Annotated in this window: 49 protein-coding genes, 1 other RNA gene and 3 pseudogenes (1 of these 53 cut by a window edge); 47 read left to right on the top strand and 6 right to left on the bottom strand. The window is 27.5% G+C overall.

Annotation, left to right across the window (positions count from 1 at the left end; all coding sequences use genetic code 11):
• From CSBG_RS12845 to CSBG_RS12835, 3 genes are all read left to right on the top strand, one after another.
• On the top strand, window positions 1-614 hold the 3' portion of the coding sequence (locus CSBG_RS12845) for a sulfide/dihydroorotate dehydrogenase-like FAD/NAD-binding protein (RefSeq protein WP_008680157.1). 274 nt of this gene lie to the left of the window's left edge; only the last 614 of its 888 coding nucleotides appear in the window; its start codon lies off the left edge, out of view; the stop codon is at window positions 612-614.
• Between the two features lie 2 nt (window positions 615-616).
• Window positions 617-2,005, top strand: coding sequence for an NADPH-dependent glutamate synthase (gene gltA / locus CSBG_RS12840; protein ID WP_035285953.1), 1,389 nt, complete (start codon window positions 617-619; stop codon window positions 2,003-2,005).
• A gap of 296 nt (window positions 2,006-2,301) precedes the next feature.
• The gene (locus tag CSBG_RS12835) at window positions 2,302-2,700 is read left to right on the top strand and encodes an Rrf2 family transcriptional regulator (RefSeq protein WP_008680155.1); all 399 of its coding nucleotides are present in this window, start codon (window positions 2,302-2,304) and stop codon (window positions 2,698-2,700) included.
• Between the two features lie 99 nt (window positions 2,701-2,799).
• On the opposite strand, the gene CSBG_RS12830 is transcribed toward CSBG_RS12835, so the two are convergent.
• A complete protein-coding gene (locus CSBG_RS12830; RefSeq protein WP_008680154.1) occupies window positions 2,800-4,065 on the bottom strand; it encodes an amidase domain-containing protein in 1,266 nt (421 codons plus the stop codon).
• A gap of 373 nt (window positions 4,066-4,438) precedes the next feature.
• Here CSBG_RS12830 and CSBG_RS12825 point away from each other — a divergent pair, with 373 nt between their 5' ends.
• The 21 genes from CSBG_RS12825 to CSBG_RS12745 all read left to right on the top strand — a co-directional run bounded on the left by CSBG_RS12825 (window position 4,439) and on the right by CSBG_RS12745 (window position 26,460).
• On the top strand, window positions 4,439-5,425 hold the full coding sequence (locus tag CSBG_RS12825) for a Gfo/Idh/MocA family oxidoreductase (protein WP_008680153.1): 987 nt from the start codon (window positions 4,439-4,441) through the stop codon (window positions 5,423-5,425).
• Between the two features lie 11 nt (window positions 5,426-5,436).
• On the top strand, window positions 5,437-5,589 hold the full coding sequence (locus CSBG_RS18350) for a hypothetical protein (protein WP_156804382.1): 153 nt from the start codon (window positions 5,437-5,439) through the stop codon (window positions 5,587-5,589).
• Between the two features lie 416 nt (window positions 5,590-6,005).
• Window positions 6,006-6,339, top strand: a transfer-messenger RNA (tmRNA) gene (gene ssrA, locus CSBG_RS18080).
• Between the two features lie 456 nt (window positions 6,340-6,795).
• Window positions 6,796-7,833: a hypothetical protein gene (locus CSBG_RS12820; protein ID WP_008680152.1), complete on the top strand. Its 1,038-nt coding sequence runs from the start codon at window positions 6,796-6,798 to the stop codon at window positions 7,831-7,833.
• Between the two features lie 124 nt (window positions 7,834-7,957).
• Complete coding sequence (locus CSBG_RS12815) at window positions 7,958-10,075, top strand: N-6 DNA methylase (RefSeq protein ID WP_008680149.1); 2,118 nt, start codon at window positions 7,958-7,960, stop codon at window positions 10,073-10,075.
• Window positions 10,075-11,208, top strand: a complete 1,134-nt coding sequence (locus tag CSBG_RS12810) for a restriction endonuclease subunit S (protein WP_008680147.1) — start codon at window positions 10,075-10,077, stop codon at window positions 11,206-11,208. Before CSBG_RS12815 ends, CSBG_RS12810 begins: the two co-directional genes overlap by 1 nt.
• Window positions 11,205-14,396 (top strand): type I restriction endonuclease subunit R, encoded by a 3,192-nt coding sequence (locus CSBG_RS12805; protein WP_008680145.1) that lies wholly within the window; start codon window positions 11,205-11,207, stop codon window positions 14,394-14,396. The genes CSBG_RS12810 and CSBG_RS12805 overlap by 4 nt, the downstream gene beginning before the upstream one ends.
• Before the next feature lie 151 nt (window positions 14,397-14,547).
• Window positions 14,548-14,784 carry a hypothetical protein gene (locus tag CSBG_RS12800; RefSeq protein ID WP_008680143.1) on the top strand — a complete coding sequence of 79 codons (237 nt, stop codon included), beginning with the start codon at window positions 14,548-14,550 and terminating at the stop codon, window positions 14,782-14,784.
• 113 nt (window positions 14,785-14,897) lie between these two features.
• Window positions 14,898-15,194: a hypothetical protein gene (locus tag CSBG_RS12795; RefSeq protein WP_008680141.1), complete on the top strand. Its 297-nt coding sequence runs from the start codon at window positions 14,898-14,900 to the stop codon at window positions 15,192-15,194.
• 134 nt (window positions 15,195-15,328) lie between these two features.
• Window positions 15,329-15,787 carry a JAB domain-containing protein gene (locus tag CSBG_RS12790; RefSeq protein WP_008680137.1) on the top strand — a complete coding sequence of 153 codons (459 nt, stop codon included), beginning with the start codon at window positions 15,329-15,331 and terminating at the stop codon, window positions 15,785-15,787.
• Window position 15,788: 1 nt separating this feature from the next.
• On the top strand, window positions 15,789-16,085 hold the full coding sequence (locus CSBG_RS12785) for a DUF960 family protein (RefSeq protein WP_008680134.1): 297 nt from the start codon (window positions 15,789-15,791) through the stop codon (window positions 16,083-16,085).
• A 19-nt stretch (window positions 16,086-16,104) separates the two neighbouring features.
• Window positions 16,105-16,698: a hypothetical protein gene (locus tag CSBG_RS12780; RefSeq protein WP_008680133.1), complete on the top strand. Its 594-nt coding sequence runs from the start codon at window positions 16,105-16,107 to the stop codon at window positions 16,696-16,698.
• A 19-nt stretch (window positions 16,699-16,717) separates the two neighbouring features.
• The gene (locus tag CSBG_RS18345; RefSeq protein WP_008680131.1) at window positions 16,718-16,855 is read left to right on the top strand and encodes a hypothetical protein; all 138 of its coding nucleotides are present in this window, start codon (window positions 16,718-16,720) and stop codon (window positions 16,853-16,855) included.
• A gap of 163 nt (window positions 16,856-17,018) precedes the next feature.
• Complete coding sequence (locus CSBG_RS12775; RefSeq protein ID WP_008680129.1) at window positions 17,019-18,356, top strand: hypothetical protein; 1,338 nt, start codon at window positions 17,019-17,021, stop codon at window positions 18,354-18,356.
• A 220-nt stretch (window positions 18,357-18,576) separates the two neighbouring features.
• Window positions 18,577-20,175 carry a DNA polymerase gene (locus tag CSBG_RS17795; protein WP_008680128.1) on the top strand — a complete coding sequence of 533 codons (1,599 nt, stop codon included), beginning with the start codon at window positions 18,577-18,579 and terminating at the stop codon, window positions 20,173-20,175.
• A 14-nt stretch (window positions 20,176-20,189) separates the two neighbouring features.
• Complete coding sequence (locus CSBG_RS12765) at window positions 20,190-20,570, top strand: hypothetical protein (protein WP_008680126.1); 381 nt, start codon at window positions 20,190-20,192, stop codon at window positions 20,568-20,570.
• Between the two features lie 16 nt (window positions 20,571-20,586).
• Window positions 20,587-22,248: a DNA primase family protein gene (locus CSBG_RS12760; RefSeq protein WP_008680124.1), complete on the top strand. Its 1,662-nt coding sequence runs from the start codon at window positions 20,587-20,589 to the stop codon at window positions 22,246-22,248.
• A gap of 177 nt (window positions 22,249-22,425) precedes the next feature.
• Window positions 22,426-22,602: a hypothetical protein gene (locus CSBG_RS18600; RefSeq protein ID WP_008680122.1), complete on the top strand. Its 177-nt coding sequence runs from the start codon at window positions 22,426-22,428 to the stop codon at window positions 22,600-22,602.
• Between the two features lie 18 nt (window positions 22,603-22,620).
• On the top strand, window positions 22,621-24,201 hold the full coding sequence (locus tag CSBG_RS12755; RefSeq protein WP_008680119.1) for a recombinase family protein: 1,581 nt from the start codon (window positions 22,621-22,623) through the stop codon (window positions 24,199-24,201).
• Between the two features lie 405 nt (window positions 24,202-24,606).
• Window positions 24,607-25,134 (top strand): hypothetical protein, encoded by a 528-nt coding sequence (locus CSBG_RS12750; protein ID WP_008680117.1) that lies wholly within the window; start codon window positions 24,607-24,609, stop codon window positions 25,132-25,134.
• On the top strand, window positions 25,135-26,460 hold the full coding sequence (locus tag CSBG_RS12745) for a hypothetical protein (protein ID WP_008680115.1): 1,326 nt from the start codon (window positions 25,135-25,137) through the stop codon (window positions 26,458-26,460). It abuts the gene before it with no gap.
• 81 nt (window positions 26,461-26,541) lie between these two features.
• On the opposite strand, the pseudogene CSBG_RS18800 reads toward CSBG_RS12745, so the two are convergent.
• A pseudogene (locus tag CSBG_RS18800) lies at window positions 26,542-26,950 on the bottom strand (LAGLIDADG family homing endonuclease).
• A gap of 369 nt (window positions 26,951-27,319) precedes the next feature.
• On the opposite strand from CSBG_RS18800, the pseudogene CSBG_RS12740 reads away from it, so the two are divergent.
• The 11 genes and pseudogenes from CSBG_RS12740 to CSBG_RS12700 all read left to right on the top strand — a co-directional run bounded on the left by CSBG_RS12740 (window position 27,320) and on the right by CSBG_RS12700 (window position 37,680).
• Window positions 27,320-28,033, top strand: a pseudogene (locus CSBG_RS12740) (DUF434 domain-containing protein).
• Between the two features lie 308 nt (window positions 28,034-28,341).
• A pseudogene (locus CSBG_RS18070) lies at window positions 28,342-28,671 on the top strand (ATP-binding cassette domain-containing protein); the annotation flags it as partial.
• A 343-nt stretch (window positions 28,672-29,014) separates the two neighbouring features.
• Window positions 29,015-29,668 (top strand): 4Fe-4S binding protein, encoded by a 654-nt coding sequence (locus CSBG_RS12735; protein WP_008680108.1) that lies wholly within the window; start codon window positions 29,015-29,017, stop codon window positions 29,666-29,668.
• Window positions 29,669-29,800: 132 nt separating this feature from the next.
• A complete protein-coding gene (locus CSBG_RS18985; RefSeq protein ID WP_268875698.1) occupies window positions 29,801-29,923 on the top strand; it encodes a hypothetical protein in 123 nt (40 codons plus the stop codon).
• A gap of 543 nt (window positions 29,924-30,466) precedes the next feature.
• Window positions 30,467-30,697, top strand: coding sequence for a hypothetical protein (locus CSBG_RS12730; RefSeq protein ID WP_008680106.1), 231 nt, complete (start codon window positions 30,467-30,469; stop codon window positions 30,695-30,697).
• Between the two features lie 18 nt (window positions 30,698-30,715).
• Window positions 30,716-31,480: a glucose-1-phosphate cytidylyltransferase gene (rfbF, locus tag CSBG_RS12725; protein WP_008680105.1), complete on the top strand. Its 765-nt coding sequence runs from the start codon at window positions 30,716-30,718 to the stop codon at window positions 31,478-31,480.
• On the top strand, window positions 31,474-32,454 hold the full coding sequence (locus CSBG_RS12720) for a GDP-mannose 4,6-dehydratase (RefSeq protein WP_008680104.1): 981 nt from the start codon (window positions 31,474-31,476) through the stop codon (window positions 32,452-32,454). The genes rfbF and CSBG_RS12720 overlap by 7 nt, the downstream gene beginning before the upstream one ends.
• Window positions 32,455-33,375 carry a hypothetical protein gene (locus CSBG_RS12715; RefSeq protein WP_235840864.1) on the top strand — a complete coding sequence of 307 codons (921 nt, stop codon included), beginning with the start codon at window positions 32,455-32,457 and terminating at the stop codon, window positions 33,373-33,375.
• A gap of 39 nt (window positions 33,376-33,414) precedes the next feature.
• Window positions 33,415-34,593, top strand: coding sequence for a glycosyltransferase family 2 protein (locus CSBG_RS12710; RefSeq protein WP_008680102.1), 1,179 nt, complete (start codon window positions 33,415-33,417; stop codon window positions 34,591-34,593).
• A gap of 32 nt (window positions 34,594-34,625) precedes the next feature.
• On the top strand, window positions 34,626-35,564 hold the full coding sequence (locus tag CSBG_RS12705) for a hypothetical protein (RefSeq protein ID WP_008680101.1): 939 nt from the start codon (window positions 34,626-34,628) through the stop codon (window positions 35,562-35,564).
• Window positions 35,565-35,997: 433 nt separating this feature from the next.
• Window positions 35,998-37,680 (top strand): GH3 auxin-responsive promoter family protein, encoded by a 1,683-nt coding sequence (locus tag CSBG_RS12700; RefSeq protein WP_008680100.1) that lies wholly within the window; start codon window positions 35,998-36,000, stop codon window positions 37,678-37,680.
• Between the two features lie 170 nt (window positions 37,681-37,850).
• Here the strand turns inward: CSBG_RS12700 and CSBG_RS18340 are convergent, their stop codons facing one another.
• Both CSBG_RS18340 and CSBG_RS12690 read right to left on the bottom strand, forming a co-directional pair.
• Entirely contained in the window at window positions 37,851-38,411 is a 561-nt protein-coding gene (locus CSBG_RS18340) for a hypothetical protein (RefSeq protein WP_008680099.1), read from the bottom strand.
• 274 nt (window positions 38,412-38,685) lie between these two features.
• On the bottom strand, window positions 38,686-39,876 hold the full coding sequence (locus CSBG_RS12690) for a coenzyme F420-0:L-glutamate ligase (RefSeq protein WP_008680098.1): 1,191 nt from the start codon (window positions 39,874-39,876) through the stop codon (window positions 38,686-38,688).
• Between the two features lie 118 nt (window positions 39,877-39,994).
• Between CSBG_RS12690 and CSBG_RS12685 the strand changes: the two genes are divergently transcribed.
• From CSBG_RS12685 to CSBG_RS18595, 7 genes are all read left to right on the top strand, one after another.
• Window positions 39,995-40,882 (top strand): LysR substrate-binding domain-containing protein, encoded by an 888-nt coding sequence (locus CSBG_RS12685; protein ID WP_008680097.1) that lies wholly within the window; start codon window positions 39,995-39,997, stop codon window positions 40,880-40,882.
• A 291-nt stretch (window positions 40,883-41,173) separates the two neighbouring features.
• Window positions 41,174-41,926: a MurR/RpiR family transcriptional regulator gene (locus CSBG_RS12680; protein ID WP_008680095.1), complete on the top strand. Its 753-nt coding sequence runs from the start codon at window positions 41,174-41,176 to the stop codon at window positions 41,924-41,926.
• Between the two features lie 5 nt (window positions 41,927-41,931).
• A complete protein-coding gene (locus CSBG_RS12675) occupies window positions 41,932-42,681 on the top strand; it encodes a MurR/RpiR family transcriptional regulator (RefSeq protein WP_008680093.1) in 750 nt (249 codons plus the stop codon).
• Window positions 42,682-42,836: 155 nt separating this feature from the next.
• Window positions 42,837-43,682: an HAD-IIB family hydrolase gene (locus tag CSBG_RS12670; RefSeq protein ID WP_008680092.1), complete on the top strand. Its 846-nt coding sequence runs from the start codon at window positions 42,837-42,839 to the stop codon at window positions 43,680-43,682.
• Between the two features lie 15 nt (window positions 43,683-43,697).
• Window positions 43,698-45,380, top strand: a complete 1,683-nt coding sequence (locus CSBG_RS12665) for an alpha-glucosidase (RefSeq protein ID WP_008680090.1) — start codon at window positions 43,698-43,700, stop codon at window positions 45,378-45,380.
• Between the two features lie 4 nt (window positions 45,381-45,384).
• Entirely contained in the window at window positions 45,385-46,794 is a 1,410-nt protein-coding gene (locus CSBG_RS12660; RefSeq protein ID WP_008680087.1) for a PTS transporter subunit EIIC, read from the top strand.
• Entirely contained in the window at window positions 46,752-46,889 is a 138-nt protein-coding gene (locus tag CSBG_RS18595; protein WP_165438769.1) for a glycoside hydrolase family 32 protein, read from the top strand. The genes CSBG_RS12660 and CSBG_RS18595 overlap by 43 nt, the downstream gene beginning before the upstream one ends.
• A 215-nt stretch (window positions 46,890-47,104) precedes the next feature.
• On the opposite strand, the gene CSBG_RS17790 is transcribed toward CSBG_RS18595, so the two are convergent.
• Together CSBG_RS17790 and CSBG_RS12650 are read right to left on the bottom strand one after the other, a co-directional pair.
• On the bottom strand, window positions 47,105-47,395 hold the full coding sequence (locus tag CSBG_RS17790) for a hypothetical protein (protein WP_051005289.1): 291 nt from the start codon (window positions 47,393-47,395) through the stop codon (window positions 47,105-47,107).
• Between the two features lie 431 nt (window positions 47,396-47,826).
• Window positions 47,827-48,261: a LytTR family DNA-binding domain-containing protein gene (locus tag CSBG_RS12650; RefSeq protein WP_008680085.1), complete on the bottom strand. Its 435-nt coding sequence runs from the start codon at window positions 48,259-48,261 to the stop codon at window positions 47,827-47,829.
• Window positions 48,262-48,608: 347 nt separating this feature from the next.
• On the opposite strand from CSBG_RS12650, the gene fliB reads away from it, so the two are divergent.
• The 5 genes from fliB to CSBG_RS12625 all read left to right on the top strand — a co-directional run bounded on the left by fliB (window position 48,609) and on the right by CSBG_RS12625 (window position 57,399).
• A complete protein-coding gene (gene fliB / locus CSBG_RS12645; protein WP_008680083.1) occupies window positions 48,609-49,757 on the top strand; it encodes a flagellin lysine-N-methylase in 1,149 nt (382 codons plus the stop codon).
• Between the two features lie 314 nt (window positions 49,758-50,071).
• Entirely contained in the window at window positions 50,072-50,572 is a 501-nt protein-coding gene (locus tag CSBG_RS12640) for a hypothetical protein (protein WP_008680080.1), read from the top strand.
• A 147-nt stretch (window positions 50,573-50,719) separates the two neighbouring features.
• Window positions 50,720-53,425 carry an AAA domain-containing protein gene (locus tag CSBG_RS12635; RefSeq protein ID WP_008680078.1) on the top strand — a complete coding sequence of 902 codons (2,706 nt, stop codon included), beginning with the start codon at window positions 50,720-50,722 and terminating at the stop codon, window positions 53,423-53,425.
• Window positions 53,426-53,779: 354 nt separating this feature from the next.
• The gene (locus tag CSBG_RS12630; protein ID WP_008680076.1) at window positions 53,780-56,947 is read left to right on the top strand and encodes a DEAD/DEAH box helicase; all 3,168 of its coding nucleotides are present in this window, start codon (window positions 53,780-53,782) and stop codon (window positions 56,945-56,947) included.
• Between the two features lie 68 nt (window positions 56,948-57,015).
• Window positions 57,016-57,399 (top strand): (deoxy)nucleoside triphosphate pyrophosphohydrolase, encoded by a 384-nt coding sequence (locus CSBG_RS12625; protein ID WP_008680074.1) that lies wholly within the window; start codon window positions 57,016-57,018, stop codon window positions 57,397-57,399.
• Window positions 57,400-57,671: the final 272 nt, after the last annotated feature.

Here is a 57,671-nt window from a genome sequence, read left to right as displayed (position 1 = left end):
CAAGTGAGTTTATACATGAAGACCTAGAAGAGCTTAAAAAGAAGAATATAATATTTATAGCAGGTGGTGTGGGGGCAGCACCGGTATATCCTCAAGTTAAATGGATGCATGAAAATGGTATTGCTTGTGATGTAATAGTAGGAAGTAGAACTAAGGACTTATTAATATTAGAAGATGAAATGAAAGAAGTTGCAGGCAATTTATATATAGCAACAGATGATGGAACATATGGATTTAATGGTAGAGTAACAGATTGTTTAAAGCACTTAGTTGAAGAAAAGGGAAATAAATATGATCATGCAGTGGTAATTGGACCTATGATAATGATGAAATTTATGGCAATGCTAACTAAGGAATTAAATATACCAACAACAGTAAGCTTAAATCCAATAATGGTAGATGGAACTGGAATGTGTGGAGCATGTAGAGTTACTGTAGGTGGAAAAGTAAAATTTGCATGTGTTGATGGACCAGAATTTGATGGTCACTTAGTTGATTTTGATGAATCAATGAGAAGACAAGCAATGTATAAGAGCGAAGAAGGAAGAGCTCAACTAAAAATCGAGGAAGGGGACACTCATAATCACGGCGGTTGTGGATGCAAGGTAGAATAGTTATGAATATGCAAGATAGAATGAAAAGAGTACCTGTTTCAGAACAAGCTCCAGAAGTAAGAGCAAAAAACTTTGAAGAAGTATGTTTAGGATATATAGACGAAGAAGCAATACAAGAAGCAAATAGATGTTTAACTTGTAAAAATCCAAAATGCGTAGATGGATGTCCAGTATCAATAAATATTCCAGGTTTTATATCATATATGAAAAATGGAGAATTTGAAAAAGCAGCTAAAGAAGTAGCGAAATATAGTGCATTACCAGCTGTTTGTGGTAGAGTATGTCCACAAGAAAGTCAATGTGAAGGTAAATGTGTATTAGGAATTAAAGGGGAACCAGTTTCAATTGGTAAGTTAGAAAGATTTATAGCAGACTGGTCAAGAAAACATAACGTAGAATTAGCAGATAGAGAAGAAGATAAAAATAAAAAGGTAGCAGTTATAGGTAGTGGTCCAGCTGGATTAACTTGTGCAGGAGATTTAGCTAAAAAGGGATATGATGTAACTATTTTTGAAGCTTTACATGAGCCGGGCGGAGTTTTAGTTTATGGAATTCCTGAGTTTAGATTACCTAAGGATGACGTAGTAAGAGCAGAAATTGAAAACATAAAAAAACTTGGAGTAAAGATTGAAACTAATGTTATCATAGGAAGAACTATAACTATAGACGAGCTTATGGAAGATGAAGGTTTTGAAGCAGTATTTATAGGATCAGGGGCAGGTCTTCCTAAGTTTATGGGAATTTCAGGTGAAAATGCAAATGGAGTTTTATCTGCAAATGAATTCTTAACAAGAGTAAACTTAATGAAGGCATTTAAAGAAGAATATCATACACCGGTTAAAGTAGGCAAGAAAGTAGCAGTAGTAGGCGGAGGAAACGTTGCTATGGATGCGGCAAGAACTGCTTTAAGACTAGGAGCTGAAACTCACATTGTTTACAGAAGAAGTGAATCTGAACTTCCAGCAAGAGTTGAAGAAGTACATCATGCTAAAGAAGAAGGTGTAATCTTTGATATATTAACTAACCCAACAGAAATTTTAGTAGATGAGAATGGTTGGGTAAAGGGAATGAAATGTGTTCAAATGGAACTTGGTGAACCAGATGAATCAGGAAGAAGAAAGCCAGTAGTTAAAGAAGGTTCAGAATATGTTATGGATGTTGACACAGTAATTATGTCACTTGGAACTTCACCAAACCCACTTATATCATCAACAACAAAAGGTCTTGAAACTAATAAGTGGAAATGTATAGTTGCAGATGAACATGGACTTACAACAAAAGAAGGAGTTTATGCAGGTGGAGATGCTGTAACTGGAGCAGCAACTGTTATTTTAGCAATGGGAGCCGGTAAAAAGGCAGCTGAAGCTATAGATGAATATTTAAATAAATAATATTAAAGAGTTATTTCTAACGAAATTTTATTAGTCTTTATGATTTAATACGTTAGCAAATAACTCTTTTCATATATATTTATACCTGATTACATTAAGAAAAAACAAACTTTGTTAAAACTTTGTAAATATTGTACATTTTTTTGAGTAGTTTTATGTGAAAGTATAGTATAATCTAAAGGGATGGTTTTTGTATAAAATATAAGTATAAAATCTTTATTTATATACTTATATAAAGATTACTAAAGATTATTAATAAGGTTATTATAATAATTATACGAAAGAGAGGAATTTTCATGTACTTATCAAAATTTACCGATTACTCATTTAGAGCTTTAGTATATTTAGCTGAGAATAGAGACAAGCTATGTACTGTTGAAGAATTAGCAAAAAAATTAGAGATTTCAGAGCATCATTTAAAGAAAATAATACACAAACTTGCTAAAACAGATTTAGTTATATCTATGAAAGGTAGAACTGGTGGATTAAAATTAGGTTTAGAACCTCAAGATATAAATTTAGGAGAAGTTGTTCGTATAACAGAAGATAACCTAAATATTGCACAATGCTTTAGTAAGGAAGATTGTTGTCCATTTATAACTTCAGGCTGTAAGTTAAAGGGAATAATGAATGAATCTTTAAGTGCATTTCTTCATGAATTTTCAAGATATACATTGCAAGATTTGCTTGTTTAAATTTTAGGTGGTTTAAGTTTAGTTATTTAAAGTTATATGGTTAAAACTAGGCTATAAGTTAAATTTAAAATTAACTTTAGCCTAGTTTATTTTTATAATTTATTTTAAGGACACTATGTAAAATTCGGAAGTATCGTTGTTCCAACCTAAATCAAAAGGCATTTTAAACTTATCAATAGAATTAGAATTAACTAAAGGATACCCAGCATTATCAAAACCTGTAATTATAGCACTATGTTCAATATAATCACCTTGCTTATATATAACTAAATCACCTAAGTTTATTTCATTACTTGATTTAGACATACTATCTAAAATTTCATTAAAAGATCCTGAAAAAGATATAAATGCTTTATTACTAGATAAAAGATATTCTAAAAGTTTCTCAGAGTTAACCCAAGTTTCACTTGCCATTACTCCTTTAGATTCATTAAATTTATAAGACCAATTTTTATCTTGTGGTATTCCACCACCTTCAAGGCTATCAGCTAAGCATTGGGATATGAAATTAGTACAATTTCCAGATCCAGCAACATAGGTATAATAATTTGAATTATATTTACTATCCAAGTTATTTGCAAAAGATATTCCAGAATACTTATTAGCATAATTTACAGCAGCTTCCCTATTATAAGTAGAGCTATTTTCAGGTGTAGGATTAATTTTAAAGTTTAAATTATAAGCCCTATATTTAGTTATTGGAATATTCTTTTCAGTTAAATTAAAATCATATTGCCCTAGACCACCCTCAAAGCAATCTTGATAGTAATCTTTAGTAACTATAAAAGAGTTTCCAAATGTCTTTAACTCTAATGTGTGTATTAAAGAAACACCAAAATTATTAATCTTTTCAGCTGCATCATTATATATGTAATCAAGTTTATATTCTTCACTTAATGTTAGACTATATGTGTTATCATTTTCTTTTAAAGACAATATTTTAGGTGTGGATTCTATATTTTTAAAACTTATATTCCTTTCACTTGCCCAATCTCTTAAAAAAGCAATCCTTTTAAACTCATGTTTCAATGAGTAACTACTAAAGGTTTGAGAAATATCATAAAACTTATAAAGATCTTCAACATTACCAGTAGTAAAAGATTTATTACGAGTACTATATAAATCATTCAAGAATGAAATTATAGAAGTTTCTAAATTTTCATCACTATCGGTTATAAAAGTACCAGCATGCGCAATTGGTTCATTTTCATAGCCTTCACTGAAAAATACAGAAGGCACAAAAGACGAATTTGAGGTCTTAGAAATAAAAAACACAAAATTAGTTATAAGAAAAATTGGAAATAGTAAATAACTACTTGCTTTTAATATCTTTTTTTTATCTATATCTTTAAAGATATTTCGCATATAAAAAACCTCCCTATTAATAACCATATAAAATATAATCAAGCTTTATCGTATTTTAAAATAATACATATTATGAAATACAAGAATTTAATAATAGTAGTATGTGCAGTTAGAAAAAAAATATGAGATTAATGGATAATTTATAATGGGCAATGGATAATTAAGGAGATAATTCAGACGAGCTGAATTATGGAGAGTTAAAAGTGAATAGTGAAATAGTTGAGGAGATAATTCACCTTCGTTGAATTATAGAAAGTGAAAGAATGGAGCTAATATATAATTGAGTGATTAAGTCTTGATAGAAAATATTAGTAATATAATATATAATTGAAATGAGTAAATAAATGGTACAAATGAGTTGGAGGGATTATTAATGATTAATATTGGTGTTATAGGAACTAATTTTATAACTGAATGGTTAATAGCTGGAGCGAGAGAAGTTGAAGGTGTAAATATATCTGCTGTTTATTCAAGAACTAAGGAAAGAGCCAGAGAGTTTGCAAATAAGTTTAATATTGAAAATATATTTACAGATTTAGAAGAAATGGCTAAGAGTGATTTGGTTGATGCTGTTTATATAGCTTCACCTAATGCAATTCATGCTGAGCAAGCTATATTATTTTTAAATCATAAAAAGCACGTGCTTGGAGAAAAGGCTTTTGCTTCAAATACAAAGGAAGCTGATGCAATGATAAAAGCAGCAAAGGAAAATGATGTTGTATTAATGGAGGCAATGAAAACGACATTACTTCCAAACTTTAGAGTTATTAAAGATAATCTTCATAAGATTGGTAAGATTAGAAAGTATTTTGCAAGCTATTGTCAATACTCTTCAAGATATGATAAATATAAGGCTGGAGAAGTGTTAAATGCTTTTAAGAAAGAACTATCAAATGGAGCTATTATGGATATAGGAGTTTATTGTATAGCACCAATGGTAAATCTTTTTGGAAAGCCAAATACAATAAAAGCAAATGGAATAATGCTAGAAACTGGAGTTGATGGAGAAGGTAGCGTAGTCTTTGGATATGATGATATGGAGGGAGTTGTAATATATTCTAAAATAAGCAATTCATATCTTCCATCAGAAATTCAAGGGGAAGAGGGTAGCATTATAATAGACAGAATTAATACATTTAATAATGTAAAAATAATATATAGAGATGGTAGAGAAGAAGATTTAACATTAGAACATAAAGAAGCAAATATGTGCTATGAAGTAGAAGAGTTTGTTAACTTAATTAAAAATGGAGAAAGAGATTCTAAGATTAATTCATTAGAAGTTTCTAGAAATATAATTGAAGTTATTGAAGAAGCGAGAAAGCAAATTGGAGTAGTTTATCCTGCTGATAATAATTAAGAAATGAAAAAATGATAGAATTAATACTATATAGACTTGAAGATATACATGGAAAATTTTTTGAATCAAAAGTATTTGAAAATCTAAATCCAGAGAAGGTAGAAGAATTTGATAAGCAATTTCCTTATATGAAAAAATTGAAATTACTAGGTCAATGGGAATAGTATTTATATAGGTTTGCTATAACTTAGAAACTAGTGACAAAATAAGCAAACTTATATATATCTACTTTTTATTAAGAAATTAATTATAAAAATAGTAATATAAGAAGCTTTTTCCCTTAATGCTAATAAGATTAGGTTTAAATTAAAAGGAGTTTGTTATAATATAAGTATGTAGAAATTGTGTGTTATATAAAGTTGATTTTAGATTAGAAATAAACTTTCATTTTTTATTAAATGCTAGCTATCTTATTAATGAAGAAAAATTAATAAGTTGGTTATTAATTTTAAATTTTAAAAAGAAAATTGTGGTAAGCAAGGATTAAATCTAAGTTGACATAGAAATCTATATAATATATAATTTACACGTAGTCAAAATTGAATATTTCGCGTTAAACTAATTCTTAACCTGGGGGCGTTTTGGCTTCGACGGGGGTAAGATGGGTTTGATAAGCGAGCCGAGGCAAGCATGTCACCTCGATAATAAAGTATGCATTAAAGATAAACGCAGAAGACAATTTTGCATTAGCAGCTTAATATAGCCGCTCATCAGCCCAGGGTGCCCACGCTCTGGATCACTGGTGTCATTGAAGTGGGAAACGAAGTTTAGCAAAGCTTTGAGCTAAAGGGGTATTCATGAAGCTAGGGAATTAGGAGTTTGTTTGTGAGCGAACTAAGGACCGAAATTTTAGTCACAAACTACGCTCGTAGAAAGTCAGGCTGGTCTGCTTTCGGACAGGGGTTCGATTCGTAAGATGAGTCGCCTTATGAAGTGATTCATAAGTGATAACTTGGCTTTATCGGTGAACCCGTAGTAAGTAGTTCTACTTACCGGCAATACCGAGAGGTATGTGAAGAAATTCAACAGCCTCGTATCGACTTATAGGTTCCTAAAGCGAAAGCAATGGAATACTAGGATAGAAGACATAAACTATACTGAGCTTCTATAAGACGCCAAGAGTGTATAAGATTTATACACTAAGATATAGTCAGTGCCATTAAGAAATTATGGATGCACATGACCCCTCGCCTCCACCATGAAAACCTCGACAATACATAAATGTGTTGTGGAGGTTTTTTGTTATGTTCTTAGATAGAAGTAGTAATGAAGTTGCAAACTAATGTGAGAGGTACCAATACATTTATAAATGTTATATAATAATAGTTAAATAATAATGAAGTTTTATGTTTGTATAAGAAGGAGTATGTATGGATAACAATAAGCAAATAGCTATATCGAAAATAGCAGATATTTTATCAAGTACTAACCTAATAATTCCACAAGTTGATATTTGGGAAAAAATTTTTAATAATGCAGGGTTATCAGAGAACTATCAGTATAGAAAGTATTGGTTAAGTACTAAACAAGAGGAAATTAATTGGAGAATTGAATACTATCATAATGATAAATGTTATTCTGCCTTAAATGAAATATTATGGCACTTACAACAGGATCAGAGTAAATTTTTAAGTTTGGTAAATAGTATAATTGATAAAATAAATATACCAAATATATTTGATGTAGATATAGATAAGAAAATAAATAAGAGAAATACTTATGGATTTGGAAATATATTTGATATAGAAGAATATTTAAATAAGAAAAGTATACTAGATAAAAATATTATATTAAAAAATTATCCTTCAGAGGAATTTAAGCTGTTAAGAAGCAATATAAATATGCTTAACTTAGACATAGTATTTACTAATGATGGATTAAGTGTTATTCCTTTTACTAATAGGATAGTAGAGAGTAGTTTTGATGATAGTATTTTAATAAAATGGTTAGACGATAATTATTTAGATATTAAAAAGAGCTATACTGATGCTATAAAAGCTTATAGCAATGGTGATCAAGTAGGGTGTATTACACATTGTAGAAATGTTATAACTGGGATATTTACTATTAATAAACAAGAGCAAAGAAAATGGAAAGATGGACTTAAAAAAGCTTGTGAAAAAGATAAAAATATTATAAATATTGATAAAATTGATGATATTCCAATAATGAAGTATAGTGAGAATAGTCCTAATATTAACAATCGTTACCAGTATCCAAGATATAATTTGATTTATAGAGTATATACTTTTTGCTGTGCTCTTGGTGCCCATGCTAACGAAGGGAATATAACTTCAACAGGTGTTGATTGTGAAGTTACTGATATGGAAGATGCTTTTATGGCATTAAGAATGACAGAGGATATTTTAATATGGTTATATCAAACTAATGGGATTAGTAATTCATAATATAAATTAAAAAATATCATGCATATTTAATATTAGGTAATTTTTTTTGTAGGAGTCTAGAGTTAGTATATAGATGGTCACTAGTGTAGGTGAATTATAAAATGTATTATTTCAGGAGGATAAAATGATTGATATAAAGAAAATAGAAAAAGATTTATGGGAAGCAGCAGATCAACTTAGAGCAAATTCTAAGTTGACTGCATCAGAATATAGTATGCCAGTTTTAGGATTAATATTCCTTAGACATGCATATAATAGATTTTTAGTAGTTAAGGAAGAAATAGAAGCTACATTACCATCAAGAAATGGTAGAAAAAGACCAGTAACACAAGAAGACTTTATGAGTAAAAGTGCTATATATATTCCTCAAATAGCTAGGTATGATTACTTATTAGATTTAGAAGAGGGAGCAGACATTGGTAAAGCAATTAATGATGCAATGAAATCTATAGAAGAGGAATATGAAACTTTAGCAGGTGCATTACCTAAGAATTATAATATTTTTGATAATGATTTACTAGCTGATTTAATCAGAATATTTAATAGTGATGAATTACAAAGGGCTACTGGAGATGTATTTGGTAGAATATATGAATATTTTTTAAATAAGTTTGCTATGAGTGGTGCACAAGAAGGAGGAGAGTTTTTTACTCCAATTTCACTGGTTCAAATGATAGTAAATGTTATTGAACCAGAAGGTGGAATAGTATTTGATCCAGCATGTGGTAGTGCAGGGATGGCTGTGCAAACAGGACACTTTGTTGAATCTCACGGTAATAATGCTAATGATAAAATTACCTTTTATGGGCAAGAGAAGGCAGATTTAAATACAAAATTAGCAAAAATGAACTTGGCTGTTCATGGATTAAATGGGAAAGTAATTCAAGGGAATACTTTCTATGAAGATAAGCATGAATTACTGGGGAAATGCGATTTCGTTATGGCAAATCCACCATTTAATGTTGATGGTGTAGATAGTGAAAAAATTAAAGCAGACCCTAGATTAAAGTATGGGTTACCAGGAATAAGTTCAAAAGGTAAATCAGTAAGTAATGGTAACTACTTATGGATACAATACTTTAACACATACTTAAATAAAACAGGTAGAGCAGGATTTGTAATGGCAAGTTCAGCAACAGATGCAGGTGGTAAGGAAAAAGATATTAGAGAAAGTTTAGTTAGATCAGGAGATGTTGATGTAATTATATCGATAGGAAATAACTTCTTCTATACTAGAAGTTTACCGTGTACTTTATGGTTCTTTGATAAGAATAAGTTAGAGAAGAATAAGGATAAAGTATTAATGATAGATGCAAGAAATATATTTAGAAAGGTCAATAGAACAATAAATGACTTTTCACCAGAACAACTTAAAAACTTAACATCTATTGTATGGTTATATAGAGGGGAAAATGAAAAGTACCTAAAGTTAATAAAAGAGTATATAGTTGAATATTCAAATAAATCAGAAAAGATAAATGAAAAATCTAAAGAATTTGAGAGAGTATTACAACTATTAGTTGACCAACTTGAAGAGTTTAATTCATTTAAGTTAATTGGTGAAGAAGATAAAGAAAAGAAAGCAGAATATTATGAGTCACTAAAAGCTTTAGAAAAAGATATGGATAAGTATTTTATAGACAAAGAGAAGCTAAATAATGAAATACAAGATTATTTAAATAAGGTTAAATCATATACAGATAATGCTTTTAGCAGTATAGAGGAGCATAATGCTACACAAAAAGATATATATACTGGATTTGACAATATATCAAAAGAGCTAAAGCTAAATATAAAAGCAATAGACCATTTATATAAAGAATCTAATAACATTTTAGATAAAGCAGAAAAAGACTTGGATGCTAAAAAGAGCGATGTATGGAATACAAAAGTAGTTAGAGAAAATAGAAAGATATTCGAAGAGTTAAGAAGAAAGTTAATAGAATTTATAAAAGATATTAACTATACATACTCTCAAGTAAAGTGGCTTCAAACAAAGTTTGTTGATGCAAAACTAGAAGATATTGAAGGATTATGTAAGTTAGTAGATAGAGATACTATTGAGCAAAATGATTGGAGTTTAACACCAGGTAGATATGTTGGAATTGCACAAAATATCGATGAAGATTTTGATTTTGAAGGAAGGCTTAAAGAGATACAGATAGAATTAGATTCATTAAATGAAGAAGCATCAGAGTTAGCTCAAATAATAAAAGTAAACTTTGAGGAGTTAGGGTTATAATGGTGAAGAAAAAAGTTTCAGAGGTTACAGAATTAATAAAAAGAGGTGTTTCACCTAAATATGTAGAGGATGATGGAATTTTAGTAATAAATCAAAAATGTATTAGAGATAATAGGGTTGATTTATCACTAGCAAGATTAACAAGTAAAGAGAAAAAAATAACAGAAGAAAAATTTTTAAATGAAGGAGATATATTAATAAACTCTACAGGTACAGGAACGTTAGGTAGAACAGCTCAAATAAATAATATAAATGAGAGTATTACAGTTGATACTCATATTACTATAATGAGACCTTCAAAAGATGTTAATGCTAAATTTTTAGGGTATTTTATAAGATTAAATGAATCATTAATAACATCAATGGGAAAAGGTGCTACCAATCAAATCGAATTGTCAGCAACTGATTTAGCTAATATTGAGATATATTTACCGGGAAAGAACATTCAGGATAAAATAGTTAAAATATTATCAGCATATGATAATTTAATAGAAAATAACTTAAAAAGAATAAAACTATTAGAGAAAAGTGCAGAGTTACTTTATAAAGAATGGTTTATTAATTTTAGATTTCCAGGATATGAAGAATATGAATTTTTAAACGGAGTACCTAATGGTTGGAAAAAGAAGAAAGTTGGAGAGCTTATATTAAAATTTAAAAGAAAGAGTAAAGTGAAAAAAGAAGATTATTTAGAAGCGGGTGAGATTCCAATAATTGATCAGAGTAAGAGTTTTATAGGAGGATATACAGATAATGAGGATGCAAAAGAAGAAAGTGTTCCTGCTATTATATTTGGTGACCATACAAGAATAGTAAAGTATATTGATTTTCCATTTGCAAGTGGTGCAGATGGAACACAATTAATATATAGCAATTCAACTGAGGTATCGCAACAATATTTTTATTGGGCCATTAAAAATATAGATTTATCCAACTATTCATATACAAGACATTTTAAGTATTTAAAGGATGAGGAAATTTATATTCCAAGTAAGACTGTTATGGAGAAGTTTTCAGAAATAGTAGGTTATAATTTTAAGCAAATAACAAATTTAAGAAATCAAAACAATAAGTTGATAGAAGCAAGAGATATATTATTACCAAAATTAATTATAGGGGAGATTGAGGTTTGAGTAGAGAGTATTCAGAGGATGGGTTAGTACAAAAGACTACAATAGATTATTTTAAGTATAATTTAGATTGGGAAACTGTTTATGCTTATAATACTGAGATACTTGGTGAGAATGGAACTTTAGGTAGAAAATCTGAAAAGGAAGTGGTGCTTGTGAGGTATTTAAAACAAGCACTAAAGAAATTTAATCCAGACTTACCGGATGAGGCTTATGAAAGCGCCATTGAGATAATAACTGAAAACAACTTATCTAAAACGTTAATAGATATTAATGAAGAAAAATATAAGTTGTTTAAAGAAGGGGTAAAAGTACAGTTTAAAGATAAATATGGTGAATTAACAGAAGAAAAATTAAAGGTTTTTAATTTTAGGGAGCCAAAGGAAAATAGTTTTGTTGCAGTAAGAGAATTGTGGATACAAGGAAGCTTATATAGAAGAAGAGCAGATATAATTGGATTTGTAAATGGAATCCCATTATTATTTATAGAGTTAAAAAATACTCATAAAGATGTTAAAAATGCTTATGAAGATAACTTTACAGACTATAAGTATACTATTCCACATTTATTTAACTGTAACGCTGTTGTAATGTTAAGCAATGGAATAGAAGGAAAGGTTGGTTCTGTAACAGGTAAGTATGAATACTTTAATGAATGGAAGAGACTTGAAGAAGAAGAGGAAGGTTCTGTAGATTTTGAAACTATGTTAAAAGGTATGTGTTCTAAAGAAAATTTTATGGACATATTTGAAAACTTTATTTTATTTGATGATAGTTCAGGAACTAAGGTTAAAATATTAGCTAGAAACCATCAATTTTTGGGAGTTAACAAAGCTATAGAATCATTTAAAGAATCTAGAAAGCTTAAAAGCAATAAGTTAGGGGTGTTTTGGCATACTCAAGGTAGTGGAAAATCTTATTCTATAGTTTTTTTCTGCCAAAAGCTTTTAAGATCTGTTAAAGGAAATCACTCATTCTTAATTGTTACAGATAGAAAAGAGCTAGACGAACAGATCTATAATACATTTGTTGGAGTAGGAGCTGTTAAACCTAGTAGTAAAGTATGGGCATCTAGTGGTGAACATTTAAGACAATTATTAGGTGAAGACCAAAGATATATATTTTCATTAATACACAAGTTCAATGAAAAAGTTAAAGAACCTTATGAAAATACAGAGGATTTAATTGTAATATCAGATGAGGCACATAGAACTCAATATGGATTACTTGCAAAAAATATGAGGGATGCTTTACCAGATGCAAAATTTTTAGGATTTACAGGAACACCACTATTAAGTGGTGATGAGTTAACTAAAGAATTCTTTGGTGACTATGTTTCAGTATATGATTTTGATAGAGCTGTTAAGGATGGAGCAACAGTTCCTTTATACTATCAAAGTAGAGGTGAAAAGCTTGGGATAGTTAATGATGAATTAAACAAGAAAATTCACGCTAAAATTGATGAGTTTGATTTGTCAGATGAGGAAGAGGAAAAGCTAAGAAAAGCCTTATCTAAGGAATATCATATAATAACAAGTAATGAAAGATTAGATACCATAGCAAAAGATATAGTAGAACATTACTCTACTATGTGGGAAAGTGGAAAAGCTATGTTGGTGTGTATAGATAAAGTTACTTGTGTAAGAATGTATAATCTTATAGATAAGTATTGGAAAGAAAAAATTCAATCTACTAAAAAAGATATCGGTAAATCTTTTGATATGCAAGATGAGCTAGATAAGCAAAAGAAGTTAAAATGGTTAGAAGAAACTGAATATGCTGTTATTGTAAGTGAAGAGCAGAATGAGGTTAAAAAGTTTGAAAAATGGGGATTAGATATAATTCCACATAGGGAAAAAATGAAAAAAGGTATAAAGAGAGAGGGATATGATAAAGAAAGAGATCTTACAACAGAGTTTAAGGATTCTGAAAGTCCATTTAGACTAGCGATTGTTTGTGCTATGTGGTTAACTGGATTTGATGTTAAGAGCTTGTCTATTTTATACCTTGATAAAGTGTTAAAAGAGCACACCTTAATGCAAACAATAGCTAGAGCAAACCGCGTAAATGAAGGGAAAAATAATGGACTAATTATTGACTATATTGGTGTATTAAAAAATTTAAGACAGGCTTTGGCTAAATATGGTTCAGGAATGGGGAATGATGGTGGAGAAAAGCCACCAGCAGGAACAGATGAAGATTTGCTAAATGATTTAAAGAAATCAATAAAACTAACTAAGAAGCATTTAAAGGTAAATGGTTTTAATTTAGATGAATTGATTAAAGCTGATGGATTTAAGAAAATTGCATTAATAAAAGATGCTGAAGAGGCGGTATATGCTACAGAAGAGGTAAAGAAGAAATTTGAGATACTTGCAAGAGATGTTCAAAATAAGTATAAATCTTGTTTATTCATGGAAGGAATTGATGAGTTGATTCCAGAATGTGATGCTATAAAGGCTATATACAATAAGATACAGGACAATAATAGAGAAACAGATATTTCACATGTTATCCTAGAGCTTCATAATGTTGTTGATGAAGCAATAAAAACAGAGAATATATCTGAAGGTGGATTAGTACCTAGTAGGTTATTCGATATCAGTAATATAGACTTTGATAGACTAAAAGAAGAGTTTAAAGGTAGTAAAAGAAAAAATACAGTTTTACACAATATGAAAGAACAAATAGAGCAAAAACTTGAAAAAATGATAAAGCAAAATCCTATGAGAATGGACTTCTATAAAAAATATAAAGAACTAATAGAAGACTACAATTATGAAAAAGACAGAGCTGTAATTGAAGCAACTTTTGAAGCTTTACTTAAATTTGTTAATGATTTAAGCCAAGAAGAAAAGAGAGCAGCAAAAGAAGGTTTGGAAGAAGAGGATTTAGCATTATTTGATTTATTAGAAAAGCCAAATTTGGAGAAAAAGGATAGAGATAAGTTGAAAGAGGTAAGTAATGACTTATTAAATAAGTTAAAAACGCTTATTGATGACATAGATAATTGGCGTGAAAAAAGAGAAAGTCAAGCTAAGGTTAAAGTTGTTATATATGATTATTTAATAAATTATTTACCAGAAGCTTATGATTTTGATGAGATAGATAAAAAAAGAGATATTGTATATAATCATTTCTATGAAAACTATGCTACATCAAAAAATAATACTTATAGCATGTATAGCTAATAATAAATGAGCCTACATATACGAAGGTATGTGTAGGCCCATTCATTATATGAAATAAATATAAGTTATAAATATATATTATTATATTGAAAGGATATCTATACTAGATAGATAATTTCTATAGGTTCATAAAAAAATGGAGGTAATGTTAATGAAAAAGGTTAGTAAAATAAGTGACTTAATTGAAATGGAGCTAGAGGTTAATGTAGTAAATACTATTGAAGAGAAAATAAATATTTTAGATGATAGCTATGGGGCTGAAAGGGATATTGATGCAGATTTAGGTGGTTATGTATTAGTATTAGAAACTAAAGATGATGTTATTGAAGTAAAAGAAAGTATATTAAAAGATATTATTGCAGAGTATGTTGATGAAATTGAATGTTAAGGAGTTAAGCAGTATTGTTTATCTCTTTTTCTTTTGTCTTCTGATTATGCAGTAATTGTAGTTGCCACTAAAGAGCTTATGGAGATTCTAGTAGAAGAGTAGGAGGTGGAGAGGTGGCAAAGAAAGCTATTAAGGAAACTAAGTATTGTTCATTAATTTCGCAAAGTGTAATTGCAGATGAAGAATATACTTATGCATTGGAGAAGATTATAGTTAAACCACAAGGAAATAGAGAAGAATTAAGATTTAGTGTTTATAAGGATCAACAGAGATATGGGATGAAGCTATTAGTAAGACCGTTGGATCTTCAAGAAGAATTGTTTTTGCAATTATTAAAGAAGGCTATAGAAGATAACATGTTTAGTAAAAAGTTTATAACACAGTTAAAGAATTTAATTAATGAGAAATAAGACCTAATTATCAGTATTAATGGTAATTAAGTCTTTTATTATTTTAGGAGGATTTATGAGATATTTACTATGTGTAGGAAGTATTAAAAAGGGTAAATTTACAGTGAAAATTAATAAGGAAGTTAAGAAAAATTATGGAAAGTAAAAATGTATCAAAAAGAGTTAATTTAGTATCGGTAAAGCTTATAAAAGAAGGTTCAATTTTGTATGAACCAAGAAGGGTTTCAAGTCCTAAGGATGCTTTTGAGTTAGGTAAGGAGTTCTTGATAGATAGTGATAGAGAAAAACTTATACTAGTGTGTTTAGATAATAAGAATCAGCCTACTTCTATTAATACGGTTAGTGTAGGAAGTTTAAATTCATCTATAGTACATCCAAGAGAAGTATTTAAGGTAGCTATATTAAGCAATTCAGCAAATATTATAGTTTATCATAATCACCCATCAGGGGATGTTACTCCTAGTAAAGAAGACATTAATATAACAGAAAGACTAAAGGAAGCAGGAAAAATATTAGGAATAGAACTAATAGACCATATTATCGTTGGCTCAAATAGTAGTTATTATAGTTTTAAGGAGAAAGGAGATATTTAGTGTGTTTGCTAAAAAAAATAGATATATAACAAGAGGCGTTAATGAAAGAATAGATTTACAATTACAGATATTACTATGGAGTTTAGTTGATGATTTGCAAATAGAAAAAGACTATTTGCAAGTTTTTAAGTTAAGTAGGGTTGTAGATGTTGTAAATATAGAACACACACAAGAAGTTCCAGATTATAAGGTATATATCAAAGTTAATGCAAAAGACTTAGAGTTTGAGGGGAATGAAAAGGTGTATTTAATAGATTCGCAAGATTACAGCACAATGTTGTTATCAGAGGAATATTAAGGGGAAAAGGGGCAGAGTTATGCTGAAAAATAAATCAAAGATTTTAAATGTATTCTTTATTAAGGATTTAACTAAGTTAATTGAAAAATATAATAACATGGACAAAGATTTAGTAGAAAAGCTAGAGGCTTTAGTGGTAAAGGTGAATGATAATGAGATAAAAGAAACTTTAATGAACGATTTAGATGTAACTTTAGCTTTAGTAGATGAACTAGGGGAAGAGGTGGATGATGATGTTATCAAATTATATTTCTTTATTAAAAATCATATAAAGGAAATTAATATAATAGAAGCAAAAGCAATATATGAAGAAATTGCTTTCAGAGGATATTCAAAGCTTGATGATATTATTATGTATTCTAAGCTAAATGATTTAAGAGAGTATGTTAGTGATGAGATAGATGAAATACTTGGCTCATCTTATCACATTGACAGATTATTTGATAAGGATACCATTATAGATTACTTTTTAGAAGGTACTTCAATTGAAGAAATAGCTAGAGAAATGATAGATAACTATGATGAATATGAAGAAGTATTGGATATAGAGCCAGATGTAATGTTTGAATCTAAGTATGGGCAAACATATTACTATGCATATGTAAATAATTAGTTGAGGTGGAGATATAATAATGAATGTAATATTAATTATACAAATAGTAGCTATGGTATTAGAGTTAATTGCTAAAGGATTAAGTGAATCTGAGGCTGTTAGTAAAGCTAGTAGTGCGTTTAATGTTTCGGAGAGCTTTATAAGAAAATTTCTATAAAATTAATAAAAATTATACAAATATTATTTAAGTATTTGTATAATTTTTTTTTTGCACTTCTAAAGTGTTCATAGATAGCTACTTTGTCACCTATACCACTATACTTTCTTTAGTAATAATATTTGAGTATAATGATATAAAAACTATATAAGTAGGAGATGTTATGAGATTAGAAAATGCAATAAATTATAGATTAGTTTCATTGGTAACAAGTTTTTCAGTAGCAGATAGATGGGGATATAAGAATAATAGCGATGGGTATAAAGAGCTAGAAAGAGTGTTTAAGGAAAAATACAAATTAATAACTCTTGAGGAGTTTAAAGATGAAATTATTTTGGCTTGGATAGGAGAATCATATAATAAAAGAAGAATAAAGAGATCTAAGGCACAAATACTGGATGAAGATGTAAGTAATGAAGAAAATAGAAATTTGTTTAATAAGATATGTGATAAGGTAAAAAGTCAAAATAAAGAAAATTTATTAACTGGTATACCTGAGGAAATTAAAGAAAATAAAGAAGTTGTAACAGATACAATAGATATTATAGATAAAGTATTTGCTAAGATAATGGAATCGGCTAAAAATAAAAATGTTAAACTTGAATTTGATAAAGAAGATTTTGATGACATTACTTTAGCGATGGCATGTCTAGAAAATCTGAAAGGTAAATCTCAATTAGATGATTTAGATAGTGATACATTTTTAGAAGGTTTTTTAAAGGTATATAATAAGAAAATGAATCATGCAGAGATGCCAGCTAAAATTTACACAGAAAAAATGTTGTTAGAAATAAAGACAGACTTCAATGCTAGGCTTAATACTATGCCAATTAATAAGAAATCTAGAAATAGAACAAAAGAAACTATTTTTGATAAAATGGATTATGCTAAAGTATCAGAAATGACACTTGCAGATTTTTCAACAGGTTATGATGAATTAGTAGATTTGTATTATGAAATTAACAAAGATATACATTCTATAGATGGTCTGATAAAATTTTACAATATAGAAAGTAAATATAATTTGATATTTTATATAAATATAGTAATAGATCTATATGAAGATGCTAGTTTATCAAAAAAAGAGTTGGCAAGTCAGATTTCAAAATTAGCATTGATGGATTTAGTTATATATCGCTCTTCTAAAATGAGATTTGAAATTAATAAGTTAATATATGCTTTTGGTAAAGAAGATGAAACATACAAGAGCTTGTGTAATGAGATTAGTGAATTATTAATATTAAAAAATAAAATTGTTAATGATTTATTAGAAGTAGGAACTTTAGATTTCAAAACTTTGAAGGATGAGGCTTTTAATGCTATAACCTCAAAGTCTAAAGAAGAAATAGCTAATCAAATTAAGAAAGTTGATGTAGTAAATTATTTAGGTTTTAATGATGATAAAAAAATGAAGCAAAGAATATTAAAGAATTTAAAATACTTAATTGAGAATAATAAAGAAATATTACTAGAAAGAAGCACATTAAGAAACAGAATATAATACATAACAAATATAGATACTTCAATTTAAATTAGAAGTATCTATATTTTTTTTATTTGTTAAAATACTTTAATTTACAAAAATGTAAATTAAATTTTGAATCTAGAGTTTTAAGGTGGATAAATTAATTACTAAAAATTATATACTCTAACTGTAGCAAACGAGCTATAAAACATGATCTTTAAAAAGTTAATAACATGCATCTAAGGAGGTAAGGTACATGAAGAATAATGAAGTATTCTTTTTTGATACAGAAACTGATTCGTTAGACTTTAGAACTGGAAAGATAAAATTAATAGCTTTTTCTAAGGGACTTAATGAAGTGGTCACAACAACAAGTGTAGATGAAAGACTTAAAAGTATTTTGAATGATAAGAATATTATTAAGGTGTTTCATAACGCTAAGTTTGATGTTGGATTCTTTCAGAGTAAGGGCTATAGAGTAAACAATTATCATTGCACATTACTTATGGCTCAAGTATTAGGGGAAGAAAAGTTAAGCTTAAAAGCTTTAGCTAAAAAATATCTTGATGTTGATATGGACAAGTCTATGCAACATAGTGATAACTGGCAAGAAACTGAGATAACTCAAGAGCATATTGACTATGCAGTAAAGGATGTTGAGCACACTAGAGCTTTATACTATAAACTTTTAGATTTACTTGTAGAGAATAATCTTTTAACTGTTTATGAAAGAGAAAGAAGAGCTCTACCAGCTATAGTAATGCTTGAAAGTAATGGTATTAATATGGAATTTGATAAATGGAATGCTAGATTAGATGATGATAGAAGGTTGGCTGTTGAATTAGAGATTAGGATTAAAGACTTACTTAATAGGAAAGAGTTAAATCTTAATTCGCCAAAGCAATTAGTTGAAGCTATTGTAGAGTATGGGATTAAGCTACATTCAACATCAGATGATGAGTTAGCAAAATATTCTGATGAACACGAAGTAATCAAACTTATTAGGAAGTATAGGAGACTTCAAGCTAAGATTAAAACTTATGGTGAAAAGCTAAAGAAATTCATTGATAACGATGGTAGGATAAGAGCACATTGGAGATTAATAGGTTCAAGATCAGGAAGAATGTCTTGTAACAATCCGCCACTTCAAGCTATGCCAGGAAATAGTAGAGAGTTTTTTGTTGCAGATGAAGGATACAAGCTTATAGGTTCAGACTATTCACAGATTGAACTTAGAGTTTTAGCGTCTATTTCAAAGGATGAAACTTTGATTAGTTACTTTAATAATGGAATAGATCTTCATTTAGGAACAGCAAGTTTGATTTTTAAGAAACCTATAGATGAAATTTCTAAAGAAGAAAGACAGGTTGCTAAGAGTTTAAATTTTGGCATAGTTTATGGAATAACTGCTTATGGTATTCAGAAGAATCTTAGAAAGAGTGGTGTGGATACATCTTTAGAGGAAGCAGAGAAATATAGAATTGAATTTCTTAATGTTTATCCAAAGGTAAAAGAACTTCAAGATTCTTTATTAAAAGCAGATTATATAAAAACATTAGGGGGGAGAAGGTGGCAAGGTGGTAGCTTAACTATGACTCAAAGATTAAATTTACCTATTCAGGGTTCAGCAGCGGAAGGATTAAAAGAAGCTTTAGCATTACTTGTTGAAAGAATGAAAGAGTCTTGGAGATTAGTTGCGGTGATACATGATGAAATACTTTTAGAAGTACCAGAAGATGAGGCTGAAGAAGCAAAAAACATTTTAGAAAGTTGTATGGTTGAAGGGATGAAAACTATAGTTAAAGATATCCCAATTATTGTTGATAGTTCAGTAAGTAATAATTGGTGTAAATAAGAGGAGGATTATAAATGATTTTTAGAAATAACAAAGAAGTATTAGGAAAAGCTGGGGCGAGGGCTACTTTAAATGAAGGTGAGTATGAAGCAATAATAAAAAGAATAATTTACTTAAGAGATTGTAAAACAGATTGGGGGTTTAGAGATTTTCTTGAAGTAATTTATAACATTAGTGTTGGAGTTACAGAAAAGGAAAAGAAAGAAAAGATAATGGTATCTCAAGCAGAAAAGTCAAAGTGCTTCAACTTCTTAATGGATGTATATAATGGCAATATTCCAAATGAGATAAACATTGATGAGTTAGCAGGCAAGAAATGTACATTAACTATAAAGCATAATACTGATGAAAAAGGTAATGTGTATGCAAATATAGTAGAAAGAAAATTTAACTAACTTAGGAGGAATTAAAATGTTAATAAAAACATCAGAACAATTAGTAAAAGAGTTTATAATAGAAGAAATTGTAGTTAAGGGATGTCCTGATAACTTATACAAGGTACTAGCTTTAATAGAGCAAATAAAACAATCAGGAAATAGGAGGGCATATGTTAAGCTAAAACAACACTGTGATATTGTAGATGAGAATTTATTCTCATCTATAATGAAAGTATTTTTGAAGGGCATAGATATAAAAAAGGATCAAGTTCAAGATGAAGTAGAGATATCAATTGATGATGCATTGGTAGAAGAGTTAAAAACTATAGTTACTAATAGTAAGGCAATAGCATTGGGATTTTACTATGACGAAAAAAATAAGCTTAGATTAAATACTAACAAGTGTATTTCATATCTAAGAAAGATTGCAGAATTTATTATTAAGCATGGAGTTTTAATGATATATAACCAAAAGGAAGGTATTTTCCAAGAGCTTAATGATGAATTAATGGGAACTATACTAAGGTATCTTATGAATACAGCTATACCAGATAGTTGGAAAAAAGTCTATGAAAGGGATATTATTGATGGGCTAATGAGAGAGGTCCCTAGAGTTGATACTAACATTATAGATGATACATTAATTGCTTTTAATAATGGAGTTTATAATGTTGTAACTAAGAAATTATTACCACATGATAAAAAGTATATGTTTACTAGCAAATCGCCCATAGATTATCTGAAAGATGCAGATTGTCCAATATTTAAAAAGGCAATTAAAGAAATAACATGCAATGATGATGAATTATTATCATGTCTTCAAGAAATATTCGGAAATGCTTTAATTAATAATACTAAGGCTGAAAGGGCATTCTTCTTTACTGGAGTAGGATCTAATGGGAAGAGTTTCTGTTCAGAGGTACTTACTGAAATTGTTGGAGTCAACAATGTTAGTAATATACAACTATCTAAATTCTCCGAAAGGTTTGGAATAGAAGGTATAGTAAGTAAAACACTTAATATTGCAAATGAAAATGAGCTTGGAGGAGCTATTAGCACTGAAAATCTTAAAGCAATAATAAGTGGAGATACAATAAACATTTCAAGAAAATTTAAACAAGCTATCAATTATAAGTCTACAATTAAGTTAATATTCTTATTAAATACATTACCAGATACTTTAGATAATACTCATGGGTATTATAGAAAAATTCTGATAGTTCCATTTAATAGAGTATTTAAACCAGAAGATATTGATAAGAAATTAAAAGAAAAGGTATGCACTGAATTAAGTGGTGTACTTAATTGGTGTCTTGAAGGGGCAGAAAGACTTATTAATAATGATTATAACTTTACAGAAAGTAAAGCTATAGAAAAAGTAACTAAGGCGTATAAGGAAGAACAAAATCCAGTAGAAGCTTATTTAAATGAAGTTCTTGTATATGAAGAGGGGAGTAGTGAAACTAAGAAAGCTGTACTAGATGCATATAAGTCTTGGATAGAGGGTGAAGGTATCTCAGCAAGAGGCTCTGATTCACCGCAAAGATTTTGGAGAGCTTTAAATAACTCTACTAAAATTAATTTAAATTATGAGTTAACTTATAAGAAAATTTCAGGTACCTTATATTTAAGGGACTTTAAAATAGATTACTCTAAATTACCAAAGCAAGAAGTTAAATATACTTTTAGTAATTAGGGGGGATAAGTGGCTAAGGTGGATAAGATTTTTTTCTAGATATGATAATTAATTGATTTAGTTTTTCTTAGATTAAAATTATTGACCACTTAGCCACCTAACCACCTCAAAGTTAGGTGTAATAAATAAGATTAATAAGTATATATCATAATAATGAATACTAAGGAGGAAAATTTAATGAAAGAATGTATTAAAACTACTATAAGCAGAGAAAAGTTATATGAAAGGAATTATACAAGAGATAGTGCAGAAAAAATTAAATATAATCAAGAAGTTAATAGTAGGATAAAATATAATTCTTTAGTTAAAGTATTAGCCTCTATGTATTTAGATTCTCCTAAAGGAGAAGTATAAATATAAGGAGTTGATTTAATGGGACAACCTAATTATCTTGAAATAAAAAGGGCTTGTGCATATATAAGGTATAGTTCTGATAATCAGAGGGATGAAAGCTTAGAAGCTCAAATACGAGCTATAAAGGAGTTTGGTTATGCAAAGGGATATGAGATAGTAAAGGTTTATCAGGATAAAGCTAAGTCAGCCACTACTGATAGAAGACCAGGTTTTCAGCAAATGATTAAGGATAGTGCCAATGATATATTTGATGTAGTAATAGTACACAAGCTAGATAGGTTTTCTAGAGATAAATATGATAGTGCTCAGTATAAAAGAAAATTAAAGCAAAATGGGGTAAAGCTAGTTAGTGTTACTGAAAATCTAGATGATAGTCCAGAGTCGGTTATACTTGAAAGTGTTATTGAAGGTATGGCTGAATATTACAGTAAGAATCTTGCTAGAGAAGTAATGAAAGGAATGAAGGAAACTGCATATCAAGCTAAACATACAGGAGGACTTCCACCTTTAGGCTATGATGTAAATGCAGAAAAGAAATATGTAATAAATGAAAGAGAAGCTGAAAGTGTAAGATTAATATTTGAAATGTACACAGCTAGATATACTCTAAGTCAAATGGTAGACGAATTAAATTCAAGAGGATTTAAAACTAAAGCAGGAGCTATTTTTAAGCACAACAGCATTAATAGTGTTCTTACTAATGAAAAATATACTGGAGTTTATATATTTAATAAATCAGCTAAAAAGGATGCATATGGAAGAAGAAATAGTCATCTTCAGAAAGATCAAAGTGAAATAATTAGAATCGAAGGAGGTATGCCACAAATTATAGATAAGGAACTATACGAAAAAGCTCAAGAAATTCTTAGAAGTAGGAAGAAGTCAAAAGCAGTTAATAAGGCTAAGGAAAGCTATTTATTATCCGGGATAATTAAGTGTGGAGAATGTGGCTATGCTATGTATGGAAATCGTAGACAAGCTAGAAGTAAGCCACTATATGTATCCTATAGATGTGGCTGCAGAAAGCGTACAAGTAGTAATGTATGTAGCAATAAGGAAATAAGAAAGGAGTACATTGAAGAATATGTTCTAGCAGAACTTGAAGAAAGAATATTCAATGATAAATCTATTCCACTATTAGTAGAAGGAATTAATGAGGAGCTAAAGAAACAAAGTGAAGGAGATGAAGATAAAAGAGGAATTATAGAAAAAGAACTTAAAGACATTGAAAAACAAATAGGCAATATAGTAATGGCTATAACGAATGGATTTATCCAAGAAGAGTTTAAGGTTAAGATGGAGGAGCTAAAAGAACGAAAAGCTTACTTAGAAGGTAAGCTAGTGGATATAGAAGCAAGTCAATCAGTTACTAAAGTTACTGAAGAAGATATAAGAGGACTTTTAGCTGGTTTCAAGGAATATGTAGTATCTAAGAATATTCCAGAATGTAAAAATTTCATACAGGACTTTGTTAAAGAAGTCGTAGTATATAAGACCCACGTTGAAGTAATTTTCAACGTGGGTTTTAACTTTATAAAAGATACTTATGTAGATATTAAATCTATAATACCTAGAACAAAGTTATTTTTGGTATTATAAAAATATTTATAGGATTAATAAGACAATTGAGGATCAGGATTTTTATTCAGCCAACTAGAAATTTTATTAGATAGATTATTATTTTGCTTAATAGCAACATTTATTTCTTTATTTCCAAATTTAGAAACTAAGTATAAAAGTTGGGCTATTTCAGTTTCATCAAAATCGTAAAGATGACAGAAGGATGAGAATTTTCCAGAATCTCTTACTCGTACAACTTATTTTATAAAGCGTGTAAGCTCTCTACTGATAAACTCTTTAAGGTTAAATGTATTAATATTATAATTCAAAAAAAAATCACTCCTAAAAATTTTGTTAGGGATAGTATATGTAATTATCAGTTTTACATATAAGGATTTTTATGGTATAATTACCATTATATACATAGATTCTTAGGAGGGAATTATGGCAAAAGGTAAATACACAAGTAAGGAATCATTAAATCCAATCAAAAATATTATTTCTAAAGCAGGAGAAATGACTTCTACAGAAGCTGTAATTAGCAAAAATGATAAAGGATTAAGTGAAGTACTTGCAGCTGCGGCAGGAATGGGGGCTGGTGCTGCTGGTAGTTTTGCAGCTTTAGGAGCATTAGGGATAGCAGGATATAGTGCTGTTGGAATAACAACTGGACTTGCAACAGCAGGAGGAATTGTTGGTGGTGGAATGGTTGCAGGAATAGGTGTATTAGCAGCTCCAATAGCAGTTTTAGGTGTAGGAGGATATGCATTAGTTGCGAATAAGAAAAAGAAGGAATTATTAGTTGAAAAGAAAGCTCTTCTACAAGAGGCTATAAGAAAACAAAATATAATTATTGATAAATTAAAAAATAAAGTTCAATTACAAGAAGAAAAAGCTAGAGAATTAGAATCAATGAATATAATCCTTACAGGAATAATAAATGATTTAAAAGGCGATATAGCGGTAGCATAGATGGCGGATAAATTTAATGAGAATGAAAGAGATTTATTGAATGTTCTAAAATGTAATCAAGATAAAAGTGATAATCTTATTAATAAAGTAGAAGATATCAATAATAACTTAGATGATAGGATAAATGCTACTAGAGAGTTGTTAAAAAGTCTAAATATTGATATTAGCAAATATTCTAATTATAGTAAAATAAAGAATGAATCAAATACAAATAGTGAGAGTGTTTTAGAAAAAACATGGGAAGATATAGTAAGGGATGTTAATGATGAGGGTTATGTTAATACTGGAATAAATGATATTTTAACTAATAAGGAGCAAATGAAAGTTTATCAAAAAATAGATGAGATTAATGAACAATTCTCTAAGGCAACAGGGTTAAATTCCATTGATATTAAATTTTTATTTTTTGCAACAGCATTACAATGCTTGAGACAATATTTAATTTCTAATGATAAGTTTAGATTTGATACTGACAAGGGCGGGGATAACTTTATAGGTAAATTTGTACCAAGAAAATATGAAGATATATTGTTGGGTTCTGTACCTTATGATGCAGTAAGAAAAGCTGAAGGGTATAAAGACCAAAATACAGGGATTAGTGGTGCAAACCATAGATATATGGCTTTAGGACACGATCCTTTACTAGGATGGATTTTTGGAACGTTAAATATTATGACGAATACATTAACTAAGAATTCACCGTTATTGACAACATATATTGTAAAAGCACATCCAACTACAGGTAATTATACTCAAATAGGAGAAAGTGTTTTAATATCAGAGGTGTTTATAAATGGAGTTAATTTGGCTAAAAATGATTATAAGTTATTAGCAGTTTCTGTAATTAGACAAGCATTGCATTTGGGGGCAGATGCATTCACTAAGATGGGTTTACCAATACCAATTATCAATACCATCTCACCAGATTTAAGCTCAAAATTATTAAGTGAAAATTTTAGAATTGATGTATATAGTGTTAGCAGAGGCATAATGCTATCTACACTAATAAATTCAATAATTTCAGTTATTCATGGATTATTCTATGATAAAAAAGTAGATATTAAAAGAGATTTGTATGAAGTTAGAACAAGAAAGATATTAAGTTATTCGAATGCATTAGCTACATCAAGCAATATTATTTATACGGCAATTACAAAGAATTTTACAAGATTAGATGTAGGTGGAGCAGTTGTAACACTTTATAGACTAATAACTGATTATTCATTTATTAGTAAAGTAAAATATGAGTTTATAAATGAAATACTAGATAATGAATTAAGACAAGAGATCGAAAAGATAGATGATATGTATAATGAATTAGTATAGAAGAAAATGTAAGTCGAGGGTACTAATAGTAACGCCTCGCCTCCACCATGAAAAGCTCCACGATACAACTATCGTGGAGCTTTACTTTATACCAATAAACTCCTCATAAAACGCCTCTTTCACAGTCAACATTTCTTCCGTATAGTACCCATTTCTAGGAGTAACAGATTTATATTTACTTATAATTAATTCAGCTCTTTTTTTCTTAGTGTTAATTATTAAATACGGATATATCCTTTAGTAATTGAATAGCATCATTTATTCTTAAAACATAACTATAGCAATCTTTATGTTTTTCTATATTATAATTTTTCTTAGAAATGACTCTTCCTTTTCCTACAGTATCTTTTATCTATTCTAATAATTCTAATGTTGTTGAAGCAATCGATACACAAGGGGATGGGTGTTCATTTTTATGTATTCTTTATAACATTACACTACCTTCACCATCAATAATTCCAGCAATATAGGCTTTTTCAGTTTCAGTCATAAAATCACCTTTTCTTTAGCTAATATCTTCATAAAGATATTTTGTGACTTTTAGCAAAAAATATTATATTAATTACAAATTAAATCAAGAACTTCAGTTGAAAGTGAAATAGGCTAAAGATTATTAATAAAGCAAATAAATCAATTATAACTTAAATAAAAATGTAGTTACCTTATCTAAGAATGCAGTAACTACAAAATTAGTAGGATAATAATCTTATTATAAAAGATAAATGTAGTTACTTTATTTTAGAATACGGTAACTACATTTTTATTTTTATATTAAAGGTATATGTATTTTAATACTAATCCGTCTAATAATATTAATAAATAAAATATTAATGTTTAAGGAATCAATAAGTAAGTAATTATGAGTAAAATAACTAGAAGAGGTTATGTACCTACAGATGAAAAAGAATTTAGAAATGAAAATTTAAATAAATTATATGAAGCATCGGAGGATTTATTGTATCTTTTAAATAGAGGATACAAAATTAAAGGAACTTCAACTTTTATAGGTAATCATTATTTGTTATCTGAAAGGCAAAGACTTGCATTGGTTAGAGGAATATCTAGATATGATGATGTTATAAAAAGAAAGTCTAAGGAAATTACTAATATTTCAAATATTGAAGAAGTACATATAGATGGGTTTAATACAATAATAACTTTAGAGGTTGCTTTATCTAATTCTTTAATTATTAAGTCTATGGACGAAACAATAAGAGATTTAGCAGGACTTAGAGGGACTTATTCAGTTATAGATAAAACTGAAGTTGCAATTAAGTTAATAGGTGAATTTTTATTAGAGCATAAAATTAAAAAAGCTATATTTTATTTAGATAAGCCAGTTTCTAATTCTGGTAGATTAAAAATGAAGATTCTGGAGATGCTTGAAGGTTTAGAATTTTAAATTGAAGTATGGAATATTGATAATGTGGATAACGTTTTAAAATCAAAAGAAAATGTGGTATCTAGTGATGCAATAATTATTGATAGTTGTATTAGTTGGATTAATTTAAATATGTATATTATGAAAAATAAGATAGCAAATGACAACTGCATAGATTTTACTAAGTTATAGTATGTTTGTTGGCTACAACTATAATACAAGAAGGTATCCAATATGGATACTAGTAGTTTAGAACATAGCAAATAGAATTGTAAATATCACATAGTTTTGCATCAAAGTATAGAAGACAAATAATTTATGTGGATATATTAGGGTGATTTTTTCATGGGTCTTTAGCAAAGGGAATAAATTAAATAGTATAATATAAAATAAAAAGTATTAAATAAAAAAGGGTATGAATTGGAAGCGGAAAGAGCAGAAGCTTCTTTTATGGGGAATATTTCAGATGGATTTAATACTCTTTTAGGTAGAGGAGGGTTAACTTATCAGGAGGACAAAAGCAAAGAATTTCTATTGCACGTGGAATTATTAAGGATTTTAAAATTATTATTTTAGATGAGGCAACTAGTAGTGTTGATACTAAGACAGAAAAGGATATTCAAAATGCTTTAGTTCGATTAATGAAAAATAGAACCAGCTTCTTAATTGCTCATAGACTTTCTACCATTAGAGATGCGGATAATATTATGGTTATTGATGATGGCAAAATACTTGAAAGTGGAGATCATAAAACTTTAATGGAGAATAAGGGGAATTACTTCCAAATGATAATAAGTCATATTGGAAAGTTAAATATTGGAAATGAATAAATTATATAGTAAGAATTAGAAGTAAAAAGTTAGAAACTTTATATAAAATAGAGTTTCTAACTTTTTATTATTTATTGATAGGAGTGCTTATTTTCTATATAAGAATCCTTGCACTATAATAGCTAAAAATATAGAAGAAAGTTTTTATTTAATAGGAAAAGATAAAAATGCTATTGTAAAAATATATTATAGCTAGTGGTAAGATAGAAGCCCCTTCTCCATTAGATACGTGGAAAATAATAAATGTATCTAAATAGATATGTAATAAAGTCACAGAAGGATATATATTAATCTGTATAATTAAATAGTAAAACTGTCATAAATAAATTTAAGGGGGATATGCATGAGCAGTTTAATTAAAATTTGGAAAAAGTGGTCGTATGTAATTCTAATAACTTTTTTGATTTTGGGTATGTTTGATTTTAGAATTGGATTGATTGCATCAATTTGTATGGTTGCACCTATAATAGTTGCTACATTTAGAGGGAGATTTTGGTGTGGAAATTTATGTCCTAGGGGAAGCTTTTATGATAATGTAGTATCTAAGTTTAGTAATAAAAAGAAAGTTCCTAAATTTATTAAATCAGTATATTTCAGACTAGTTGCTATAGCACTAATGCTTACTGTATTTACTACTGGTATGATAAAAAACTGGGGGAATTTATATGGAATGGGATTTGTAATATACAGACTTATAGTAATAACAACTATTATAGGTTTAATATTAGCTCCATTTTACAATGAAAGAGCATGGTGTAATTTTTGCCCAATGGGAAGTATAGCTGCATTTATATCAAAATTTAGAAATAAGCAGAATAAAAATATTTTATTAAGCATTAATGATGCTTGTGTATCATGTAAGTTATGTACAAAAACGTGTCCTATGGGAATAAACGTTCATGAATATAAGAATGAAAGTATAACTTATTATGATTGCATACAATGTGGTAGGTGTGTAAATAAATGTCCTAAAAAATCTATAGGATATAAAAAATAAAAATATATAAATTCTTTAAGTGGAGTGTACTTTTTATAAGTAATTCCTAACATTAAGAGATTTAGAGTTATACAAAAGGTTAGAGAATTCTGCAGAGAAAATGATATTCAAGTTGAAGCTTGGTCACCTTTAATGGCTGGAAATGGATTGTTAGAAAATGAGAGATTAAAAGAAATAGCTAATAAGTACAATAAAACAGCAGCACAAGTAAGTACTATGTTGGGATTTACAAAGTCGAATAGTAACTATCCATAAATCTACAAATGAAAGAAGATTAATTGAAAATATAGATATATTTGATTTTAATATGAGTGACGATGATATGGAAAAGATAGATAGCTTAAATAAAGATTTAAGAGTAGGACGAGACCAAGATAATTTTGATTTCTAATTTATAATTAATAGAGTGTGGCTAAATTATTTATAGTTACTTGAAATTATTAATTAGTAATGGAACAAAGGGAATATTAAGTAATAGGTTTTGAAGTAAATAACACAAAACAAGAACCGTACAGATTTTTCTGTACGGTTTTTTTCGTTTTATCACTTTTGATTAAACCCATTATATTTTTAAGAGTTGTGACTTTTCCATATACATTACTGTATCCAGGAAATTACTTCATAGTTCAAGTAATAATCTATAAGTTCAAAAGAAGTCTCTTGTCAATTTACCAAGAAATTTTATGATTTTGTTTTAGAGAGGACTCTATATTTAAATCTAAGACATCAAAATCAGTAGCACAATAAATGTTCATGAATAATATATATTATGAAAACCGATAAGGATAGGTAAGTAAAATGAAAGTAAAGATATTAAAAGGTACAAGTCCAAAAAAATTGGAATGTGAAATTAATGAGTTTATAAAAGATAAATGTATTATAAATATAAGTCATGAGATAGTTACTTCAAATATGTATGATAGGTGTGTAATTACTTTGGTAGTTATAATTTTATACGATGAATACAAGAATTGTGGATATTCAGATCTTGATTCAATACTAGATTTGAAAAATAAAAAAACTAATTAAGATAATGGAGGGCAAAAGATGAAAGTTGTTATACTTGCTGGAGGAAAAGGAATTAGAATGAGTCAGTTAACAATGAATATTCCCAAACCTTTATGTGAGGTTGGGGGTATGCCTATAGTATGGCACATAATGAAAATATATAGTCATTATGGATTTAATGACTATATGTTTTTGTTAGGCTATAAAGGGGAAAAAATAAAAGAATATTTTATAGATTATTCATGGAAGACTAGAAGTTTTCTTTTAGATATGAAAAGTGGAGATATTAATATAGATTCTGAACCAGAACCATGGAGGATAAACTTCATTGATACAGGTATTGAAACTATGACAGGTGGAAGATTAAAAAAAGCTCAAAAGTATATTGGAAATGAAACATTTATGTTAACTTATGGAGATGGGCTAGCTGACATAAATATAGATGAATTAATAAAATTTCATAAAGAGCAAGGGAAAATAGCAACAGTTACAGGAATATATAAGAAAAGCCAGTATGGAATTTTAAGTGTAGAAGATGGATTAGCTAAGTCTTTTGAGGAAAAAAAGAATATTGATGAAATAATAAATGGCGGATTTTTTGTTTTTGAACCAGAAATATTTGACTATTTAGAAAACGATACAACATGCGTTTTAGAACAAAATCCATTAAAAAAATTAGTTAAAGATAATCAATTAGCAGTATATATTCATAATGGATTTTGGACTGCTATGGACACTTTAAATGATATAAATAATGTAAATAAAATTTGGAACGAAGGAAAAGGAGCGTGGAAAATATGGTAAGTACGTTTTGGAATAATAAAAATGTTTTTATAACTGGTGGCACTGGATTTTTAGGAAGTTACTTAGTTAAAAAACTAGTAAACTATGGAGCTAATGTAACTATCTTAGTAAGAGATTATATACCACAATCAAATATATATCGAGGAGAAGAATATAAAAAGGTTAATGTTGTACACGGTACCTTAGAAGATTATTTATTAATAGAAAGGACACTTGGAGAATATGAAATAGATACAGTATTTCATTTAGCTGCTCAGGCCATTGTTGGAGTTGCAAATAGAAATCCACTTGGAACTTTTAAATCTAATATAGAAGGAACTTGGAATATACTTGAGGCAGCAAGAAAAAGTCCATTAATTAAACGAGTAATAGTAGCATCTAGTGATAAAGCTTATGGAGATCAAGAAAAACTTCCATATGATGAAAATATGCCGCTTCAAGGAAAGCACCCTTATGATGTTTCAAAAAGTTGTGCAGATTTAATTGCTCAAACTTATTATGAAACTTACAAATTGCCAGTATGTATTACAAGATGTGGAAATCTTTATGGTGGTGGAGATTTAAATTTCAATAGAATCATTCCACAAAGTATCCAATCTATATTAAATAATAAAGCTCCAGTAATAAGAAGTGATGGAAGTTTTATTCGTGATTATTTTTATATAGAGGATGCAGTAGATGCATATATTAATTTAGCTGAAAAGGTTGTTGAACTTAATTTAGGGGGACAAGCTTTTAATTTTAGTAATGAAATACAATTAACAGTTTTAGAGCTAGTTAATAAAATATTGAAGATTATGGGAAGTAGCATGAAGCCTATAATATTAAATCAAGGAAGTAACGAAATAATACATCAATATTTATCAGCAAAGAAAGCAAGAACTATATTAGGATGGAGTCCCAATTATACGATTGATGAAGGTCTAAGTAAAACTATAGAATGGTATAAGGATTTCCTTAAAAAGGAGATATAAATGATGCAAAATAGTGTTTTTTGTATGGTTGTATCAAGAACTAGATTAATTCAGGCAATTGCATGTTTTTTATCTTTATATAAAAATATGGATAACTTTAAAGTATATATCCTTTGTGTAGATGAAAAATGCTATGAATTTCTTAAAGAAATAAATTCAGATAAAATAGTGTTAGTAACAATTGCTGAATTAAATAGAGAAGATTTGTTAGCAATTAAGGCTTCGAGAAAATTAAACCAATATTGTTGGACATTAAAACCTGGTTTTATAAAGCATATATTTACTTTAGATGATTCAATTAATAGAGTAACCTATATAGATTCAGATTTATTCTTTTATCAAAATCCTAATGTAATATTTGAAAATCAACCAGATGCTTCCGTTTTACTATCTAGTGGAGAAATATTTTTGCCTATGTATTCGAAAGAATTTAATCAAACTATGCAAACTCTCACTGGAAATTTTAACTCAGGGTTTATTAGCTTTAAAAAAGATATTAACGGATTACAGTGTGTTAATTGGTGGGATAAAATGTGTGTAGATAGTTGTACTTCAAATCCAGAAGATAATAAATTTGGAGATCAAAAATATCTTGATGATATGCCATTCCTGTTTAATAATGTTTACGAAATAACAACTCAAGGAATAAATATAGGACATTGGAATTATTTGAAATATAAGTTTACAGTTTCAAATGATAATGTAATGGTTAATAATAACAAATTGATATTTTATCACTTTAGTGGATTTAGAATAATTAGCAAATATGATATTAGGCAGGTTCATGAAGAAGATAGAGTGAATATACCATTTATTTACCAAATATATAAAAGAGCACTTGGAAAAATTATTGATGATGTTGAAAAGATAGATCCAAATTTTAAGGAATATATTACAGTAGCTGCTGTTGATGATAATTAAAAAAGAAATCTGTTAAGAGTAAGGAGGGAAGAAAAATATATGAAAGCAAGTGTTATAATACCATCATATAATTCTAAAGAGCGATTATACTACAATCTTATATCCTTAAATAATCAAGAGTGTGACTTCAATATTTTTGAAGTTATTGTAGTTGATAATGGATCTATCGATAATACTCTAGAAATGTTAGAAAATTTTAATGCTAAATTTGCCTTTAAATTTGTGAGACTTGAAAAAAATAGAGGAATTGCTCGTGGAAGAAATGAAGGCATAAAAAGAGCAGTTGGTGATATTTTAATATTTCATGATAGTGACATGATAGCTAGTAAAGATTTTATAACTAGGCATTTAAAACATCATGAAGAAAAAGATATAGTTGTATGTGGAGTTCCATGGAAAAGAATTTTTACTTTTTATTATAAAGAATTAGCTTCAAGCATTGAAAATTATTTAGATCAAACTGTGCCTAAACAAGATGAAAAGCTTAATATGGTAGATAAGTCTCCATTAATAGATGTTGAATCAATAATTGATGGAAGTTATATAAATAAGTCTTTTGACTTAGATGCAGAATTTATGAGAGGGCTAAAAAATATATTAAAAAATCATAATGAAGAATTAAAAGATTATCGTCTGCCATGGAGATTTTTTATAACTAATAATGCTTCAGCAGAAAGAAACAGAGTAATAGAAGTGGGAATGTTTGATGAAAGTATAGTTGGATATGGATTTGAAGATTATGATTTAGGAATAAGGCTATATAAATCTGGGAGCAAATTTATATTTGATAAAAATATATTAAATGTTCATCAAGAACACCCTACAAATATTAATATACCTGAAACACGTGAAAATATAAATTATATATGTGAAAAATACAATAATAATTATTTTTTAGATGTGATATTAGTTTGTACCTCTGGTATAACATCAATTAATGATTATGATTTTAATGAATTAACTAAAGATATAAATAACATGATATCTGTAAGCTATTTCAAACCTCTTTTAGATATATTTTTAGAATTACTTCAGACATGTAGACGTCGCGACGTTAGAGAGGATTTTATAAGTATAAATAAAGTTATTCCAACTATAGATACTGATGTAAACAAATTAATTATGGAAATTAAAATTTTAAGAGATAAATTTGGAATTAAACACTTTACAGAAGCCATGTTAGCTTTAATAAGAGACGTTTATAATGTTTATTATTAAATTTTAAAAATATACTGAAGAGGAGGGTAGGTATGAGTAAATATCATTTATCAATGATTTTATCGGAATCAAATTTATTTAAATTAATACCAATGTATATTTCTTTAGAAAACTGTTGTAGTGATTTTAAGTTATTTATTCTATGTATGAATGATTCTGTTTACCATATACTAAATAAAATAGGCTTTAAAAATATTGTTTTAGTACAATTAAAGGATGTAGAGGAAAATAATTATGATTTAGAAATGGCTAAGTCTAATAGAATATTTCATGAATATTGTTGGACACTAAAACCTATATTTTTATATTATGTAATTAATAAATATGACAATGCGAAATATTATGCACATGTAGATGCAGATTTATTCTTTTTTTCTGACTTAGATTATATTTTTAATGAGAATCCTGATGCATCAATTTTTCTAATAGATCATAGAAACTCAGAAGAGTTTAAGATGTATTATGAATTAAGTGGATTATATAATACAGGATTTGTAGGATTTAAAAATAATGATGAAGCAAAAGCTGCACTTAGGCTTTGGGGAGATAGGTGCTTAAAGAAATGTACAGTTGAATATGATGTAGCTAATAAAACTTTTGGAGACCAACGGTATGTAGAAGATTGGCCTAGTATATTTAAAAATGTGCATATAATAAACTCTATTGGAGCAAATGTTGCATTGTGGAATATAAAAAGTTATAAAGTTTCAAAAAAGAATAATGTTGTTTATGTAGATGATTCACCTCTATTATTTTACCATTTTTCTGGTGTACTGTTATTGGGATCAAGAGAATTTGATTTATGCCCTTATTATCATATAGAGGATGAGAACTTAATAAAATATATATATGATCCTTATGTTAGATGGCTTTCACAATCAATAGAAAATGTAACTAAAGAGTTTCCATGGTTTAATGCAGGATTTGTTGATAAAGCGAATATTGTGAATTTGCATAACTATAAAATATAATTAATATAAATTAGAAAAATAAAATAGAAAATTATATTGTAGGTAAGAATTAATAAAAAAGATGGTAGGGTTACGAATAGTTATGCCTCGCCTTCACCATTGAAGTCCACGATAGAAATGTCGTGGATTTTTATTTATTAGTAAATTAGTAATATGATTAATTAAAATATATGTAATTAGTATTGTTGGAAAGGAATTAAGTTTGTATAAGAAAAATTGTCAAAAAGATTATTAAAAAACTTAATGAAAATAATAAATGGATATTATTGACTAACCTTATAGTAACTTAATAATCTTTTTTAGCCCTTTAGATAAAGCTTTTCAAGGATAAAATTATATTTATTAAACAAATAGTGGTATAAGCAAATTATTAACATTCTAAAATAAATTTCATATAATGCTTATGAAAAACTATCATAGGATGTGTACAAATATGTCCATAATAAGTAAGGTACTTTATAGGACAATTATTGGTTGTGGAGGAGTCGTCGAAAGAAATTTTAATAAAGAAACTAAAAACTTTAAGAAAGTTAATAATGACTTGTTGTTTGATATCTTATCAAAAAATGCTAGGAGTGAAATAGGGGACAAATTTGAATTTAAAGATATACTTTCTGTAAGTGATTTTAAGAAAAAAGTCCCCTTAACTGACTATTCGTATTATGATAATTATATTGAACGTATGGCTAATGGTGAAAAAAATATATTAACAACACAGAATGTTGAGTATTTTGGAAATACTTCAGGAACTACAGGTAAACAAAAATTAATTCCAGTAACAAAGTCTAGCAGAATGAAAGCTGCAAAATATATGGCATTATTGATGACTAGATTTTCTTATAATAATTTTAAAGAAAATTGGAATTATGGTAGGGGATTAATGATTGCAGATGTAGTAATGAATACTTATACTGATGGGGGAATACCCATTTGTTCAGCTACTTCAGGCGGGATCAATGGCATGAAAAGTTTTTTACCATATTTATATACTTCACCTTATGAAGTGATGAAAATTAAAGATAAGGAAGTATCACTTTATTTACATGTACTTTTTGGATTAATAGAGAAGAAGCTATTATATATATCTGGTATTTTTATTTCAAACATATTAGATTTATTAAGGGTTATGGAGAAAAGTTCTGATATGTTAGTAAAAGATATTCGTAAAGGGAGAGTAAGCAAAACATTAAATATTGATGAAGAAACTAGAAAAGCATTAAATAAATATTTATCTCCAAATGCTAGCAGGGCAGATGAATTAGAATCAGAATTTAAAAAGGGTTTTAAGGGAATTTGCAGGAGAGTTTGGCCAGAACTACAATATATAGCAGCAGTTACAGGAGCTAATTTTACAATTTATGATGAGATGGTTAATTATTATTCAGGATCAATTCCAATACATTCACCTTGTTATGCAGCATCAGAAGGTATCATAGGTATGAATCCATATGTTAAAAGTATAAGATATGTAATAATACCAGATACAGTTTTTTATGAGTTTATTCCATCAGAAGAATTAAATAAAAATAACCCAATGACATTTTGTGCTGATGAATTAGAAATAGGAAAAAGCTATGAATTAGTTATTACTACTTATACAGGACTTTATAGATATAGGTTAGGTGATGTTATTAAAGTTATAGGTTTTTATAACAATTCACCTGAAATAGAATTTTTATATAGAAGAAATCAAGTGTTAAATATGGTATCAGAAAAAACAACTGAAGAGCATTTAACAGCTGCAATTAATAATACGAAAAATAAGCTTAAAATTAATTTAATAGATTATACAACAGTTGCTGATAATTCAAGAACACCTGGAAGATATCAATTTTATTTTGAAATTAAGGGGAAGGTTACAAAAGAATTAGTTAGAAATATTGAAACCACTTTAGATGAGGAGTTAAAAAGTTGTAATTTAGCATATAAGAGATTTAGGGGCAAAAGCGGACTAGCTAGACCAAAGGTAATAATACTTAAAGAGGGAACTTTTAATAAGGTAAAGGAATTTTTACTTATGAAAGGAATTTCAAAAAATCAAATTAAGATACCAAGAGTAGCTACTACAAATAAAAATGTTTTATATACAATTGAATGTAACAAATTGCACTATTAGAATACTAATAGTTGAAAATGGCATTATAAATAGTTATTTAATGGTTTAATAGATATTTTTAAAAGGAATTTAGAGATCATTTTAGATTCGAGTATCTTTAAACAAAATAATTTTTAATAACTATGTTTTTTTCAATAAGAGGATGTACCAAAATGAATTGATACTACCTCTTATTTTTGTTTTAATAAAGTTTTAATTTCATTTAATTCTTTTGTTAATTCTTGAATTTGTTTTTCTAAATTTTCTATTTTAGCTATGCTAATATCATTACTTTTTGAACTAGAAGTACTTGAAGAAGTTGATGTGCTTGAAGCATTGCCATTTGTGTTTGTAGAATTATTACTACAAAAAGGATTACTAATATTATAATTCTTTGGGTCATAGTATCTACCTGGCCCTGATTCGAAATATTGTTGTTGAGCATTAAATACTAAAATAACTTGACCAATTAATTCGAACCAGTTTCCAATAAGGTTTTGAACATTAAAAGGAATATTTCCAGCTATTATATTACCAATTATTTCACTTATTATTGCAAAAAGCTCTGGGGGTATGGTTTGGAATGGGCTTGGTGGTATGTCATTACAGTTAGTATTATTATTGTTATTATTATTATTATTATTATTATTATTATTATTATTATTATTGCTATTATTATTAGTACTACTATTATTATTATTACTATAAGATCTTATTAAATCTTCAAAATTTCCCCAACCATTAAAATTCATATTTTACCTCAATAAAAGTGATTATATTTATTATATTAGATATATACTAAAAAGTACTAGATTAAAATATTATCTTTCAAAAATATTAAATACTATTTATGAAGATGCTATTGAATTTGTGCTAATAAAAGAAATTTTTTATTGAGCAAATAGAAACTTACTTAGTGCAAAATGGTTTACAAATATATAAAATATTAAAGATATATAATTTATTATTATAAAAGAAAAGTCATCTACATAGTACAAAAGCACTGTAGATGACTTTTTAAATTTATTACTTTGTATAATTATCGAAATAACCTTGAATGAATATAATAGGAGTTCCTTTATCTCCACTTCCTGATGTTAGGTCAGATAATGATCCTATAAGGTCAGTAAGTCTTCTTGGAGTAGTACCTTGGGCTTCCATAGCTCCAACTAAATCTGATTCCTTATTTTTAATATATTCTGATATTGCTTTCTTAAGTTCTTCACCTTTTAAATCAGCGAAGTTATTATCAGCAAGATATTTTAATTTTATTTCATTTGGTGTACCATTTAAGCCTGCTGTATATGCAGGGGATACTACTGGGTCAGCAAGTTCCCAAATCTTACCCACTGGATCTTTGAAAGCTCCATCTCCATAAATCATAACTTCAACATCTTTTCCTGTCTTTTCTTTAAGAATAGCTTGTATATTATCAACTACAGGTTGACAGTTACGAGGGAAAAGTTTAACAGTTTCTTCTGTTGATTTGTTTGAACCTAATAATCCATAAGCTTCATTACATCCACTTCCATCAATAGATTCACATAATATATTATCAAGGCTATAAATTTTTTCTCCGCCATTTGCTTTTAAAATTTTCTTAGTTCTAAATCTTGTATGAATATCACAAGTAAGAACACTCTTTGTATAATTTAAGATAGTTTTAGGATTGTTTGAGAATATTACTTCACATTCAACACCATATTCTTGAATTAAAGATTTATAATAATCAATATAATCAACACCTGTAAAAGGATGTTTATTATATCCAAATAGATTACGGAATTCTTGTTCTGTTAAAACATCTGTCCAAGGATTAACACCTTTATCGTCTAACATATCTAAATCAACTAAGTGATTTCCAACTTCATCAGATGGATAGCTTAACATTAATACTATTTTCTTAGCTCCTTTTGCTATACCACGAAGGCAAATTGCAAAACGGTTACGACTTAAGATAGGGAAGATTACACCAATAGTATCGTCACCAAATTTAGCTTTAACGTCCTTAGCAATATTATCTATAGAAGCATAATTTCCTTGTGCACGTGCAACTATTGATTCAGTTACAGTAACAATATCTTTATCATTTATAGTAAAGCCTTCAGCTTCTGAAGCTTTAAGTACGCTTTCTACAACAATATCTTCAATTTTATCGCCTTCTTTAATGATTGGGCAACGAAGTCCTCTAACAACTGTACCAACAACTCTTTCCAAAATAATCTCTCCTAACAATTTAAATTTATTTTCAAATATTTCACACTATTGTAATATACCTCAAAAGATGATATAAGTAAAATAAATAGAATGAATATAGGATATAAGGAGTACTTATATGGTTACTAAGTTAGATTTATATAAGGTGTTTTGTCAGGTAGGAAAAAGTAAAAGCTTCTCTAAAGCTTCAAAGGAGCTTTACATGACACAGCCAGCAGTTAGTCAGGCTATAATGCAATTAGAAGGAGAACTAGATATTAGACTTTTTAATAGAACATCAAAGGGTGTAACCTTAACTAATGAGGGAAGTCTATTATATGAATATGTAAATTCAGCAATTAATTTAATTAATGTTGGAGAAAAAAAAATATTAGAATTCAAAGATTTAACTATAGGAGAGTTAAAGATTGGTGTGGGAGACACTATATCTAAATATTTTCTACTTCCATACTTAGAAGAATTTCATAATAGATATCCTAATCTTAAGTTTAAGATTATAAATGGAACTACATTAGAATTATGTGCTTTAATTAAGTCAGGAGAAATTGATATTGCAATTTGTAATTTACCAATTGATGATCCTTCATTAGAATTTATAACTTGTGGGGAAGTTAGAGATATTTTTGTTTGTGGAGAGAAGTATAAGGATTTAACAAAGAAGAAAATTTCATTAGAAGAAATGGTTAAATATCCTTTAATATTTTTAGAACCTAATTCAAATTCAAGAAAATATGTAGAGAATTTTATGCTATCTAATGGAATAAAAATATCACCAGAATTTGAACTTGGATCTTTTGATTTATTATTGGAATTTGCAAAGATAAATTTAGGTATTGCTTGTGTAGTAAAGGAGTTCTCAAAGGATTATTTAGAACAAGGATTATTATATGAGGTTAAAGTATTAGAAGAAATACCTAGTAGAAGTATCGGAGTTTGCTATTTAAAGAGCGTATCACTTTCATTAGCTTCTACAAAATTTGTTGAGATATTATCAATGAGAGAATAATCCTTTATTAATAATCCATGTGAACAAAGATCGAGTTGATCCATTTGAGCAAAGTATATAGTTATATGAAAAATGTTTTAATTATAACAAGAATGTTGATTTCTATTGTGTAGATGATGGAGATCATGGTAGAAATGTAAATGGGAAAACTATGTATTTGGATTATGCTAGTGAAATACTTTAAGTGTAATATAATTTATTGTTTTTTAGATAAATGTGAGTTGTAGAAATAAAGTAAATTTATATATAATTATATTAAAAAAATATATATAAATAATTTAGGGGTATTTTATGAAAATTAATGAATTAATAAATAATAATTATGATAAATTAACGCAAAATGATCATCAAATTTTCAATTATATAATAAACAATAAAGATATTTGTAAAGAAATGACTTGCGAGCAACTTGCAGAAAAATGCCATGTATCAAGAACAACATTGCTTAGATTTTGTCGTAAGTTAGAATTAAATTCTTTTGCTGAATTAAAATATTTGTTAAAATCATCAGATTCTAAATCCCATGAAAAATCCAATTTAGATATAGAAGAAGCTTGCAAAACATATCACAAGATAATCGATGAAATTAAAGAACATAAATACAATGATATTTGTTCTTTAATATATGATGCAGAAACGATTTATATATATGGAACTGGAAATGCTCAAAAAGCAGAGGCGGAAGAGTTTAAGAGAATATTCTTATCAGTAGGAAAATATGTTATTGATTTATTTGATCTAGGAGAAGTTCAGCTTATACAAAAAAAGTTTACTAGTAAGGACTTATTTGTAATAATTTCTCTTTCAGGAGAAACAGTAGAAGGAATTAAGGTACTAAAGTCTATTGAAAGCACGGAAATAAATACATTATCTATAACACGTTTTGAAAATAATACTATAGCAAGAATGTGTAAAGATAATCTTTACGTATCAACAAAAATGTTACATGGCTTTAAAGATATTTCTTATGAACTTACTGCAGCATTTTATGTACTTTTAGATATATTATTTGTAAACTATTTAGAGTATGTAAGGAGGAGATAGTTATTATGGTTGAAGAGTTAATGAATAGGTATTATGAAAATTTAAATGAAAATGATAAGCTAATTTGCAAGTATATTATAAATAATAAAGATACTTGTTATAAGCTTTCTATAGATGAGTTTGCTTCAAAGTGTAATGTCTCAACTACTACTTTATTTAGGTTTGCAAAGAAAATATCTTTACCAGGCTTTAGTGAGTTAAAAGCAAGATTACGCCTAGAAGTAGAATCTAGAACTAATGAGAAAAGTGACTTTCTAACTACTGTTACATCTAGTTATCATAAGTTAGTTGAAGATATTAAAAATCGCGATTGTGATAATATCTTTGAAAATATATATAAATCTAAAAGAATAATTGTATTTGGTAGTGGATATGCTCAAGCTAGAGTTGCAAGTGAATTTAAAAGAATATTTTTACCAACAGAAAAAATTATTTTTAATATGCATGGATATGATATGGTTGATGCTGTTGGAAAATTAGCAAAGGAAGATGATTTTGTAGTTATTATTTCTCTTTCGGGTGAATCAAAAGGAGTAATTAAATTAGCAGAAACATTAAGATTAAATGGAGTAAAAACTTTATCAATAACAAGAATGATGAATAACTCCTTAGCTGCTTTATGTAGTGAAAATCTTTATATAAATTCAATACAATTACCTAAAGAATATATTTTAGATTATGAAATATCAACTCCATATTTTATTTTGATAGAGTTGTTATTTTTAAAATATCAGAAGTATTTAGCACAACTATAAAAATGTAATATTTTAATACCAATTTGGATGTACAATTTTTCAGAAACTGAAATTTTGTACAGAGTTTGTACATATTTTTTAAAAAAGCTGATATTATTGATTGGCTTTTTTTTATTTGTTACTATAGTGGTGATATTAAGAGAGGTGGTCAGTATATGCATCAAATAATATTTTTGGATATTGATGGTACCTTAAGGGATGAAGTTTATGGGGTTCCTGAAACAGCTAAAATTGCAATAAAGATGTGTAGAGAAAATAGTATTTATACTTGTTTATGTACAGGAAGAACTATTGGAACAATAACAGATGATGTATTAGACTTATCAACTGACGGAATTATTGCAGGTGGAGGATCTTATATTGAGTTTCAAAGTGAGGTTATAAAAAAAACTTTTTTTAAGATGGATAAAATGAAAGAAGCCAGTTTCTATTTAAAAAATATAAATAATGAAACGGCATTTACTTTTGAAAGTGATGATATCGTTTTTATGAACAAGGCTGCAGTAGAAATATTAACCTCTCTAAATAATGAAAAGTTTAAATTATTAAATGAAGAGGAAAGAAGAGGTGCTATATTAAAACAAAAAATAATTTATGAAGAAAATCTTCATAGTTTTAATGAAAACCTTCACGAAATAAGCAAAATATGTTTATGGGGTAGAGAAGAAGTATTTAAAAAGTTAAAGAGCATTTTTTCAGAAAATGAAATACAGTTAGCCCAAAGTTATAAATTTGACTCTCGTAATTATTATGAAATAATTCAAAAGGAGTGCAACAAGGGAGAGGCAATACTTAGTTTATGTAAACACTTAGATATTGATGTAAATAAAACCCTAGGCTTTGGTGATGGAAGAAATGATATAGATATGCTTAAGGTTGTAGGAAGTGCAGTAGGTGTACAAGGTGGAAGTAAAGAAATATTTCAATATGTCGATTCAATATGTGAAGAGCCAATGAAAGATGGAATTTATTTAGAACTAAAGAGAAGAAATCTTATATAAAGGAGAATGTGCAGGATGAAAAAACAATGGTGGCAAAAAGAAGTTGTATATCAAATTTATCCAAAAAGCTTTAATGATAGTAATAACGATGGTATTGGAGATATTAAAGGAATAACTGAAAAATTAGATTATTTAAGTGACTTAGGTGTAACAATGCTTTGGATTTGTCCAATTTATAAATCTCCTATGGACGATAATGGATATGATATAAGTGATTATTTTGATTTAGCACCTGAGTTTGGAACTATGGAGGACTTAGATGAGCTTATAGAAAAAGCTAAGGAAAAAGGAATTAAAATAATTTTAGATTTAGTTATTAATCATACATCTGATGAGCATGAATGGTTTATGGAAGCTATAAGAAATCCAGAGAGTAAATATCATAATTATTATATTTTTAAGGATGGGAAAGAAGTTCCTAATAATTGGAGATCAGTTTTTGGTGGTAGTGTTTGGGAAAAGGTAGAGGGAAGAGATGAATATTATTTTCATGCCTTTGGAAAAAAACAACCTGATTTAAATTGGGAAAATAAAGAAGTTCGTGAAACTTTATATAACATGGTTAATCATTGGTTAGAAAAAGGTATTGCTGGATTTAGAATAGATGCAATTACTTTTATAAAGAAGGATTTAACTTATAAGGATTTAGAAGCAGATGGTGTAGATGGATTGGTAAAGTGTACAAAGGCATCTAGAAATCAACCAGGTATAGAAGAGTTTTTACATGAACTTAAGAGAGAAACCTTCGATAAATACAACTGTGTTACTGTAGCAGAAGCCCCTGGTGTATCTTATGATGAACTTGGAGATTTTATTGGTGAAAATGGATATTTTTCAATGATATTTGACTTTAAATATGCTGATTTAGATGTTGCATCCGGTAGTGAATGGTTTAAGAGGATTCCGTGGACTATTAAGGAATTAAGAGAAAAAATTATGGCAAGTCAAATGGCCGTTCAAAAATATGGATGGGCTGCAAATTTTATTGAAAATCATGACCAACCAAGATCTACTACGAAGTATTTATTAAATGAGGCAAGTAATGAAGATGCTATAAAAATGATGGGAGCTATGTATTTCTTATTAAGAGGAACTCCATTTATATATCAAGGTCAAGAGCTTGGAATGACAAACTTTGAAAGAACATCAATAGAGGAGTTTAATGATATTTCAAGTATTGATCAATATCATAGATCAATAGAAGAAGGGTTTAGCAAAGAAGAAGCATTAAAAATTGTTAACCTTAGAAGTAGAGATAATTCTAGAGCTCCATTTCCTTGGAATTCATCAGAGTATGGTGGATTTTCAAGTAAGAAGCCGTGGCTTGGAATGATAGAAAATTATAAGGAAATAAATGCAGAAGCTCAAGTTGGACAAAAAGGTAGTATATATGAATTTTATAAAGATATTATAAACTTTAGGCAAAATAGTGTACATTCAGATTGTTTGATATATGGTGACATTGCTCCAATAGATACAAAAAATGATGATTTAATAGCATATACAAGGCATAATAATAATGAAACTATATATTGTTATTTTAATTTTAGTAAAAAAGGTGTTTTTGAACCTTTAGATATGAAAGATAAAAAGGTTATATTTAATAATCTTAAGGATTATGAAATTAATGAAGAGGGAATAGTATTGAAGCCGCATCAAGCTTTATTAGTTACTATTAACAACATGGGAGAGGTGTAATAAAATGAGTGATAAGTATTTAAAAATTGCAAAAGAAATAATTGAAGTAGTAGGGAAAGATAATATTCTTTCCGCTACTCACTGTGCTACAAGATTACGTTTAATTGTAAAGGATAAGAATGCTATAAATAATGAAGAAGTTGAGAAAATTGATGAAGTGAAAGGTGTATTTTATACTTCAGGGCAATATCAAATTATTTTAGGAACAGGAATAGTTAATAAGGTATATGCAGAACTTAATGGATTAGGACTCAAAACTCTTTCTAAAGCAGAACAAGATGCAGCTGTTAAAGATAATGAAAAGGGTTTAAGAAGATTAATGAGAGTTTTAGCTGATATATTTGTACCTATAATACCAATTATAGCAGCAACAGGTCTTTTCCTAGGATTAAAAGGTGTTGTATTCAATGATTCGGTACTTTCTTTATTTGGAGCAACAAGTGCTGGAATACCAGAGTCAGTTCAATCTTTAGTATCTGTATTAACAGATACAGCCTTTGCTTTCTTACCTGCAATAATTTGCTGGTCAGCTTTTAAAGTTTTTGGTGGAACTCCTGTAATCGGTATAGTAATTGGTTTGATGTTAGTGTCTCCTATTTTACCAAATGCTTATGCAGTAGCAGATCCTAATAGTGGTGTTGAAGCACTAAGAATTTTTGGTATTCCAATAGTAGGCTGTCAAGGTAGCGTTATTACAGCAATTATAACAGGATTTTTAGGTGCAAACTTAGAAAAGAAGTTAAGAAAAGTAATGCCAAATGTTTTAGATCTTATTTTTACTCCTTTTATAGTTATGCTAGTTATGTTAGTAGTTGTATTCCTTGGTATAGGTCCAGTAATGCACAATATAGAACTTGGAATGGTTGGATTAATAGAAAAATTAATTGAATTACCTTTTGGGATTGGTGGATTTGCAATAGGAGTTATTTATCCATTATCAGTTTTAACTGGATTACATCATACTTTTGTAATGATAGAAACTTCATTACTTGCTAATACTGGATTTAACCCACTTATTACATTATGTGCAATGTATGGTTTTGCAAATGTAGGAGTATGTTTAGGATTTGCATTAAAAGCTAAAAAGGAAAGTATTAGAGCTACAAGTATTGGAGCTATGCTTTCACAATTATTTGGAATAAGTGAACCTGTATTATTTGGTTTATTAATTAGATATAAATTTAGACCATTATATGTAACATTATTAACTTCAGGTATAGGTGCAGCTATTTTATCAATATTTAGAATTCAATCGAACTCCTATGGATTAGCAGTTGTACCATCATATTTAATGTATATTTATGAAGGACGTCAATTACTATTTTATACATTAATATCATTAGGATGTGTAGCTTTAGCTTTTGTGTTAACATGTATATTTGCAGTTCCAAAGGAGCTTACAATAGAAGAATAGTTATAGGATGGATGGGTGTACCTGATGCAGGTGAAGATAAAAAAACAGCTATAGATAACTTTTGGCAACAGAAATTAACAATTCCAGAGAATTAGTTTTAAAAAATGATAAGATATATTAAATTCCTATTGTTGAATTAGAAGCTTTAAGAAAAGAAGATTCAGTATGGAATAAAAAAATAATATTAAATTTATACAAAAAAGGAGCTGTCACAAAAAGCGATTTAATTATGTGACAGCCCTTTTATTTTAATTCATATATATAATATGAATAATATTATGCAACTTTTTCTACAAGCTTAGAACTATGTTTAACTTTTTGATTTGATTTTACAGTTTGTATTGTAGAAGCTAAAACTATTGATATTAAGCATAAGGCTCCAATAACTATGAATGTGGATTTTAAGCCTCCTGTTAATGATGATATAAACGATCCTGAAATTCATACATGCTGAGAAGAATATTACAAATAAAGCATAAGCTTCTTTTGTTTTAAGCATTTCTTTTACTGTAAACTCTTTTGTATTTTTACTATCTATAGAATTACTGACTACTAATGGAGCATCCTTTAAAAGTTGAGAACCTATTAAGATTAAAGCCATTGCTATAAGTCCCCAGTATAAAAATGCTTTTGAAACTCCTACATTATTAATTAAGCTTAAATTTATATATTTAAAAATTAAACTACCTGTTCCATAAGCTCCTACTGAAATACCAGAAATAAGTCCTTTTTTATCAGGAAACCATTTAATACAATTTTAAAGTGTTGTAATATATGATATACCATCTGCAGCACCAACTATTACACCTGCTGTAATATAAAGCATAGGTAATGAAGAATCAAATGATGTTAATATCAAGCCAAGCCATAATATTAAACCTGCAAATGAAGTAAGTTTTCTAACACCTAGATTGTCTTGAAGTTTACCAGCAGCTAATGTAGATACTGCTAAAGCAAAGCTAGTTATAGAAAAGGTAATAGCAACCTTATTATTTTATGAATGAAATACAAAAAAGTTTGAATAGAATGCAATTATATGTGCATGAGTTGCTTGAATTCTTTTACATTGCTTCTGCTTACAGGAACTTCATAATCAATATCTTGAAGTTTCAAATTATAAGTACTATTACACCAAGGTATTATTTCTCTTATTTTATTGATATTTACTACATAGGATCTATGGCATCTAAAGAATATTTCTTTAGGTAGTTTTTGGTAAAAATCGGATATGCTTAGGTTAACTGAATATTCCTCATTTTTATTAAAAACATAAGTTATTCTTTCTCTTGCCACGCAATAATATATATCATTATCATTTTTTATACTTTGAACTAATAAAACAATAAATCCAACAGATATTTGACCAATAATCATTGGAGCAGCTATTTTAGATACTATGTCATAACCCAATGAGTGTGGCCTAGTTATAGTAAATAAGCATGCAAGAAGTAATACAGCTCTATCCATAAATTGAAGTAAGATATTAATTATTTAATCCAAGTTAGCATCTTCTTCTTTCAGAAGATAATATGTATATATATTATTCTACTTTTTTCTTATTATTTGTTAAGTGAATAAAAAATAACAAAATATAATTTAGTGATATGAATAATAATTTAGTTGGAAGGGATGTTAAAGCTTTTAGGTGTTTGACAAAAAATAAAGAAGAATTTATAAAAAAATTAAATAAGTATAGAAAAATTGTAGTCTTATGTAAATTTGGAGATTATGGTATTTAATAAAAAACAATACAAAATAAAGTAAGTTTATTATAATAGTTATGTTAAAACTAAATTTGAAATTGGAGTTATTATATGAACAATAAAGAAAATATCTTAAAGATAAAAGGATATGAGAAATTTAAGTGTACAGCAGATAAATGCAAGTTTACTTGTTGTAAGGGGTGGGATATAAATGTAGATACTAAAACTTATAATAAGTGGAGAGAAAAAGATGAACTTAATTATCTTTTAGATAATGTAAAGCTTATAAAAAGTAATGGGGAAAATAGTTACTTAATTAAAAAGGAAACAAAGGGAGAATGTCCTTTACTAAGCTATGAAGGGTTATGTAATATAGTTATAAATCATGGTGATGAAAATTTATCTTTAACTTGTAAGAACTTTCCTAGAATGGAAAGTTATTTTGAAGATGTAAAGGAACTTACTTTATCTTGTTCTTGTCCTGAAGTAGTTAATATAATTAGTGATATGGAAGAAAAAAACTACATGGAATTTAATGCTTCCATTTCATATATTGAAGATTTAGGATGCTTAAAAATACGAGAGAATTTAGTTAATATACTTCAAAAAGATGAAGTAAGTATAGAAGATAAGCTTATCCTTTCTTATAATATTCTTCTTAATATGCTAGATAGTGATGATTTAACTTATGAAGATTTAATAGAGTTTTTAGATAAGTATAAATCTAAAAACTATATAAAAGAAGAATTAAATAAATACAAATACTATGAAAATAAAGATACTATAGAATATTTAAAAGAAATAAATACATTATTCATAGATATAATAGAAAACTATAGAAATGTTTCTATTTTTAAAGAACCTCTAAATGATATTTATAAATATACTAAAGAAATTAGTATAGAAAAGCTTTTTAATGATTGGAAAGATTTTAAGGGTTTATTTAAAGAATATGATAAGTTAGTTGAAAACTGTATTGTATCAAAAGTTTTTAGTAGCTGTGTTAGTGATGATTTAGAAGAAATGATTATTTCTTTCGAAATGATTATATTAGAATATTTATTTATAAGACATGCTGTATTTTTAAGATATTGTGTTAATATAAATAAAGATATTAATATGCAATATGTAAAAGATTATATTGTAATTTTTTCGAGAATTATAGGTAACAATTCTGATGCAGTAATAGAATTTTTGATGGATATTTTTGGGAACAGAATATTAGAATTTGATTATATATTATCTTTAACTTTAATCTAATGAAATAACTTAAGACGTATTTTTTGATCTATTTGGCGGAAGTAGAACAACATATGTTATAGCAGAATATTTAAAACGAAATGGGCTAGTTTTAAGTTAAAAGAAATAGAAGATGTAATAAAGAGGTTTATTATAGTTATAGATATATATTATTATAATGAATCTTTTATCTATATTTAAAGAGTGTTAGAATCGCTCTCTGGTGATTAGAGTGCACGAAGTGATCATATTGATAATTTATTTTAAAATATAGGTATAAATTTATATTTATTTAATATGAATTATAAGAATAATATTTATAAGAAGGTATTCTAGTGGAAAGGGAAAATAGTATATTTATAAAATTAATTAATGATATGGAAAGAGAAATCAAGAATTTAAAGGGAATTTATGAAAGTGATAAACAGTATGTAGATGAAATTGATGTTATAATTTCAAAATTAAAAAATATACAATCAGCTTTTAAACCAAAAGAAAAAATATTAAAAGAAAGAATTAGAGGGATTAACAAAATATTAACTGACATTGAAGATATAAGATCAAATAAAATATTAAAAGGTATAGGTGAAATATATATAAATATAGAGAATAATTTGTTGGATGGAATGGAGTTTAGAGAAACAGAAAATAACAATGAAAGATTAATAGTATTTGAAAATAACGAAGTGGGCAGGATTAATGTTTTAAAAAATGAAGAACAGAATATAATAATAGGTGTAAATATATATGATAAAAAGGAAGAGTTTGAGATAAATAATCCTGTAAGAACATACAATATAATTTCATTTATAAATACTAACTTTAATTATAAGTAAAAATTTAGAGAATATGATAGTTTATCATGTTCTTTGTTTTTGATAGAAGCCTTTGGTATAATAATACATAAATGAAATTATTTGATTTTTATAACTAAATAGTAAGTTGATGTTAGTATTTATTGATATCAGAATAAGGAGAACTTTATGAAATTAAAAGAATGCTTAGACTATTCAATTAAGAATAACAAAGAGTTGTTGATAGAAGGTAAAAATGGCAGATCCTTTTATATTAAAGTTTCACGATATGATTCGGTTAAAATTTTTTATAAATTTTCTAACAGTGGAAGAGATGGAATTATAAAATTTGAAAATGTTAAAAGTTTTAGATTTAAAGATAAAGAAGATGAAAAAGACTTTTTTTTTATTGAGTTAGGAAAAGAATATAATAAAAAAGATATTAAGACTATTGTTGAAAATTTTAAAAAATATTATTTGGAAATTTTAGATATTATATCTGGAAAAGAAGATAATAAATATGGCAATTATAAAAAGAAAACTTACGAAAAGATTTTTAATAGGTTACATAAACAAGAAGATAACCTCTTACTTGATTATTTTACGGGTATGAAAAGAATACAGGTAGAAGAGTTAGATAAAGAGGAGCATAATAAAAATATTGATCCAGTTATATTACTTCAACCTTCAAATAAGTCTCAGAAAAAATCTATTGAAGCAGCCATTAAGCATAAGATATCAATAATTGAAGGACCACCTGGAACAGGAAAGACTACCACTATTTTGAGTGTTGTAGCTAATATGATATATGAAAATAAGAAGGTTGTTGTTGTATCAAAAAATAATTCTGCTATTAATAATGTACTTAATGAGCTAAATGAAATTTCAATTACAGAGTGCTTTGTACGATTAGGAAGACAAACAGTTATTGATGAATTAACTCCTAGGTTAGAAGAAAAGATTAAGAATTATGAAAAAGAAATAAAGAATATTTCTGTAAATGGAAAAGATAATTCTAAAAAACAAATGAAGAAGTTATGTGATAAATTAGATAAATTAGAAAATGATTTAGAAGAATTAATTAAAATAAAAAATATATTAATTGAATTAGAAAATAATTATAGACATTTAATTAAAAGAAATGAAGCCTATGGATTTGATAACTATAAGGATATTATTAAGAAAGTAGATAGAACAAAAAGCTCTAGTTCAGCAAAGAGGAGTTTAAATATAGTTTCAGAAGTGTTAGTTAATATTTCTGAAGGAAAGAAAGTAGGAATAATAAAGAAACTTTTAACTTATATTAATTCTAAATTTTTATTTAAAGAATTAAGGGATAATGGGATTATAATTCAAGGTTTATTAGAACAGAAATTTTTAGAGTATGAAATAACAGATATGAAGAATAAACTAGAAAAAGGTAATTTAGATAAATTACAAAATGAGATAAGTAAAATATACAATGGCGATTATATAAGTTTATCAAAAGAGCTTGTATTGAAAAGTTTAAAGAATAGATATAGTAAAGAAGATTATGAGAATATTTATAAAAAAATACAAGAGAACGGAACTTTAGACTTTAGTAAAATTAAAAGAGAAGTTATAAATTTATATCCAGTTATAATGACAACTGTGGATGCCTTTATATATAATTTTAATTATTTATTTGATAAAGATGAAAAAATAGATTGTATAATAATAGATGAAGCATCTCAATGTGATATTATGTCTGCATTACCATTACTTTATGTTGCTAAAAAAATAGTAGTTGTTGGAGATAATAAGCAATTATCAGCAATTATTAATATGGAAGATAATGAAATAAAAACTAAAGTTGAAGCAAAATATGATTATAGAAAAGGGAATTTTTTAACCACTATATCAAAAGCAATTGCCCCCCCATCTAATATGTTATTAGAACATTATAGATGTGACTATAATATTATAAATTATTGTAATAAGTATTTTTATGATAATAAATTAATTGTTTATAAAGAGGCTAAAAAAGATTCTATGATATTAGTAAATAATGACAAAGGAAAATACGTTGATTCAGATAAGGTATCATTTGTTAATTTAAGAGAGATTATAACAATTGAAGGGCTAATAAATTCAGACATAGCTAATAAATTTATAATAACACCTTTTAAGAATCAAGCTAATAATCTGTGTGAAAAGTATAGTAAAGAACGATGTGGAACAATTCATACTTTTCAGGGAAAAGGAGAAAAAGAAGTTTATTTTACGACAGTTTTAAATAATACAAGTGAAGGAAGAAAGCATCTTCAAGGTAATCATAATTTATTTACTAATGAATTAATAAATGTAGCTGTATCAAGAGCTAAAGACAAGTTTGTCTTAGTAACAGACAGAAACTTCTTTTTTGAAAACGATAAGAATGTGAAAAATTTAATTGAATATATAGAAGCTTATGGAGAAATTATTCCAGATAAAACTGTTTGTATTTTTGATTATTTATATAAAGAAATGAAAACATATACTGTGATTGATAATTGCGATAATATTTTTGAAAAAAAAGTTAAGGATTGCATTGATAAATACATAGAAAAGCATAATGAGTATAGAGTTGTTGTTAAGATTCCTCTAGCTAATTTAGTAACGGATAAAGGATTTTTAGAGAAAAGAAATGATATAAAAAAGTTCATTTTAAATAATGCACATTTAGATTTTACTATATATGATAAAAGGATTAACAAGCCTGTTATGGTAATTGAGCTTGATGGAGAATATCATAAAGAAGAAATTCAAAAGGAAAGAGATAAAAAGAAAAATGAAGCTCTTAATTATATGGAAATTCCGTTATGGAGATTAAATTCAAAGGATGCAATAACATTTCAAGATTTTGAAGATTATATTGATAATAATATAAAATAATAGGAAAGTGATAATTAAATAATAATATTTAATTTAATTATGTAGAAAGAATTATGGAGGAGTAGAAAATTTTAAATATAAATAAGAATTTTTAGATAACATAAAAAGATATAAATATGATTTAGATTAGATATTGGTTATATTATGGTTTAACAATATCACAGGTAAATAGAATGAAATCTACTATGATTATATAATTGCTAAATTCTAGAGGGGATACTTTGACGATATTATAGCGCATTAAAGTGAAAATTCATACATTAGTGTCACTTTTTATTTCACTTAAATTATCCTCAAAGATGCATATATGATAAAATATTTATAGATATATGAATAAAACTGGTGGTGAATTTATTGAAGCAAGGTCTATACGAACAAGTAATTAACTTAGAAATACAAAAACAGCTTGAAAGTCTAGAGCATGAAAAGTTTATTATAGAGAAAAGTAAAATAGATAATGAAGAAGCAAAGGCAATTCTTTCTCAATACATATCAAAAGTTATTAGAAAATCTCTAAATTACATAAGAGATAAAGAAAAGGAAGATAGTGATAAGTTAATAAAGCAAATAGAAGCCTGCAATAATATTATTAACATATTGAGTGAAGTGTCAAATGAAGAAGATATTAAGAAGTATGAGATAGATAAAAATGGGGAAATGCTTAATGCTTTATATAGCAAGATTAACAATAAAAAAGTCTTAAAGAAAGAAAAGTCAGTTAGACCAGTGACTCCATTATCTCAAAATTCTTTATTTACAGGGGCTTCCTTAGAGCCTAATATGCTGGGTGAACTAAATAAGGAGATATTAACTTCTGACTCAATAGATTTATTAGTTTCTTTTATAAAGTGGAGTGGACTAAGATGTATAATTGAAAGTTTGAAAGAAGCTACAATGAATGGAAAAAAGTTAAGGATAATTACAACTTCTTATATGGGAGCTACTGATGTAAAAGCAATAGAGGAATTGAGTAGGTTACCAAATACAAAAATTAAGATTTCTTATGATACAGAAAGAACAAGGTTACATGCAAAAGCATATATGTTTAAAAGAGATACAGGTTTTACTACTGCATATATTGGTTCTTCTAATTTGTCTAGTGCTGCTTTAACTTCAGGTTTAGAATGGAATATTAAAATAACAGAACAGGATTCTTTTGATATTATAAAGAAATTTGAAGCTACCTTTGAAAGTTATTGGAATGATAGTGAGTTTGTACCTTATTTAGGAAGTGAAGAAGATAAAAATATATTAAAGAAATCCTTGCATAAGGAAAAACGAATTGATGAAGAAGAATTTAATTTTTCTTTTGATATAAGACCATATGCTTATCAAAAAGAGATTTTAGATAAATTAAGGGTTGAAAGAGAGATATTTAATAAAAATAAAAATCTTGTCATTGCAGCAACTGGAGTAGGTAAAACAGTAATTTCTGCTTTTGATTATAAGAATTTCTGCAAAGAAAATAAGAAACAACCAAATAGATTATTATTTGTTGTTCATCGTGAAGAAATTCTTAAACAAGCAAGAGATACCTTTAGAGCAATTCTTAAGGATAATAATTTTGGGGATCTAATGGTAGGTGGTAATGTTCCAGAAAGTTTAGAGCATTTATTTGTATCTATTCAAAGTTTAAACAGTAAGGATTTATGTGAAATAACTACAGAAGATTATTATGATTTTATTATTGTAGATGAATTTCATCATGCAGCAGCTCCATCTTATCAAAGATTACTAAGTTATTATAAGCCAAAGGTTTTACTTGGTTTAACAGCAACTCCAGAAAGAGCTGATAATAAGGATATATTTAAGTATTTTGAAGATAGAATCTCAGGCGAAATAAGATTACCAGAAGCTATTGATAGAAAGTTATTAAGTCCATTTCAGTATTTTGCAGTATCTGACTCAGTAGATTTAACCCAAATAAAATGGCAAAGAAAGGGTTATAACTTAAGTGAGTTAAGTAATGTTTATACAGGGAATGATATAAGAGTAAATGAAATAGTGACTGCATTAAAAAAGTATGTAACAGATATAGATGATGTTATAGGGTTAGGTTTTTGTGTAAGTAAAGAGCATGCAAAGTTCATGTCTAAAAGATTTAACGAATTAGGAATTGCATCTATAGCTCTAACAGATGAAAGTAGGAAAGAAGAAAGATCCGAAGCTAAGAGTAAATTAGTAAATAAAGAAATTAAATTTATATTTGTTGCTGACTTATATAATGAAGGTGTGGATATTCCAGAAGTTAATACAATCTTATTTTTAAGACCAACTGAAAGTTTAACAGTATTTTTACAACAGCTTGGAAGAGGTTTAAGATTACACGAAAATAAAGAATGTTTAACTGTTTTAGATTTTGTAGGGCAAGCGCATAAAAATTATGATTTTGAAGAAAAGTTTAGAGCTTTAATTGGAAGAAGTAAAAGTTCAGTAAAAGATTATATTGAAAATGGATTTTTAACTTTACCTAAAGGTTGTTATATACAATTAGAAAAGGAAGCTAAAGAGTATATACTAAGAAATATAAAATCTGCAACTAATTCTAAAATAAATTTAATTAATAAGCTCAAAGCATTTAAAATAGATACAGATTTAGAATTAACTTTAGAAAATTTTTTAGACTATCATAATTTATCTTTAACAGATTTTTATGGTAGTACTAGAAATAGAAGCTTTGCTAGGATGTGTGTATTAGCAGAAGAAAGAAAAGATTTTAATGATGAGAATGAAGAAGAAATAACAAAGAAGCTATACAATTTATTATTTATAAACTCTAGAAGATTTATAGCCTTTATGATAGATTTAATAAACAATAATAGTGATATTAGCAATGCTCAATTTACTAAAGAAGAAGAATTAATGCTAAATATGATGTATTATACTTTTTATAATGATGCGCCAGAGAAGGTTGGCTTATCATCATTAAAGCAAGGGATTAATAGACTTCTTAATAATAAAACTATGATGAAGGAAGCTTGTGATATATTAAGTTACAATTATAGGCATCTTGAATTTGTGGATAAAAAAGTTGATTTAGGTTTTGAATGTCCTTTAGATTTACATTGTGATTATTCAACTGATGTAATAATGGCTGCCTTTGGTTATTATAATGAAGATAAAAAAACTGCATTTAGAGAAGGAGTTAAATACTTTGAAGATAAGAAGTTAGATATATTCTTTATTACATTAAATAAAAGTGATAAAGATTTCTCACCTTCAACATTATATGAGGATTATGCTATAAATGAAAAATTATTTCATTGGCAAACTCAATCAAGAACCTCAGTTGAAAGTACAACAGGACAAAGATATATTAATCATTTAAAAACAAAAAATAAGATAGCTCTTTTTGTTAGAGAATATAAATCAAAGGATGGCCTAACATCGCCATTCACATATTTAGGAACTTGTAAATATAGAAGCCATACTGGAAATAAACCAATAAGCTTTGTATGGGAATTAGATGAAGAAATTCCTCCTAAGTTAATTAATAAAGCAAATAAATCAATTATTATTTAAGTAATAAATGTAGTTACCTCATTTAAAAATGTGGTAACTACAAAACTATTTAGAAAAGGAATCAAGATATGAAAGTAATAGAAGTAGTTGCAGCAATAATAAAAAAGGAAGATAAGATATTTATAACTCGTAGAAGCTATGGTGAGTTTAAAGATATGTGGGAATTTCCAGGTGGAAAGATAGAAGCAGGAGAAAAAAAGGAAACTGCATTAATAAGAGAAATTAAAGAAGAGCTAGAATTAGATATTAATAACTTAGAATACTTTACAACTGTAGATCATAATTATCATAATTTTCATTTAACAATGCATTGTTTCATTTGTGAAATATGTGGTGGGTTACTTAATTTAAATGCACATAATGATGCAAAGTATGTATCGTTAGATGAGTTGTTATTACAAAGTTGGGTTCCTGCAGATGTTAAAGTAGTTGAAAAATTAATGAGGGCTTAATAAATTATATTAAAATATAAGTTATTTTGAGAGAATAGATAATTCTGTGTAATTATTATTTTTATTGTTTTAATATTACTGGAAATTTTCATTTCCAGTAATATTTTTTTATATTTAAGAAATACTAATAATGTTTCTTATTACCTTTTTTAGTATTTCAAAAAAATCAAATAGTATGCATATAATTTATAAAAAGTACAAGCTTCTAAGCTAATTCATCTTTTAATTGATCTTCAAATACTATTGAAAGCTCCGCTAGCGTAGCTCCCCAA

This window comes from Clostridium sp. 7_2_43FAA, assembly GCF_000158375.2.
Classification (GTDB): Bacteria; Bacillota; Clostridia; order Clostridiales; family Clostridiaceae; genus Clostridium; species Clostridium tertium.
This window is presented reverse-complemented; position numbering and strand designations above follow the sequence as displayed.

Coding starts and splice junctions, on each gene's coding strand:
- CSBG_RS12650 (WP_008680085.1), bottom strand. CDS start 48,261: ATGGATAGAGCTGTATTACTTCTTGCATGCTTATTTACTATAACTAGG.
- CSBG_RS12775 (WP_008680129.1), top strand. CDS start 17,019: ATGAGATTAGAAAATGCAATAAATTATAGATTAGTTTCATTGGTAACA.
- CSBG_RS12675 (WP_008680093.1), top strand. CDS start 41,932: ATGGTTGAAGAGTTAATGAATAGGTATTATGAAAATTTAAATGAAAAT.
- CSBG_RS17790 (WP_051005289.1), bottom strand. CDS start 47,395: ATGGCTTTAATCTTAATAGGTTCTCAACTTTTAAAGGATGCTCCATTA.
- CSBG_RS12790 (WP_008680137.1), top strand. CDS start 15,329: ATGGAAAGTAAAAATGTATCAAAAAGAGTTAATTTAGTATCGGTAAAG.
- CSBG_RS12730 (WP_008680106.1), top strand. CDS start 30,467: ATGAAAGTAAAGATATTAAAAGGTACAAGTCCAAAAAAATTGGAATGT.
- CSBG_RS12760 (WP_008680124.1), top strand. CDS start 20,587: ATGTTAATAAAAACATCAGAACAATTAGTAAAAGAGTTTATAATAGAA.
- CSBG_RS12715 (WP_235840864.1), top strand. CDS start 32,455: ATGATGCAAAATAGTGTTTTTTGTATGGTTGTATCAAGAACTAGATTA.
- fliB (WP_008680083.1), top strand. CDS start 48,609: ATGAACAATAAAGAAAATATCTTAAAGATAAAAGGATATGAGAAATTT.
- CSBG_RS12625 (WP_008680074.1), top strand. CDS start 57,016: ATGAAAGTAATAGAAGTAGTTGCAGCAATAATAAAAAAGGAAGATAAG.
- CSBG_RS17795 (WP_008680128.1), top strand. CDS start 18,577: ATGAAGAATAATGAAGTATTCTTTTTTGATACAGAAACTGATTCGTTA.
- CSBG_RS12830 (WP_008680154.1), bottom strand. CDS start 4,065: ATGCGAAATATCTTTAAAGATATAGATAAAAAAAAGATATTAAAAGCA.
- CSBG_RS12745 (WP_008680115.1), top strand. CDS start 25,135: ATGGCGGATAAATTTAATGAGAATGAAAGAGATTTATTGAATGTTCTA.
- CSBG_RS18600 (WP_008680122.1), top strand. CDS start 22,426: ATGAAAGAATGTATTAAAACTACTATAAGCAGAGAAAAGTTATATGAA.
- CSBG_RS12700 (WP_008680100.1), top strand. CDS start 35,998: ATGTCCATAATAAGTAAGGTACTTTATAGGACAATTATTGGTTGTGGA.
- CSBG_RS12820 (WP_008680152.1), top strand. CDS start 6,796: ATGGATAACAATAAGCAAATAGCTATATCGAAAATAGCAGATATTTTA.
- CSBG_RS18340 (WP_008680099.1), bottom strand. CDS start 38,411: ATGAATTTTAATGGTTGGGGAAATTTTGAAGATTTAATAAGATCTTAT.
- CSBG_RS12720 (WP_008680104.1), top strand. CDS start 31,474: ATGGTAAGTACGTTTTGGAATAATAAAAATGTTTTTATAACTGGTGGC.
- CSBG_RS12810 (WP_008680147.1), top strand. CDS start 10,075: ATGGTGAAGAAAAAAGTTTCAGAGGTTACAGAATTAATAAAAAGAGGT.
- CSBG_RS12815 (WP_008680149.1), top strand. CDS start 7,958: ATGATTGATATAAAGAAAATAGAAAAAGATTTATGGGAAGCAGCAGAT.
- CSBG_RS12705 (WP_008680101.1), top strand. CDS start 34,626: ATGAGTAAATATCATTTATCAATGATTTTATCGGAATCAAATTTATTT.
- rfbF (WP_008680105.1), top strand. CDS start 30,716: ATGAAAGTTGTTATACTTGCTGGAGGAAAAGGAATTAGAATGAGTCAG.
- CSBG_RS12710 (WP_008680102.1), top strand. CDS start 33,415: ATGAAAGCAAGTGTTATAATACCATCATATAATTCTAAAGAGCGATTA.
- CSBG_RS12660 (WP_008680087.1), top strand. CDS start 45,385: ATGAGTGATAAGTATTTAAAAATTGCAAAAGAAATAATTGAAGTAGTA.
- CSBG_RS12665 (WP_008680090.1), top strand. CDS start 43,698: ATGAAAAAACAATGGTGGCAAAAAGAAGTTGTATATCAAATTTATCCA.
- CSBG_RS12765 (WP_008680126.1), top strand. CDS start 20,190: ATGATTTTTAGAAATAACAAAGAAGTATTAGGAAAAGCTGGGGCGAGG.
- CSBG_RS12835 (WP_008680155.1), top strand. CDS start 2,302: ATGTACTTATCAAAATTTACCGATTACTCATTTAGAGCTTTAGTATAT.
- CSBG_RS12750 (WP_008680117.1), top strand. CDS start 24,607: ATGGCAAAAGGTAAATACACAAGTAAGGAATCATTAAATCCAATCAAA.
- CSBG_RS12635 (WP_008680078.1), top strand. CDS start 50,720: ATGAAATTAAAAGAATGCTTAGACTATTCAATTAAGAATAACAAAGAG.
- CSBG_RS18985 (WP_268875698.1), top strand. CDS start 29,801: ATGGCTGGAAATGGATTGTTAGAAAATGAGAGATTAAAAGAAATAGCT.
- CSBG_RS12780 (WP_008680133.1), top strand. CDS start 16,105: ATGCTGAAAAATAAATCAAAGATTTTAAATGTATTCTTTATTAAGGAT.
- CSBG_RS12670 (WP_008680092.1), top strand. CDS start 42,837: ATGCATCAAATAATATTTTTGGATATTGATGGTACCTTAAGGGATGAA.
- CSBG_RS12825 (WP_008680153.1), top strand. CDS start 4,439: ATGATTAATATTGGTGTTATAGGAACTAATTTTATAACTGAATGGTTA.
- CSBG_RS18345 (WP_008680131.1), top strand. CDS start 16,718: ATGAATGTAATATTAATTATACAAATAGTAGCTATGGTATTAGAGTTA.
- gltA (WP_035285953.1), top strand. CDS start 617: ATGAATATGCAAGATAGAATGAAAAGAGTACCTGTTTCAGAACAAGCT.
- CSBG_RS18350 (WP_156804382.1), top strand. CDS start 5,437: ATGATAGAATTAATACTATATAGACTTGAAGATATACATGGAAAATTT.
- CSBG_RS12680 (WP_008680095.1), top strand. CDS start 41,174: ATGAAAATTAATGAATTAATAAATAATAATTATGATAAATTAACGCAA.
- CSBG_RS12755 (WP_008680119.1), top strand. CDS start 22,621: ATGGGACAACCTAATTATCTTGAAATAAAAAGGGCTTGTGCATATATA.
- CSBG_RS12800 (WP_008680143.1), top strand. CDS start 14,548: ATGAAAAAGGTTAGTAAAATAAGTGACTTAATTGAAATGGAGCTAGAG.
- CSBG_RS12685 (WP_008680097.1), top strand. CDS start 39,995: ATGGTTACTAAGTTAGATTTATATAAGGTGTTTTGTCAGGTAGGAAAA.
- CSBG_RS12735 (WP_008680108.1), top strand. CDS start 29,015: ATGAGCAGTTTAATTAAAATTTGGAAAAAGTGGTCGTATGTAATTCTA.
- CSBG_RS18595 (WP_165438769.1), top strand. CDS start 46,752: ATGTATATTTGCAGTTCCAAAGGAGCTTACAATAGAAGAATAGTTATA.